Origin of the sequence: Leucobacter komagatae, from assembly GCF_000834055.1 — a bacterium.
GTDB classification, from domain to species: Bacteria; Actinomycetota; Actinomycetes; order Actinomycetales; family Microbacteriaceae; genus Leucobacter; species Leucobacter komagatae_A.
The window spans coordinates 1-57,671 of the sequence record NZ_JXSQ01000020.1 but is presented as its reverse complement, the minus strand read 5'-3'; the positions used below and the strand labels follow the sequence as shown (position 1 = coordinate 57,671).

The following is a 57,671-nucleotide window of genomic DNA, read 5'->3' as shown; positions in this document are numbered from 1 at the left end:
CCGATCACCTGCAGTTTACAAGGCTGCTGCTCTACCAGATGAGCTAAGGAGGCACTGGGACGGCCGAAGCCGCCCCTCCGATCTTACTCGGAAATTTGTTAGTCCGTTGCCACCTCAGCGGCGCTGGCCTGCTCGATCTCACCCTTGATCTTCAGCATGAAGGTCTCGAGCGAGCCGTCGCGTGCTTCATTCCACTGCTGACCGTTAACCAGGACCAGTGGTGTCGAAACGAGCCGCTGTGGCTTGTCCTCAGGCTGCAGCTCTGTAGCGCTCTGCGGCATGAGCAAGCGCTGCCCCTCTGCGAGGCCTGAGATACCCTCGCCGGCCTTCGTATAGTTCTCGCTGAAGAACGCGCTGAAGGGGCGGTCCTGGATGCAGCTCTTGAGCTCGCTCGTCGCCTCTGCGCCTGCGGCCTCAGCCTGCTTGAGCAGTTCCTTGTCGTCCAGACCCGGCGTGGCTTCTGCCGGCTGGACCTCAGGGCTGAGGAGACGCTTGTGCAGCTCGAACGCGACGTCTGGCTGCTGCTCAACGACACAGCCGAACGCGTTCGCCGCGCGTGTCGAGTACTTCGTGCCAAGTGACTGTCCGTCGAGGAAGTTGATCGGGTACACCGCGAGGTTTGCGTCGCCCGAACCAACATAGTTTTCGAGCATGACACCGTTTTGCGCCTCGAAGGCGCCGCAGGCCGGGCACATGTAGTCAACGTAGACGGTGACATCGAGCGGGAGCTCGTCGCGGTTCGTCTCCGGTGCGACACGCGCGTCCGACGGCTCGGCGAGCGCCTTCGATGGAACTACCTTCAGATCCTTCGTGAACACTGCGGCACCGGAAACCATGTTCTTCGGCCCGGGCCCAGCCGGCTTCAACGACTGCGCGAGGACGAGACCGACGATAGCAAGAATCGCGATAACGCCGATAACAACGCCACCCTGGATGTAGAGGCGACGACGCTTCTCGCGCTTCTTTTCCGCCTCGCGAGCAAGCCGAGCCTGCTCTCGGGCCTGCGTGCGTCGCTCATTTTTTGAGAGACGCGTCGTGGGGTCATTCGACATGGCTGTGTTTCCTCCTGGGATACATCTGTGTGCGATGCAGAGTCACAAGCTGCGCAGGTGCGCGGCCGCTACTTCTTCTTGGACCGGCGCTGCGCGCGGTTGGCTGGAGCCGCCTCGTCGGCGGGGACTTGCTGCCCGAACGCGCCGCGTGCGGTGGGCTGTGCCGGCTGCTTCGGGGAGCCCTTGGCGCCCTTTGGCTGCTTGGCGGCAGCGCCACTCACCGCGGGCGTGCCATCGACATCCGGTGCGGTGTAGCTGAGCTGGGCCTCATCGGGCTTCGTCTGCTCGTCGAGTCCGCCGCCCTCGAGGTGCACGTGGCCTTCGTGGCCCGGCAGGTTCGGTCGGACCTGCACCTCGAGGTTGTAGAGCAGACCAACGGATTCTTCCTTGATCTGACCCATCATGCCCTCGAACATGGTGAAGCCCTCGCGCTGGTACTCAACGAGCGGGTCACGCTGCGCCATTGCGCGCAGGCCGATGCCCTCCTTGAGGTAGTCCATCTCGTAGAGGTGGTCTCGCCAGCGGCGGTCAATCGTTGTCAATACGACACGGCGCTCAAGCTCACGCATAGCCTCTTCGCCGAGAGACTCCTCGCGCGCACTGTAGGCGACCTCCGCGTCGGAGAGGATCTCACGCCGCAGGAAGGCCTTGTCGACACGACCGTTGGGCGCTTCAGCCACGACCTCGTCGACCGTGAGGCCCGTTGGGTACAGCTGCTTGAGATCGGACCAGAGCGCGTCGAAGTCCCAGTTCTCGTCGACGCCGTGAGAGTCGAGGATTGCGTCGATGGTCTGCTCGCGGAACGCGATGACCCTTCCCTCAATTTCTTCACCGTCGAGGATCTGTGCGCGGTCGCTGTAGATCGCCTTGCGCTGCCGGTTGAGCACGTCGTCATACTTGAGCACGTTCTTGCGGATCTCGGCGTTGCGCGCCTCGACCTGGCTCTGCGCGCTCTGAATGGATCGGGTGACCATCTTGGACTCGATCGCGAGGTCGTCGGGGAAGCCCTCACGGTTCATGAGTGCAGCCGCGGCTCCCGAGTTGAACAGGCGCATGAGGTCGTCGGCGAGCGACAGGTAGAAACGGCTTTCGCCGGGGTCTCCCTGACGGCCTGAACGACCACGGAGCTGGTTGTCGATACGGCGCGACTCGTGGCGCTCGGTGCCGAGGACGTAGAGGCCTCCGGCTTCGGTGACCTTCGACGCCTCGCCTGCTACGGCCTCCTTGACCGCCGCGAAGACCTCGTCCCAGGCTGCCTCGTAGGCTTCGGGATCGTCCTCGGTGGAGAAGCCGCGGGAGGCCATCTCCTGGACCGCGAGGAATTCGGCGTTGCCACCGAGCATGATGTCGGTACCGCGGCCAGCCATGTTTGTGGCGACAGTGACGGCTCCAAAGCGGCCTGCCTGCGCGATGATCGCTGCCTCACGCGCGTGGTTCTTCGCGTTGAGGACTTCGTGGCGTACGCCCTGCTTCGCGAGCTGGCGCGAGAGGTACTCGCTCTTCTCGACGCTGGTGGTGCCGACGAGGACGGGCTGCCCGTTCTTGAAGCGCTCGGCGATGTCTTCGACGACCGCCGCGAACTTGGCTTCCTCGTTCTTGAACACGAGGTCTGCCTGGTCGATGCGCTGCATCTTCTTGTTCGTGGGGATCGGCACCACGCCGAGCTTGTAGGTCGACATGAACTCGCCGGCCTCGGTCTCGGCGGTACCGGTCATTCCGGAGAGCTTGTCGTACAGGCGGAAGAAGTTCTGCAGGGTGACCGTGGCGAGCATCTGGTTCTCAGCCTTGACCTGCACGCCTTCCTTCGCCTCGATGGCCTGGTGCATGCCCTCGTTGTAGCGGCGCCCGGCGAGGATACGACCGGTGTGCTCGTCGACGATGAGCACCTCGCCGTTGAGCACGACGTAGTCCTTATCGCGGGTGAAGAGCGCCTTCGCCTTGATCGAGTTGTTCAGGAACGAGATCAGTGGCGTGTTCACCGACTCGTAGAGGTTCGTGATGCCGAGGTGATCTTCGACCTTCTCGATGCCAGGCTCGAGCACGCCAACGGTGCGCTTCTTCTCGTCGACCTCGTAGTCGACGCCGGCCTCAAGGGTCTTCACGATGCGAGCGAACTCACCGAACCAGCGGTTGCCCTCACCTGAAGAGGGTCCCGAGATGATGAGCGGGGTACGCGCTTCGTCGATGAGGATCGAGTCAACCTCATCGATGATGGCGAAGAAGTGGCCGCGCTGAACGCGCTCGGCCGAAGTGCTCGCCATGTTGTCGCGGAGGTAGTCGAAGCCGAACTCGTTGTTCGTGCCGTAGGTGACGTCAGCGTCGTACTGCTTGCGACGCTCCTGCGGGTCCTGACCGGAGACGATGCAGCCCGTCGTAAGCCCGAGCGCGCGGAATACGCGCCCCATGAGTTCACTCTGGTAGCTCGCGAGGTAGTCGTTGACGGTGACGATGTGGACGCCCTTGCCAGCGAGGGCGTTGAGGTACGCGGGCATCGTCGCGACGAGCGTCTTGCCCTCACCGGTCTTCATCTCGGAGATATTTCCGAGATGAAGGTTGGCGCCACCCATGACCTGCACGTCGAACGGGCGCAGCCCGATGGTGCGCTTGGCTGCCTCTCGCACTGCCGCGAAGGCTTCGGGGAGCAGGTCGTCGAGCGACTCTCCCGCCTCGAGCCGCTTGCGGAAGTCGCTGGTCTCCTCGCGCAGCTCCTCGTCGCTGAGGGCCTCGAAGGTAGGCTCGAGGTCGTTGACGGTCTTGGTCAACCGCTCCAGCTTTTTGAGGGTGCGTCCTTCGCCGACGCGAAGGATCTTCTCGAGGACTGTCGCCACGTTGTGTCTCCTGTACGGTAGTGCACGATGTGCTGCTGAGCAGGGCATCGTCGTTGCCTAATTGTGACAACTCCTCAGCTTAGCAACGGCTGTGGACCTTGCGCTGGGAATTCCTCCCTTAATTTGAATGATTCAAAATAAGGGCTACAATGGAAGCATGCCCGTCACGCACCACGCCACCGAGTCCGCCGCCAGGCTGAACGCAGCTGGCTTGCGCTCAACGGCGCCGCGTCGCGCCGTGCTCGACGCACTCCAGCCGGGCGGGCACCTCGACGCGAGCGAGCTCTACGAGCGCCTCCGAAGCGAACTCCCCGGCACCTCCATCCAGGCGGTTTACGGCGTACTCACAGCGCTTACGGAGGCAAACCTCGTGCGCCGGATCACTCCGGCAGGCGGATCCGCTCGCTACGAGGCGCGCGTCGGTGATAATCACCATCACCTCCTCTGCACCTCGTGCGGCAGGCTCGAGGACGTGCCGTGCGCTGTTGGCGCTGCCCCGTGCCTCACGCCGTCGAACGATCACGGCTTCGAGATCACCGCGGCGGAAGTCACATTCCATGGGATTTGCGCCAGCTGTGCAGAGGCTAAGAAGAGCGTATGATTCCGTTCCACATCTTTCCTGTCCACCTCAACCCCCACGAAATGAGAAACCATGGCTGAGAAGAAGATTCTGACTACCCAGACAGGCACCCCTGTCCCGAGCGATGAGCACTCGCTCACCGTTGGCCCAGACGGCCCCACCGTTCTGCACGACCGCTACCTCCTCGAGAAGCTCGCAGCGTTCAACCGCGAGCGTGTCCCCGAGCGCAACCCACACGCCAAGGGCGGCGGCGCATTCGGCGAGTTCGTCGTCACCGAAGACGTCTCGCAGTACACCCGCGCTGCCGTGTTCCAGCCAGGCGCCAAGTCCGAGACGCTCATCCGTTTCTCGTCGGTTGCAGGCGAGCAGGGTTCGCCCGACACCTGGCGCGACGTGCGTGGCTTCTCGCTTCGTTTCTACACAAGCGAGGGCAACCTCGACGTCGTCGGCAACAACACCCCGACCTTCTTCATCCGCGACGGCATCAAGTTCCCTGACTTCATCCACTCGCAGAAGCGCCTCGGCGCATCGGCTCTCCGCGACGCCGATATGCAGTGGGACTTCTGGACCCTGTCCCCCGAGTCGGCTCACCAGGTCACCTACCTCATGGGCGACCGCGGCCTGTCGAAGAGCTGGCGCCACCTCAACGGCTACGGCTCGCACACCTACCAGTGGGTCAACGCCGAGGGCGAGCGCTTCTGGGTGAAGTACCACTTCATCTCGCAGCAGGGCGTTGAGCGCCTCTCGCCAGAGGAAGCGGAGAAGCTCGCGGGCACCGACGCGGATTACTACCGCCGCGACCTGTTCGAGGCAATCGACCGCGGCGAATTCCCGTCATGGGACGTCTACGTGCAGATCATGCCGTACGAGGAGGCCAAGACCTACCGTTTCAACCCCTTCGACCTCACGAAGACCTGGGCAAAGGCGGACTACCCCCGCATCAAGGTGGGCACGTTCACACTCAACCGCAACCCGGAGAACTTCTTCGCACAGATCGAGCAGGCAGCGTTCTCGCCCGCGAACCAGGTGCCCGGCACCGGCATCTCACCGGACAAGATGCTCATGGCTCGCGTGTTCTCCTACGCTGACGCGCACCGTCACCGCATTGGTACCAACTTCAACCAGCTCCCGGTGAACCAGCCGACCGCTGGCGAGGTGAACAACTACATGCACGAGGGCAACATGCGCTACCACTTCAACAGCGCAGAGCACCGCACCTACTCGCCGAACTCGTACGGCGCTGAGGGCGGCCCCGTAGCTGATCCGCACGCCGGCGTTGAGGCGAGCTGGGAGTCTGACGGCTCGCTCGTTCGCTCCGCGCACACGCTCCGCTCGGACGACGACGATTTCGGCCAGGCTGGCACGCTCTACCGCGACGTGTTCTCCGCTGAGGAGAAGGCACGCTTCCACGAGGTGCTCGGCGGCCAGGCGAAGTCGATCACGGTCGACCGCATCCGCGAGCAGTTCTTCGTCTACTGGACGAACGTTGATGCAGAGCTCGGCGCACTCCTGCGCGCCAACTACGCAGCCTAAACGCATCGCGTAGAAACGGGGTCATCCGCAAGGGTGGCCCCGTTTCCGCGTTTTCAGTGGTCGATCTGAAATGATGGGCTCGTGCAGCATTCCCCGAGACCTGCGTCCGTGACGCCCGAGCAAGTACTCGTCGTGCTGCCGACCTATAACGAGCGAGCAACCCTCGGGACGGTTGTCGCCGACGTACTGCGTGTGCGGCACACCCACGTGCTCGTCATTGATGATGCGAGCCCCGACGGCACGGGCAGGGTCGCAGACGCGCTTGCAGCGGGAGACGACCGCGTAACCGTGATGCACAGGCCCGCAAAACTCGGACTCGGCACGGCATATCTTGCTGGTTTTCGGATCGCACTCAAGCGCGGCTTCGCCTTCGTTGCAGAGATGGATGCTGATGGGTCGCACCGGCCCGAGGATCTGCCAGCGCTGCTCGCCGCCGCACGGGGTGGCGCCGGCCTTGTCATTGGCACGAGATGGATGCCAGGGGGCGAGATTGTGAACTGGCCCCTCTACCGGCGGATGATCTCTCGCGGGGGAACCGGATTCGCCAGGAGGGCGCTTCGCTCTGAGCTTCGCGATCTCACGAGTGGCTACCGTGTCCTGTCGAACGAATGGGTCACCCGCCTCGGCCTCGACGACGTCGATTCGGAGGGGTACGCCTTTCAGGTCGAAACCGCCGCGATGCTCGAGCGACTCGGCTGCCCTGTCGTAGAGGTTCCCATCACGTTCGTCGAACGAGCCGCAGGTCGATCGAAGATGTCGTTCAGGATCGGGTGGGAGGCGTTCGTAAATGTGCTCCGGTGGGGACGCGAGCTGCGTAGGCCTTCCGTGTCGCGGACCGCGCCGCGTGAGGAGCCCGCACAGGGCTCAGTGCGCTGACAGACGGAAACGGCCGGCCGTTAAGCCCGGCCGGCCGCATCCCTACTGCTGTGTGCGTTATTCCTCAGTGAGGGAGATCACGCCGTAGTTCCAGCCCTTGCGACGGTACACAACGCTCGGCTTGTCGGTCTCAGCGTCGATGAAGAGGAAGAAGTCGTGCCCGACGAGTTCCATCTGATCCACGGCCTCCTCAACCGGCAGGCGCTCAGCCGGGAATTCCTTCGACCGAATCACTACCGGGCTGTAGTCCTGCTCGGGCTCTGCCACAGCTGGTGTAGCGCCATTCGCGACCGCGTCGATCACTTCGGCAGATGCGGGCCGCAAGTCGACGACGGCAAAGTCGTTCGCCGCTGCGTCGCCGAGTGAGATTCGACCACGACCACGGTGGTCCTGCGCGCGATCCTTCGAGCGACGAATTCGCTCGAGCACGCGACCGTATGCGATGTCGTAAGCGGAGTACTTGTCGGGGCCCGTTGACTCTGCGCGGATTACCGGGCCTGGGCCGACGAGGGTAATCTCCACGCGATCGCCGTGCTTCGGGCTCTTGTCACTCAGCCGCGAGACACGCACCTCGAAGGCCTGTGCTTTCGGGAGCAGCCCCGAAACCTTCTCGGTTTTCGACTCGACGTATTGCTCGAATCGATCCGTAATCTCGACATTCCGACCGTGGATGCTGACGTCCATGACGACCTCCCAGGTGACTCAGGCGGGTGGGCCAGTGTGGCGCACCACTACGCCTTTCTCGAACATTACCCTCTTTCCCCTGTGAGGTTCCACTCAGTTTTTTGTGGCAGGTCCTTCCGCGGCGAAACGCACAGGCAAACCGCAAGAACCACGCGCGCCCCAACCGCCTCAATCGCCTCGACCGCCGACCGCATTGTTGCCCCGGTCGTGACGATGTCGTCAACGAGCACAACTGACCGCCCAGCGAGCCCTCGTGCGGCGCCCGAGCGCACCGCAATGCGCCGCGCATTGCGCTCGCGCTCGACAGGTCCGAGCCCCACCTGGCCCGTCCGTCCCCGAAGGTACGGAGGGCATCGCAGTAGTCCAGCGGGAGCCGGCCAACTCGAATAGCGCGGCGCACGAGTTCGTGGATGTGCCGCCACCCACGGAGCCGAACCTGGCGCGGTCTTGATGGCAGCGGCACTACGATCGGCGGGGCTTCAGAGCCAAGCTGAATGCATGCTCTCGCGACATATGCACCTTCGGGCACGTCGACATATTCCCCCTCGGGCACGCTAGGAGGATTGTGGGGAACGGGGAGCCCAAAGGGCGAGCCGTCGGGCGCTTCTGCGGCGTGAACACGCGTCAGGGCCGCGGCAAGCAGGAGCGCAAGCCGGTGCCCGAGCGGCCTCACAAAGCCATGCGCACCACCGTGCTTATAGGCGAGGAGTACGCCCCTGATCGGCCCGTCGTAGCGAGCCGCAGCGAAGCACGGTGCGCCAATACCCTCAACGGGTAGGAGCGGCTGACGTCCCCTCCGCCGAAGCACAACGGACACGCAGTCAGGGCACAGGTCGCGGTCCGACGCTCCGCACCCAACGCAAGAGGTTGGCCAGAGGAGGGCGAGCAGGTCACGACCGAGCACGCTCACGCCGCCAAGCGCTCGAGCGCCGGGAGAGGCGGCTGCGGCGGGAAGGCGCTGGTGGTGCTGGTGCATGCCCCCACTCTGCCTGCCGACCTCAACAGCAGGGCGCGAATGTGGCGAGCGTGGACAGGAGCCGGGGCTTGGCGCAGCTGTGCACGCTGTGGAGAAGACCTCGGGGACGCTAGCCGCGCTTTGCGAGCAACTCCATGTCAGACATCGTCCGCTGCCAACCACTGGCCCCCTGCGGCGCAAAGAGTTCCCCTGGGGCAGTCAGCACCCGGACCTGCGTTCGGCTCCCACCGCCGAACACCTCACGCGCGTCCGGCACGGACCCCTGCTCGGTGGCGAACACTCCGGGGCCGCCGACGGTCACCTTGCCTGCGCTGCCCTGCTGGGTGAGTGCGACAAACCGCTGTTGGTCGATCCAGTCGAAGTCGAGCGCACCGCCGTTCGCCCACATCTCAATATCCGCCTCTTGAGTGAGCGCCGTCGGTGTCCCCGTGCTGTCGCGAATGACACCCCCGACCAGCACATAACTCTTCGCACCGTCGTCCACGAGCACCCCGACGAGGCTGCCGCCAGGCGAGAGCCGCACCGCCCGCACGTCGAGGCCCTCGAGCCAGGGTGCGCGCAATTCGTGTTGTGTGCCGGCCGCTGAGGCGATCTTGATGATCGTCGGATCCGCTGCAGAGGTCGACCAAGCCCACAGGTCATCGTCGACGCTCGGTGCAAGCAGCTTGTCTCGCGCGTCAACGAGTGCGGTGAAGCCGTCTTCGACGATGCTCACACCCGCCCCTGATCGCACCGCAGCAACCGTCTTCGAGCGCGAGAGAGCGACGGCGTCACCGTCTAGCGCCTCAAGCGCTGCGCTCACGCCGCTCACGGGCTCCAGCCCCGCTGTCGTGATCACACCAAACTTCCCGTCCACCGTGCCAGCGAGCTTCGCGCCCGGCTGGTTTGGCGAGATGGGGGATGCTTGCCCGGTTGCGTCGCGGACCGGTGTTCCCTCGACAAGCAGCTCGACCCTGCTCACGCCAGGGACGGTGTGCAGACTCGCCTGCAGCTGCGCGAGGATCTCCTGTTGCGCCTCGGGGTTGTTCAGCCCCTCCCCCTTGAGATCAACGCGGGCGAGACCGTTCTCGACGGGTACGGCGGTCTTCGTGAGGCTCACCCCCTGCGGGAACCCGGATCGGACGACCTGCTCGAACCTGGCGCTCGGACCCTCGATCAGCGCGCCAACAATCTCCGTTGAGAGCGCAGCGCGCGACAGGAACCAGCGCGTGTCGGGAACGAGGCGGTTCTCTGGCCCGAGGAAGCTGAGCTGGTGCTGCGACCAGATCGCCTCAAACGTCGAGCGGTCAAGAATCACACCCGCCGGAGCGGAGGATATCCGCCACTCGTTGCCGCTCCTGGTGAACTCGAAGCGGAGCTCCGTGCTCTCGCCGACCTCCGTTGGGAGCAAGCGCCCATCAGGCTCGACCTCCGCGACGACGGAAAGCGAAAGCATCCCCGCCTGGTCACCATCCTGGCGATACGGTCGTGACCCCTCCCAGATGAGCACCCCGAAGTACGGATCCCACTGGCTCGCGTACTCGGCGGTGAGATACTCTCGCGCGACCGAGTAGTCGTCGCTCGGCGAGTTCGCCGCGGTGAGAAACCCGCGCACGAGCTCTTCCTGCGTCGCGCCCGCTGTCGGCCCGAATGCGCTGAACTGCACGAGCTGCTCAGCCTGGTTGATGTCGGGCAGGCCAGGCTGCACACCGCCAGAGCCCGGAATCCCCGCGCAGCCCGCGAGCGTGATCGCTGCGATGAGCGCGACGCATGCGGCGGGTGCGGCGCGCCTGAACGTGACGGACTTGCTCATGCTTTGCCCTCCTTCGGCGCACGGATGCTCCTGCGGAACGGCCGGCGCAGCCAGCCACCTGTTGTGTCCCGATTCTTGGCGCCGTCCGCGATCTCTTCGGGAATCAGCGGGAGCGGTGACATGTAGTCGGTAATGTCCTCGTGCCTGGGAACGGTGAGCCGGAAGTTGCTGCCGAGCCCCTTCTCGGACCACACCTCAAGGAACCCGCCGTGCACCGCGGCGTCCTCACGCGCAATAGCGAGCCCGAGTCCAGTCCCGCCAAGGGTACGCTTCCGCGATGGATCCGCGCGCCAGAAGCGGTCAAAAACGTGCTCAGCGTCGGCGGCCGTCATACCGATCCCCCAGTCACGCACCGCGATCGCAATCGCGTCGGGGTTCGAGTCGACGGTCACGACGATCGGCCGGTCCTCACCGTGTTCGATCGCGTTGCCAACGAGGTTCGAGATGATCCGCCTGATGCGTCGCGCGTCTACGTCGACCGGGGTGTAGCCGCCGAGGGGCCGGACCTCGATGAGGCTCGATGACAGTGGCCTGAGCGAGCTCACCACCTCGTCGACGAGGTGAACGAGGTTCGTCGGCTCCGTCTCCAGCGTGACTCGCCCCGCGTCGTAGCGGGAGATCTCGAGGAGGTCGGTGAGGAGCGTCTCAAAGCGCACCACCTGCGCGCTGAGCACCTCAACGGCTCGCTGTTGGCCGGGAGCCAAAAGTTCCTGCTGCCCGTCGAGTACCGCACTCGCAAGCCGGATCGTTGTCAGCGGGGTACGGAGCTCGTGGGACACATCCGACACGAAGCGCTGCTGCATGACCGAGAGCTCGTCAAGCTCACGGATACGCGCCTGCAGTGTGTCGGCCATGTCATTGAAGCCGTCGGAGAGGACGTCGAAGTGTTCGTCGTGCTGGCGCGGCATGCGCGCATCGGTCTCGCCGCTGGCGAGCCGCCTGCTCGTATCGGCCGCGACACGGATGGGCCTGAACACGATGCGCGATATTACCCAAACGAGCACCCCGATAAACAGCATCATCCCTGCGGCCGTGAGGAGCAGCGTGCGCTGCACAAACGACAGCGTCTCCGACGTGTCAGACAGGTCGTAGCCGATGTACAGATCGAATACCCCTGCCCCTGCAGGGAACTTCAGTGAGGAACCGACGACGATGCCCGGCGCAACCTTTGAGTCTTCACCGCGGAAGGTGACCGCCTGCCAATACTGCGGCTCTTCCGCGACGAGCACCGCCGTCGACAGCTCCTCGCTCACCGCCTGGCTGAGCGCAGACGGTGTGCTGGCGACGGGCGACAATTCGGGGAATGACGCCTGGTTCTGCTGCCTGCGGATGTCGATCATCTGGCTCGCTGAGGTGTCTTGCACGGTGCGCAGCACGCTCGTGAGCAGCGACTGCAGGCCCCCGCGGTCTGCGGGGTCGAAGGAGTCGATGATGCGTTGCGCCTGCACCGTTGCGCGCGCCGAATCCTGGAGCGCCTGATCGCGGCGTGACGAATAGAGGTCGTTGCTCACGCTCGTGAGCAGGAACACGCCGGCCACCGCGATCATCGCCCCGGTCACCAGGCCGGTGATGGTCATGGTGCGCACCATGAGCGAGTTGTTCCAACGCCCCCGGAACGGCCCAAGCACCGGCTGCGAGAACTTGATCCAACGGAGCCTGAGTCGTCGCCAGGCGTGTGTGGCGCGCCTCGGCCGTTTCGGCTCGCTCATCTCGCCGATCTACTCTGCGCGGGCACCAGCGCGGTAGCCGACCCCGCGCACGGTCGTCACAATAGTCGGGCGGTCAGGGTCGACCTCGATCTTGGCCCGGAGGCGCTGAACGTGAACATTCACCAGGCGTGTGTCTGCCTTGTACTGGTAACCCCAGACCTTCTCGAGGAGCACCTCTCGGGTGAATACCTGCTGCGGTTTGCGTGCAAGGATCGCGAGCAGGTCGAACTCCAGCGGAGTAAGCGCGATGACGTCGTCGCCGCGGCGCACCTCGTGCCCGGCAACATCGATCTGAAGATCGCCGATCGTGAGCGACTCGTTCGTCTCCTCCTGCGGCTCACGCAGTCGGGCCCGAATGCGTGCGATGAGTTCAGCCGGGTTAAACGGCTTTACGACGTAGTCGTCAGCGCCGACCTCGAGGCCGCGAACCACGTCGCGGGTGTCTGTGCGGGCCGTGAGCATGATGATGGGCACACCCGACTCCGCGCGGATCTGCTCGCACACTCCGATACCGTCGAGCCCTGGGAGCATCACGTCAAGCAGCACCAGGTCGGGCCGGATCGCGCGGAACTGCTCGACGGCCTCAATTCCGTCGTACGCATGCTCCACAAGGAATCCCTCGCTCTGCAGCACCATACTCAGCATCTCAGCGAGTGCTCTGTCGTCATCCACTACGAGGATTCGTGCGCTCATGTGCCTATTATGACTGGTCAGCCTGACAAACGCGCAACCGCATCCCCTCTAAGGAGTGGAGCGGCTAGAAGTGGTCGAACCTTCCGGGCAGCAGCTCCCACGGCTCGCGCCCGAGATACTCGCATACGGCGCGGTAGACGCAGTGCTCCACGAAGTACTTCCGGTGCTCGTCATCGTTCACGTGCAGCCCGCGTGCGCGCTGGATGGGCATCCGATAGAGCATGATGCTCTTGGCGCGGCGATCCACCGCGTAGAGCATCGGCATCCCACTCTCCCCCTTGCCCGTCGGCACCGTCTGGAATCCGATCTGCACGCCGCGGAGCTCAGCGGGGAAGGTGTGCTGGAGGAACTCGACGGCAGCGCGGGCGTCCGCTTCGAACCGCGCCACACGGCTCGCAGGGTTCGCGAGCGCAGGTCCGGTCAGCGAGGAACGAATCGGACGCCGGCCATGCCTGGTCGCCTGTCCGGCGGTGCGGGGGCTCCGTGAGGTCATACAACCATCCTAGGGTGACTCGCGAAGCGGTGCGCTCCGGCGCTGGCGGATCAGCCGTGCGGGCGCACGCAGCCTGTGCGCTGCTATCGGGTGTAAACCGTGAGGTCGCCCGTGTGCTCGGCGCGAGGCATGACCGGATACCCGGCGAGCGTTCCGCTACCGAGCATGCGAACCCCGGCCCAGACGGGCTCGGTGCTCGTGATCGTTCGTTGCCCGGTGCCCTTCAACGCAACGGCGGCCCCTGGTGCGACGGTGACGTTTTCCTCCGTGCCGCCCGTGACCGTCACCTCGGCTGGGGTGTCTCCCACGTTGGCAACGATGAGCGTTGCGCCTGAGACGACAGGTGCGGGCGTTGCAGCACCGGCCGCGATCTCACTGGCGGGCGCGAACCACTGAAAATCGTGAGTCTCACCCGAGTTCGCGGATCCCTCGACACCAGCGAACACCGGAACGTCAGCCTCGACGACGACTGCCGTCGCGTCGTGTGGCCACGTCTCAATGGCGAGGCTCGCAACCGTGCGCGACGCGAGCTCGACCGTGCCGACTTCGGTGCGCTCGCCCTTCGCGTCAATCGCGTAGACGCCCGCAGTGCCAGCAGCGTCACCGGGAGTGATCACGTTGACCTGCACCGGGAAGCGGTCTGCCGGGCCGGTGTCGCTCGGGACTTCTTCGTGGTCGTGCGCATCTTCGTTTGTCACGCCAGGAATAACAACCCGCTGCTCTGCACGCAGCTGTCGCGTCACGGTCGAAGCGCCAACGGGCACGATCCCATCAACGCGCGCAACGGCGAGGCTCGCCGCCACCGGGGCACCCGTGCTCGTGACGCGGACAGCGAGACGCTCACGGTTCGGCGCATAGCCGTTCAGCGAGACAAGCTGCTCGCCATTCGGTGCAACGATCACGCCCGAGGTCTGCACGGCATCAATCTCGCCGTTCTCGTCAAATACCGAGATCTGGACCGTTGCCGGGACCTCGCTCGCATTCCCAAGGCTCAGGGTCGTCGAGAGACCGAGTGTGCTGCCGCCGCCAACGAGCCACTGCTCGTTCACCGGTTCGACGCAGGCGTTCGCCACGACACCCGAGAGCGTCGGGGTGCCAATTTTTTGTGTCTGCGCGGCCGCGAGCGCTGATTCCGATGGGCCAGTGAGCACGCGCGCGCCGCTCGCGTTGCTGCCCTCGGCGCCGCTTCCGGCGAGCGTGGCGAGTTCGCCGTCGCCGCTCACGAGCACGGAAGCTTCACCCACGGGCACGGCAACATCCGGCCGAGTCGGGTCGGCCCCGAGTTCGGGGAATGCGCCCGCGCAAACTACGTTGCGCTCGCCCGCCTGGGTGGTGTTCACCTGCAGCGCGTGTGGCGCCCGCTCAACGGCTGGCAGCTGCGTGGTGCTGAGCAGCAGCACACCGGCCGCCGCAGCACCGGTGATCACGAGTCCGGTGAGCGCTCGCGCACCACCACGGACGAACTTCTCGCTCTTGCTCATCGCTCGTCTCCGTTCTCTCGCTCGTCGCCGTGCGCGTCTGCGTCGTCTGTGTCGTCTGCTGGAGCCGAAGCCTGTTCCGGTGCCGCGACCTGAGCTGCGTCGGACTCAGCCGGTTCTGGTGTGGACTCGGTGGGCTCTGGCTCCACCGAGGCAGGCTCATCCTCGGTGAGCTCTGCCACCCCTGCTGGCGTCTCCGTGACCGCTGGCTCAGCCGTCTCGGCTGGCGCAGCTGGCTCAGCCGTCTCGGCTGGCTTAGCCACATCAGCTGGCTCAGCTGGCTCAGCGGGAACCCCACCGTGCAGGTCGTCTGCCTGTGGTGCGCCGTCTGTGTCCTCCGGCGGCGTGTCTGGCACGTCGTCGAGTGCGGCGGCTGCGGCTGCGCCAGGCTCAGCCGCTGGCGCACCAGCGGTGACCGAGGCAGCGGCGCGCTGTTGCTTGCGTCGCTGCGCGCGCGCACGAACACGCTTCGGCCGCTTGCGCCGCTCCGGTCGCTCGACAACCTCACCGGTCGGCAGTGCGAGCAGCAGCATTGCGAAGATGAGGACGATCTGCACCGTCCACACGGTCTGCCCGCCGAATGACGTGCCGACGAGGGCAGCGGAGTCGTCACCGCTCTCGTCCCCGCCGTTCGCCGCCTCGGAGACGCGCCACAGCAGGCCCTGCTCGGTCGCTCCGACGCTCGCAAGTTCGGGGTGCTGATCGAGCGTGCGCTGCAGCTCGGTTTCGCCGGTCGGGTCGCTGCCTTCGGCGAGCAGCACATAGTGCACGCGCTCCGCGTTCAGCGCTTCTCCAACGCTCCCGCCGCCGATGCTCGCGAGCGCCGCGACGAGCTCTGCAAGCCGCTGGTCTGCCGCGTCCGGGCCGGAAATCCGTGCGGCGGTGCGCAACTCGTCGAGCTCGAGCCCCTCACCCGTGATGATCTCCGCACGCAGCGCATGCTCGCCTACGGCGCTGACGACAAGTGTTCTGGTGTTGGGGTTTTGCTCACCAGCGACCTGCACGAGCGCCGGCATTCGCTTCTCGCCTGGTCCCATCGGCACGTTGCCTGTTGCGAGGCGCACGGCGATAGGCCCTGCGGCGACGACGGCCGCGACGAGCGCGACGGCGACGATCGCAGGGGCTGCGCGTCGAGCCGTCTCCGCACCGAGGGCTGCGAGGCCAAGCACGGCGAGCCAGTAGAGCACGAGTCCCGACCCTGTCCACACGGCAACGGGCACGTCGCCGTCGCTCGTGAGCATGAGCTGGCTCGACGCAGCGGCAGTGACGATGCCGAGCGCGCCGATGAGCGCGTGCAGGATCGTGACGGCAATTCGTCCCGTGTACAGTCCCAGCAGCGCGAGTAGCGCGAGGGGGAGCATGAGGACGCCAACAAGCAGCGTGGCCGGAACCCCGCCCAGGCCGATCGAGTCGAAGATCCGCGCCCAGCCGTCAAGCCCGAATTCGGGGAAGCCGAGCAGCAGATGCCAGGTCGTTCCCGGGGTGTATGGCAACGAGATGCCCGGGTCTGCGAGGAGGTCGAGCGGGCGACCGTCGGAGATCGTGGCGATGATTTTCGGCGCGAAGAGCACGAGGGGTGCGATTGCCACCGAGAGCACCCGGAGCGCGCCGCGCACGCTCGAGAAGACGCCGACGAGCAAGAATATGAGCGCGACAGGGAGAAGTACCGGAGCTGCGGCCAGCGCGACAGCGGCAAGCAGTGACGCGGTTCCCGCCCAGCTCCATGATTCCCGGCAGCGGGTGGCTGCGAGCAGCAGCCACGGCATGACGACGGCGAGGATCAGGGTCGTCACCTTGCCGGAGGCAATGGATCCGAGGAGCACCGGGCTCAGCGCGAACCCGAGAGCCAATACGGCGCGCGCCCCGGCGGACTCGGTGAGCTGCGCTGACCAAATCCATGCCCCGAGTGCGGCGAGCGGAATGGCCACGACGAGCATGAGGACGAGCGCGTGCGATGGGTTCCAGAAGGTCACGGAGCCAAGCACTGCGAGCACCCAGGCGAACGGATCGGCGGGGACGCCGTCGATGGTTCGGGTGTGGTGCCAGAGGTCACCGATGGGGCTCAGGGGCGCCATGCCGCCGCCGAAGAGACTGGTCTGGGCGATCGCCCACCAGGTGAGGCCGATCGCGATGATCGTCGACACTGCGAGGACGGCGAGCCCACCTGACGACACGAAGGAGAGTTCGCGTGGCACTCTGCCCTGCGCGGCGAGGATCGCCTCACGGTCGATCATTCGTGCGGTGCGCACGGTCTTCGGGTCGGTGCGCAGAGGTCGCACTGCCGCCCATCCGACCCTGGCGGATCGTTTCACCCGTTTCCGCGAAGCAAGCAGCGATTTGGGTCGGAAGAACACCGTGAGGGCGGCTACGAACTCCCCGAACATGTGCCCGGGCTGCTCCCTGATGAGCGCCCAGAAGACGCGAGCGATCGCGAGCAGGGGAAGCGCAAGCCACATGAAGAACGCGGGGAATGCTGGCGCGTACGCGATCCGCCTGTGCAGATGCGCGGTTCGGGCCTTCCGGTGCGCGGTGCGCAACACGCCGCGCGAGCGGTCAATGTGTGGCCCGGCCACGCCGCTGCGGGCGAATCGGACGCGCGACTCCGGCGACACTTCGACGCGGTAGCCAGCGAGGCGGGTGCGCACGCAGAAATCGAGGGCGTCGTCGTAGCTCGTGTACGCGGGGTCGAAGCCGCCGAGCTCGTCCCAGACGTCACGGCGAACGAGCATGCCGACGGGCCCTACGCCGAGCACATCCTCGAGGTGGTCGTACTGCTGTTGATCGAGTTCTTGGCGGCGCAGCAGCCAACGCGATCCGGTGGCCGTAAGGCTCTGCCCGAGCTCGATGATGCGTTCGGGGTGATCCCAATCGACGAGCTTCGGGCCGGCGACAGCGACCGACTGCGCGCGCTGCACACTCGACAGGATGCGTTCGAGCGCTTCGGGCTCGGGGCACGAGTCCTCCGCGAGCAGCCAGATCCACTCTTCTGCCGGGTTCTGGCCCGGTGCGACCGCGGTGAGCGCAGCCTCAACGGCCCGACCGAACGGCACACGTGAGGGGATCCCGAGCACTCTCGACGCTTGCTCGCCGCCGAGGTTCGCGGTGACGAGTTGGGTGCCGACGCGCTCACTTCCGCCGTTATTCACGGCGATGATGGCGTTCGGACGGCGCGTTTGAGAAGCGATCCCGGCGATCGTCTCGTCGAGCCACTCCCCACCCTGGGAAGCGACGATGACGGCGGTTACTGTGCTGCGCATAACGCCGTCAGTCTAGGTACGAAGCACGGTTTGAAGCTGAAGCCATGCCGTGCAGCGCAAAGCTCAGCCAGCTTCGCGGCGCAGCTTGCGGCGTTCCCGCTCGGAAAGCCCGCCCCAGATACCGAATCGCTCGTCATTCTCAAGTGCATACTCGAGGCAGTCGGAACGGACCTCGCAGCTCTCGCAAATGCGCTTCGCTTCGCGGGTTGACCCGCCTTTTTCTGGGAAGAACGACTCTGGGTCGGTCTGTGCGCAGAGCGCGTCGGACTGCCAGGCAAGTGCCTCGTCCTCTGGCGTACGGCGAATACCTGGGGTTCCGAGAAATACCGGGTCGACGAACCAGTCGCCGGGCACGCGGGGCCCTGATGTGTGTTCCATGAGCGCGCCCCCTTTCTCAAGATTTCTCTTTTGCGACGTTGACACGCCGCTTTCTCCAATAATTACACCCTTGTCATTCGCTTCATGTCAAGCTGGGAAGTGTAAACCCTCAAGTTGCCATTGAGGGTCAGTGGAGCGAGGTGTGTCGCACCTCTACACTGGAGGGCATGGGTGATTCTCTCCGCGTCGCGTCGGTAAACGTCAACGGCATCAGGGCCGCATACCGCAAGGGCATGGGTGATTGGCTCGCTGCGCGCGACGTCGATGTCCTTGCTTTGCAGGAGGTGCGCGCCCAAGACGAGCACCTCGAGGAATTCCTGGGAGCGGCCGGTTGGCATTGGCTGCACGACCCATGCGAGATCAAGGGACGCGCTGGGGTCGCTATTGCGAGCCGCGTGCCGTCGCTCGCACACCGCGTCGGGCTCGGCGGCGCCGAGACCCAGGAGCAGGTGCAGTCGTCCGGCCGCTGGCTCGAAGCTGACTTCGCGTTCGGAGACTCGCAGCTCACTGTGGTGAGCAACTACACGCACTCCGGCGAGGTCGACACGCCGCGGCAGGAAGCCAAGTGGGCGTTCCTCGACGCCATGGGCGTGCGCATGCACGAGCTTGCGGCGGAGCGAGATTTCGCCGCGATCGTCGGCGACTTCAACGTTGGCCACCGCGAACTCGACATTAAGAACTGGAAGGGGAACCGCAAGAAGAGCGGCTTCCTGCCCCGCGAGCGCGCCTACTTCGACCGCTTCTTCGGCCCGCGCGGTGAGACCGTGACGGGCGTCGACGGCTCCGAGGGAGAGGGCTACGGCTGGGTCGACGTCGGGCGCACCTTCGCGGGCGAGGTCGAGGGACCATACTCATGGTGGTCCAACCGCGGTCAGGCGTTCGACAACGACACCGGCTGGCGCATCGACTATCACGTCGTCACGCCCCAGCTCGGCGAGCGCGTCATCGACTACACGATCGACCGCGCAGCCTCATACGACACACGATGGTCCGACCACGCTCCCGTCGTCGTCGATTACCGCATCTAACGCCCCCTGGCAGCAGCGCGGCCACCACACACTTACAAGAAACGCAGTTACAACACCATGAGCGATACCAAGCCAGTCATTTTTTCCGGGATGCAGCCCTCGAGCGATTCCCTCCAACTCGGCAACTTCATCGGAGCACTCAGCCAGTGGACGAAGATGCAAGAGGACTACGACGCGATCTTCTGCGTCGTGAACATGCACGCAATCACCGTTCCGCAGGACCCACAAGGCCTTGTTGAGCGCACCCGCCGCACCGCGGCGCAGTACATCGCCGCCGGGATCGACCCGGCGAAGTCGACGCTGTTCATCCAGTCACACGTCCCCGCGCACGCCCAGCTCGCGTGGGTGCTGAACACCATCACCGGGTTCGGCGAGGCCAGCCGCATGACCCAGTTCAAGGACAAGTCGCAAAAGAACGGCACTGACGCTGCGTCCGTTGGCCTCTTCACCTACCCGGTGCTCATGGCCGCCGACATTCTGCTCTACCAGGCGGAGACGGTGCCCGTCGGCGAGGATCAGCGCCAGCATGTCGAGCTCACCCGCGACCTGGCGAACCGCTTCAACTCGCGCTTCGGCGACACGTTCGTGGTGCCGGAGGCGCAGATCCCCAAGACCGTCGCGAAGATCTATGACCTCCAGAACCCGACTGCGAAGATGTCGAAGTCTGCTGAGACGGAGGCGGGGCTCATCAAGGTGCTCGACCCAGCCAACGTGACGAAGAAGAAGATCATGCGAGCGGTAACCGACGACGGGACCGAGATCCGCTTCGATCGGGCGGAGAAGCCCGGCGTCTCCAATCTCCTCACGATCCTCTCGGTGCTCGGCGAGCGCTCCGTGGCGTCGCTGGAAACCGAGTTCACTGGCAAGGGCTACGGCCACCTCAAGCAGGCCGTTGCCGAAGTCGTCGAAGAGACGCTTGCGCCCGTTCGCGCCCGCACCGAGGAGCTCATGGCGGATCCAGCCGAGCTCGACCGGCTGCTCGCCCGCGGTGCGGAACGCGCGAACGACATCGCCAACAGAACACTCGATCTGGTCTATGAGCGCGTTGGCCTGATGCGTTAGAGTTCAGACTCATTCGCTCCAGGGGGGGGGTCGCGATATGCCAGAGACCAATGTTCTCGTAGTTGACGACGATCCGGACGTCGCGCTGCTCGTGCGCACCGTGCTCGAGCGCCGTGCTGGGTGCACCGTGATGGTGGAGCACAACGGAGAGCGTGCGCTCGCCCGCGCGCTCGAAACCACGCCAGACGTCATCGTCACCGACATCGAGATGCCTGGACTCAGCGGAATCGACATGCTTGAGCAGCTGCGAAAGCAGTTGCCAGGCGTGCCGGTCATCGTGATGACCGCACACGTCTCGGTCGAATACGCTGTCTCGGCGCTGCGGGCGCAGGCCGACGAGTTTCTCACGAAACCGCTCGACAACGCCCGCCTCGTCGAGGCCGTAACCCGGCTCGCCGCAGAGGGGCGTGCGAGGAGCACACAGCGACGCCCGGAGCGCGTGCTCGCCATTGGCGCGCACCCCGACGACGTCGAAATTGGCGCGGGCGGGATCCTCGCCGCGCACGCAGCGGCAGGCGACAGCATCACCGTGCTCACCCTCTCGCGCGGCGCGCGCGGCGGCGACGCCACGAGCAGGCAGTTCGAGTCACTCGCCGCAGCGGAGTTGCTTGGCGCACGGCTGTTCCTGAAGGACCTCATCGATACCGAAATCCCGAGCGGCGGGCCGAGCGTGCGCCTCATCGAGGAGGTGGTGCGCGAAGTCGACCCGACGGTCGTGTACACCCATTCGGGCCATGACAGGCATCAAGACCACCGCGCCGTGAGCGAAGCGACGATCGTCGCCACGCGGAACGTTGGAACCGTCGCCTGCTACCAGAGCCCCTCGGCGACGATTGACTACCGGCCGACGAGGTTCGTGCGCATCGAGCAATTCCTCGACCGTAAGCTCGAGCTGCTCGCCTGCTTCGGCTCCCAAACCGCGAACCGCGATTACCTCTCGCACGACTTCGTTACCGCGACGGCGAGGTACTGGACGCGGTTCGGCGGTGGCACCGCGGTCGAACCCCTCGAGGTCGTGCGCGAAAGCACCGAGCTCGCGCAAAGCTATGAGCACCTGCGAATGGAGAACTGATGTCGACACGCGTACTCGTTACCGGGACGGGCGGGCCGGCAGGAGTTGCCGTCGTGCGCTCGCTGCTGCGCAGGGCAGACCTCACCGTCTTCTCGGCCGACATGGACGGCTGGGCGAGCGGCCTCTACCTCGTGCCAGCCGAGCAGCGACGGCTCGTGCCGCCCGGCAAGGATGCCGGCTTCGTCGAGGCAATCTCCGCCATCGTCGCGGCCGACGCGATCGACATCGTGATCTCGACCGTAGACGTTGAGCTCGAGGCGCTCGCTGACCGGCGCGAAGAGCTCGCGCCGGCAGTGCTCGCCGCTCCCCCGTCGCAGACCCTCAGGGTATGCCTCGACAAGCTCGCGCTCGCCGAACGCTGCGCTGAGACCGGTCGCGCGCCGCGCACGGTACTCGCCGGCCAGGCCGCACTCGCGACAGAGTGGGAGTTTCCGGCGTTCGCGAAGCCGCGGCAGGGCGCTGGCAGTCGCGGAATTCGCACGGTGCCCGACCGCGCAGCGCTTGCGGCGCTTCCGCTCGATGAGGGCCTCATCGTGCAAGACCTGCTGCCAGGAGAGGAATACTCCGTCGACGTCATCGCGGATGCGGCCGGTCACGTCGTCGCCGCCGTTCCCCGCACGCGAGCGCGTGTCGACTCCGGCGTCGCGATCGCTGGCCGCACGGTTCGCGACCCAGAGCTTGAGGAGACGGCCGCTGCTGTTGCGCGCGCGATCGGCCTCGTTGGTGTCGCGAACGTGCAGCTGCGCCGCGACCGCGATGGGCGAGCGATGCTCCTCGAGGTAAACCCGCGCTTTCCCGGGGCGCTCCCGCTCACGATCGCCGCTGGCGTCGACATCCCGTCCCTGGTCGTCGACCTGTTCCTCGGAAAGCAGCTGCCGGAGCGGGTCGAATTCCGCGAGCTCGCCGCCGTCCGCTTTCTCGAAGACATCACCGTCGAGGTGAGCGAGCTCCTCGAATCCGCGCACGCCGGCCACCAGGACGACGCATGAGCGGGGCGCTCACGCGTGGCGACTTCCACGTGCACTCGACGTTTTCCGACGACGCGAGCTCAACGCTTGCGGAGAACGTCGCAGCGGCGCACGCCGCAGGCCTCGATACGGTTCGCCTCGTCGATCACGTGCGGGCGAGCACCACCTGGGTGCCCGACTACGTTGCGGCGGTGGCAGCCCTCGACGTCCCCGACGGGCTGACCGTGCTCACGGGTGTTGAGACCAAGATCCTCGACAGCTCAGGATCCCTCGATCTCCCGCCGCTGCCACCCGGCATCGACCGCATCCTCATCGCCGATCATCAGTTCCCCGGCGACGCGGGGCCACTCTCCCCTGGCGAAGTACGCGAGCGGATCGCAGCTGGCTGGCCGGCAGCCGAGGCGCTCGAGATGCTCGTCTCTGCGACGCTGCTCGCGATGACACGCCACCCAGGCAATCAGCTCGCACACTGCTTCTCGATCCTCCCGAAGCTCGGGCTCAGCGAGGCGGAGCTTACCGACACCCAGCTGTCAGCGCTCGCGCAGACCGCTGCCGCGACCGACACTCACGTTGAAGTGAACGAGAAGTGGGGGTGCCCGGGGCCCCGCGCCGTCGCCGCCCTGCACGCGGCGGGTGCAACCGTCGTCGCCTCAACCGACAGCCACGATGCCGGCAGCGTTGGCCGCTACGAGCGCGTTCGAGAGATCCTGTCGGCCGCGGGGGCAGGATCGTGAACGGCTTCGGGGTGGCGCTCGCCGTCTTCCTCATCGTGTGTGTGCTCGTTGGCACGCTCCCGGTGTTCAACACCGCATTCCAGTTCCTCGTGCTGCCCTTCCACGCGGTAAAAAAATCACTACCGGCGTGCGGCACCGCACACCCCACACGTTGCCGTCATCGTGCCGGCCTGGAACGAGGGGCTCGTCATCGGCGCGTCGATCGACCGGCTCCTCACGCTTGACTACCCGCCGGAGCGGCTCCGGATTTACGTCGTCGACGACGCCTCAACCGATGACACCCCGGATGTCGTGCTCGCGCGGGCTGCCGCGCACCCCGGCCGCGTGTTTCATCTTCGGCGCGAGGTCGGCGGTGAGGGCAAAGCCCACACGCTCAACCACGGCATCGAGACGATCCTCAATGACAGCTGGGCCGAGTCCGTGCTCATCATGGACGCCGACGTGATATTCGCCAGGGATTCGCTCGCGAAGATGACGCGCCATCTCGCCGACGAACGCGTCGGAGCCGTCACCGCGTACATCGCGGAGGGCTCCCACGACCGCAACTACCTCACCCGGTTTATCGGGGTGGAGTACGTGATCTCGCAGCTCGCCGCGAGGCGCGCGCAGAACGTGCTCGGCGCGATCGCCTGCCTGGCTGGCGGCGCGCAGCTGCACTCCCGCGCGAACCTCGAGGCCATCGGTGGGCGGATCCCGACCGGCACCCTGGCCGAAGACACCATGACGACGTTCGCGAGCCAACTCGCGGGCCGCAAGATGGTGTTCGAACCGCACGCCGTCGTGCTCGCCGAGGAGCCTCGCTCTGTCGATGCGCTCTGGAAGCAGCGGCTGCGCTGGGCTCGCGGCAACGTGCAACTCACGTCGATCTACCGGCGCGTATGGTTCCGCCCAAGCCGCCAACACCGCCTGGGCAGCATCCCATTCGGTGTCGCGTGGTTCAGCATTCTGTTGCTGCCCGTGTTCCTGCTGTTGTCGTCTGCGGCGCTATTCGCACTGCTCGTGCTCCACAGCGAGACTGCGGAGTCGGTCTTCCGGTTCATGTGGATCATCGCAGCATGCACCTACCTGTACTCGATCGTCTTCGCGGTACAGCTCGACCCGAGAACCGCGCTGCGCTCGTGGCGCGAAGCGTTGCTCTTCCCCGGGATTGGCGCGATGCTCATCATGGGTGTCGCGCTCTTCCCCGGCCTCACTGATCAGGCCCTCACCGAATGGTTTGGCCAGCTCACACCGAGCGACCGCTTCCTCTACTCGAGCATCCTGTACCTCTGGGGCCCGATCTCCCTGCTTGGCGCGTGGGCGGCACGCTGGGCGGAACGGTTGCCAGGCGGCCGATTTGTCGCAGGTCTACTGATTTATGTCTGTGGCTATGGCTCGCTGCTCTGCGCCATTACAGTTGACTCCTACGTCAAAGAGTGGCGCGGCGCTGACGCGTCGTGGGTGAAAACCGAGAAGGTTGGGAGGGTCGTGTCGTGAACAGGAGTGAGTCGCGCGCAGAAATCCGTCGCGATGCCCGCAGGGAGTGGCGGCTCGTGCCGCAGGCCCTCCTCGCCCTTGCTATCGTCGCTTCCGTCGTCATCGTGCGAGAGTTGTTGCTGCGATGACCGCGCGCTCGCTCGCCCTCACCGTCGAGGACAACGGTGAGCAAACGCAGCTGCTGCGTACGCTGCTCGACCGCGAAGGTTACGACGTGTTCTCCGCGGCAACAGCCGAAGCCGCCATCGCGGCCTTCCCCACGATCTCACCGAGCCTCGCCATCATCGACCTGCGACTGCCGGGAGTCACCGGCGAGGAGTGTTCGCGGCTTGTCCGCGCCACCTTCCCCGACTGCCGCATCGTCATCAGTTCCGTCCTCGACAGGGAGGACTACCCCCTCGCGGACGGTGCACTCCCGAAGCCGTTCACGGGCGCGACGCTCCACGAGCTGCTCGCCGGCCTGACGCGGTGAGCCCGAGCACCGTGCCAGCAGACGCCATAGCACCGGGAACAGCCGTGCGCTGGTACCGCAACTTCGACCACCCGAATCCGCTCCTCAAGCAGGCGCCGACGGTCGCAGCGTTACTGCTCGCTCTGGCGATCATCCGGTTCGTTCCCGGGCTCACACCAACACAGCCGACGTTCGTGATCGCGGCGGCATCCGTCATCGCCGCGGCAACCGTGCTCGCCGCGCTCCTCAGCGCCCGCGGTCAATTGCACGGATTTCTCGTGCTGCTCATCCCCATGCTCGACATTGTTGGCTTCGGGCTCTTCCGTGCGGGAACCGGGGCGGGACAGTCGCTCTTCGCGACGCTCATCCTCATCCCCGTCGTCTGGCTCGCGACGGCCCCTGGCCCCCGCTACGTCGCTGTCGTGTTCGCGCTCACGTCGGGCATGGTCTTCGTGCCGTACCTTATGCACCCACCCGAGAACCCGACAGAGCTGTTGCGTGGTGTGATCGCACCGCTCGTGTACGCCACCGTCGCCGGTGTCATCAACGAGCTGTCGCGACAGCAGCGAATACGGGTGGAACAGGCGGAGCAGCTCGTCGCCGAGCGCACTGCCGCGCTCCACACGAACGAATCGATGATCGCGCAGCTGCGTGAAAGCGAGCACCGGTACCGGACGGTGCTCGAGTCGTTCGAAAGCCTGTGGGCCGCGATCACCGCACAGGCAGTCATCGCGACGGACCGCAGCGGGATGATCACCGCGTGGAATCCGGGCGCCGAGCGCATCATTGGGCTGACCGAGGAGGAGGCCCTCAACCGGGTACGGGTCGACAGCTTCTTTGCGCCTTCCGTGCTTGAGGCGCTCGCCAACACGACTGACCAGCAGCGCGGCGGCGCCGGCTCCCCCGACACTGCTGTTGTCTCGCGCGCGGGCAGCGAACCGCGAGAGCCTGGCGATCTGCCGGCCGGAATACAGGAGCTGTTCGCCAGGGCGAGCGCGGGCCTCACCACGGACGAAGACCTCGAGATCATGACCGCGGGCGGGGCGACCATCCCGGCGAGACTCACCGTCACCCGCCGCAACGATGGCGCTGGCCAGCAGCAGGGGTACCTCCTCGTGGTTACGGACGAAACTCGCGCCGCAGAGGTCGCGCGGATGAAGGATCAGTTCGTCGGGATGATCTCGCACGAACTGCGCACCCCGCTGAGCGCGATCATCGGGTTCATCGACCTGCTCCGCAACGATCCACAGCAGCCGCTCACCGACGACCAGCGCGACTTCGTCGACATCATCGAGCGGAACGCGAAACGCCTGCTCGCCCTGGTCGGGGATCTCCTGTTCACGGCACAGGTCGAGTCTGGCCGGTTTCCCGTCGAGCTCCACCACCACAACATGTGCGAGACCGTTCGCGTCGCGATCCACTCGGCCATGCCACACGCGGCGGAGCAGGGAGTGACACTCACCGTGTCCCTTCCTGAGCACCCGATCAGCGTGCAGATCGATGGTGGTCGCATTGGCCAGGCGCTCGACAACCTCATCTCCAACGCCATCAAGTTCACGCCGCGCGGCGGCCGCGTAGAGGCCACCGTCACCGAGACGGCTGACACCGTTGTCGTCTCGGTTCGAGACACGGGAATCGGGATCCCCCAAGACGAGCAGGGCAGACTGTTCGACCGCTTCTTCCGCGCTTCGACGGCGACCGCGAACGCAGTGCCTGGCGTTGGCCTTGGCCTGAACATCACGCACGCGATTGTCGTCGCACACGGCGGGAGCATGACCGTCGCAAGCGAGGAAGGGGTCGGCACCAGCTTCGATATGACGCTGCCGCTCACCCCGCGAACGCAGGCGCTGCCAACCGTTTCCGGCGCCGCCTAGCCCGGTGTTCTAGGCGGCGCGCAAGACCTCAACGCAGGCAGCGGTGTCGGCGATTGCGAGCTGCGGTGGGTACAGACTCATGACGTGAATCGCCGCGGCATGGTTCTCCCCATTGGAACCAGCGCACGCGTCTTGAGCGACGGTGATCCTCGCGCCAGCATCCGCACCAGCCAGCGCCGTCGAAATGACGCAGCAGTCGGTCGAGACGCCAGCGAGCACGACGGCCGCGCCCCCCGTTGCTTCCTTCAGCTCAGCACCCCATTTCCCAAACGTTGGCAGGTCGAGCGTCGGGTGATCTGAGAGCTCGCGTGCCCCTGGGACGAGGTCAAAGGCCGGGTCGCTTGCTTCCCGATCCGCGAACGGCCAGGCAGCGAAGTAGTCGCCCCACGCGGTGTCGCGGTCGCCTGTGGGGAGCCACCGAGTGATGAGCACCCGCCCAGCAGCCGCGGCAGCGAGACGGCGCATGTTCACGAACGCCTCAGCGAAGAAGGGCGAACCCCACTCTGACTCCGGTGAGGCAAAGATGTGCTGCGGGTCGATGATGACAAGCCAGGGCGCGGATTCAGGGTGAGCAGCCATTGCGGACCTCCATGGGGCAGTTGACTTCATTCTCGCAGGCGCCTCGGTATGTTTCGCCCGTAGCGTTCACCCCACCACTCCCGGGCGCGTCAGGCTATGCTTGGGGTGTGTTCCGGGGTCGGTGGGATTCCGAACCGGCGGTGAAAGTCCGCGACCCTCGCATCCGCGAGGTTGAGCCGGTGTAATTCCGGCACCGACGGTGATGTGTGGGGTTTTGGCCCGCGCACAAGTCCGGATAGGAGGAACGCGGGTGTGTGAGGCGACGTTTCGCGCACCCCGTGCCCCGGGCTGCCGAAAGGGAAAGCATGCCGGCCGCGCACGTACTCTCACCCGAGGTGATCGAGTCCGCGATGCGCCGCGCCCTCGTGCTCGCAGCGCAGGGTCCGGAGGCCGACGAGAACCCGCAGGTCGGCTGCGTCATCCTCGACGCCGCGGGCGAGACCGTCGCAGAGGGCTGGCACCTGGGGGCGGGCACCCCGCACGCCGAGGTCATGGCACTCTCGAAGCTCCCCTCCGACGCCAAAGCTGAGGATCTCACGGCCGTCGTCACGCTCGAGCCCTGTAATCACACCGGCCGAACCGGTCCCTGCGCCGCGGCGCTCGTCGCAAGCGGCATCGGCGCGGTCGCGTTTGGGCTGCCGGATCCCGGCGAGGTGTCTGGCGGCGGTGCCGAGCGGCTCCGCGCGGCCGGGATCCCCGTGGCCGGCGGTTTCCTCGAAGCTGAGGGCCGCGCGTTCCTAGGCCCGTGGCTCGCGCGCCAGGGAGGTGGTCAGCGTGGCTGAGCTCCCCAAGATAACCGTGAAGTGGGCGCAGACGCTCGACGGTCGCGCTGCCGCCGCAGACGGCTCGAGCCAGTGGATCACCGGCCCCGCTGCCCGCGTCGACGTACACGAGCGGCGCGCTGCCGCCGACGCGATCCTCGTCGGGACGGGCACGCTCCTCGCCGACGATCCCTCCCTCACCGCCCGCACGCCGAGCGGCGAACTGCTCGTGCCCGCGGCAGGCCAGCCGGTGCCGATCGTTGTGGGATCCCGCCCGATCCCCGCGGCCTCGCGCGTGCTCGCCCACCCAGCGCTCGGCGAGCGGTTCCCAGCTCCGCTGCGGCTCGCGGGCGCGGACCTCGCGGCCGACCTCGCGGAGCTCACAGCGCTCGGGATCCACAGCGTCTTCGTCGAGGGCGGCCCTGGCATCGCGAGCTCGCTGCTCCGCGCCGGCCTCGTTGACGAGCTGCTCGTCTACATCGCCCCGGCCCTGCTCGGCGGCCCCCGGCTCGCGGTCGGAGACCTCGGGATCGCGTCGATGGCCGGGATCCACCGCCTCGAATTCACCCGCACCGAGCAGCTCGGACAAGACTTACTCATCATCGCAACGCCCGCCAAGAAGGAGACTCGCTAGTGTTCACCGGACTCATCGAAGAAATCGGCGAGATCGTCGCCGTCGCCCCGATCGGCGATTCGCTTCGCCTCACCGTCGCCGGTCCGCTCGTCACGAGCGACGCGACGCACGGCGCATCAATTGCGGTTTCCGGCGTCTGCCTCACCGTTATCGAGCAGGGCACTGACGGCGCCGGCCGCGGCACGTTCAGCGCAGACGTGATGGCGCAGTCGATCCGCATGTCGACCCTCGGCGAGCTCGCTCCTGGCAGCCGCGTGAATCTTGAGCGCGCAGCCCGTCTCGACACGCGCCTCGGCGGACATATCGTGCAGGGCCACGTTGACGGCACCGCGACGCTGCTCTCCGCGACGGAGGGCGACGCCTGGCGCACGCTTCGCTTTGCGGTCTCGCGCGAGCTCGCTCCGCTCCTCGTGGACAAGGGCTCCGTGACGCTCTCGGGCACCTCGCTCACGGTCTCTGCGATTTCACCCGCTGCCGAGGCCGAGCAGTGGTTTGAGGTATCCCTCATTCCCGAGACACTCGTCGCCACGACGCTCGGCGAACTCGCCCCTGGCGACCGCGTCAATGTCGAAACAGATCTCATAGCCCGCCACGTCGAGCGTATGCTCAGCTTCACAGACAACGCGTAGTCGCGGCCATACTGACCCCATCACCCACAAAGGACACCGAATGAGCACCGCACGCACCGAGGGCATTGCCTCGATCGAAGAGGCGATCGCCGCCATCAAGGCAGGACGCCCCGTCATTGTCGCCGACAATGAGGATCGCGAGAACGAAGGCGATGTCATCATCTCCGCAGAGCTCGCCTCCGCAGAGTGGATCGCCTGGACCGTGCACAGGTCCTCCGGCCTGCTGTGCGCGCCGATGACCAACGAAATCGCAGACCAGCTCGACCTGCCCATGATGGTCGAGCGTAACGAGGACGTGCGCGGCACCGCCTACACCGTCACCGTGGATGCAGCAGAAGGAGTGACGACCGGCATCAGCGCGAGCGATCGCGCGACGACCGCGCGCGTACTCGCGAACCCCGACGCGGTGCCGACGGATGTCAATCGTCCCGGCCACATTCTCCCACTGCGCGCCGTTGATGGTGGCGTCCGCGCGCGCGACGGCCACACCGAAGCCGCGGTCGAGCTCATGCGACTTGCCGGCCTTCGCGAGGTCGCGATCATCGCCGAGATCGTCGCGGACGACGGTGAGATGATGCGGCTGCCAGGCCTCATTGAGCTCGGCGACGCCGAGGGCGTCCTCGTCATCACCATCGAACAGCTCATCGGCTATTTGAACGAGCACGACCCGGCCGGCACACCGGCCGAACAGGGCCACTCGCGCCGTGTGAGCCTCCGCGCAGACACCCTTCTCCCCACCGAGCACGGTGACTTCCGCGCGCTCGCATACCGCGACCGCAGGGCCGGTGTCGACCACATCGCGTTGGTCGCAAAGCTCCCCGACGGTTCAATGCCAGGCAAGGGCGCGCTCGTGCGGGTGCACTCCGAGTGCATCACGGGCGAGGCCTTCGGCTCGCTCAAGTGCGAGTGCGGGCCGCAGCTCAACGCATCGCTCGACCTCATCCACGAACGCGGCGGCATTGTCGTCTACCTTCGGGGCCAGGAGGGGCGCGGCATCGGGCTCGCCAACAAGCTCCGCGCCTACCAGCTGCAGGAACAGGGCATCGATACGCTCGACGCCAACCTGCAGCTCGGTCTGCCCGCCGACGCACGCGACTACACCGCGGCGGCCGACATCCTCGCCGACCTTGGTGTGAGTGACGTTCGTCTTCTCACGAACAACCCCGACAAGGTGTCGCAGCTCGAGCTGCACGGTCTCACCGTGAGCGACCGCGTGCCGCTGTTTGTTGGCGTCACCGAGGAGAACCGCGGGTACCTCCAGGCGAAGCGCGATCGCATGGGCCACCAGCTTCCGAACGGCGACTTCGCGGCAGACGCCGAGCGCAATCGGCAGACGTCCGCTACGACCCCCACAGAAGGAGCACAGGCATGAGTGGAGCAGGAGCACCGAGCCTCGCCGTAGACGCGAGCGGGCTTCGTGTCGCGATCATCGCGGGAAGCTGGCACACCGAGATCATGGCCGGCCTGGTGTCAGGCGCGCAGGAGACAGTCAACGCGTCTGGGGCCGCGCAGACGCTCTTCACTGTCGCCGGCGCGTTTGAGCTGCCAGCGGCGGCGCAGGCTGCCCTCACTCCGACCGCTGCGGGTGGCGGCGGCTTCGACGCCGCCGTGTGCCTCGGCGTGATTATCCGCGGTGGCACGCCGCACTTCGAGTACGTTGCGTCCGCCGTCACCGACGGTCTGACCCGCGTGCAGCTCGACGCAGCCCGCCCCGTCGGGTTCGGCGTGCTCACGACCGACAACGAACAGCAGGCACTCGACCGCTCCGGCCTTCCGGGGTCCGTAGAGTCAAAGGGCCAGGAGGCCGCCGAGGCCGCTCTGCACCTGGCGGTGCAGTTGCGCGCAATCCGCGAGTCCGGCACGACCGTGTAGCGCAGTCGCGGGGCCGAAGGGCCCCGCGACGACTACCGGCTGAGGGCCCGCCAGACGATCTGCGCGAGCGGCGTCCACTGCAGCTCGCGTTCTGTTTCGCACTCGGAGGCGGGGGTGCCGGCGGTGCACTGGGGCGAACTCGTCGCGGTGATCGGGATCGGCGCGATTAGAATCAGCCCGAACCCGAGCACGCTCGCGAGCGCCACCCGTCTCCGACGTCCAGCCCTGCGCGCCTCTTCCAGCTCCTCAGCTCTGCGGCGCCTGCGCTCGGCCTTGTCGTTCATGCCAACACCACCCTCACACGCTGCCGTCTCACCGTCGCTCCTTCCCGGCATCGTCGCAGCCCTCCCTGTGCGCGCTCCCAGCCCGGGGCCCGTCACAACGGCGCAATCACGGGCGATGCCGCACATATTTCACAGGGGTCACGCACCGCTTCTGGATAGAGTATTCGGGTGCCAGATTCCAACGCGCAACAGCCCGTTCCCCCCGCAGACGCCCCTCAGGCAGCGGACGCAGATACCGCGCGAAGCACGCGCAGGCGGGCGGGATCAGGGCCCGGCGTTTCGGGGCCCCGTGCCTCACTGAAGCAGCTGCTCCCCTACCTGTTCGAGCAGCGGGGCCTCCTCGCCTTCATCATCGCGCTCAGCCTTGTGAGCGCCCTCGTGTCGCTCTCGCAGCCGCTGCTCGTAGGCCAGGTCATCGAACGAGTGCAGCAAGCCGATCCGCTCGGCACCCTCGTCATCGTGCTCGTCGTGCTCGTCGTCGCGGGTGCGCTCCTTGACGGCTACCAGCACTACCTGCTGCAGCGCATGGGAGAGGGCGTCGTGCTGCGCTCGCGCCGGCGCCTGATAGCGAAGATTCTGCACCTGCCGATCTCCGAGTTCGACCGCCGCCGCACAGGCGATCTCGTGTCGCGCGTCGGCTCCGACACCACGCTGCTGCGGGCGGTTCTCACGCAGGGCCTCGTCGAGGCCGTCGGCGGGTCGCTCCTGTTCGTCGGGGCACTCGTAGGCATGCTCGTCATCGACCCCGTGCTCTTCCTCATCACCTTCAGCATCATCGGAGTGTCGCTCGTCGTCGTCGTGCTGCTTGCGAGCCGGATTCGGCCCGCGGTGGCACAGGCGCAGGAGAAGGTTGGCGACCTCGCCGCGGCCGTGGACAGAGCGATTGGGTCGATGCGCACGATCCGGGCGGCGGGCGCAGCCGACCGTGAGCAGGCGGCGATCGAGCAGCAGGCCGAGGAAGCATATGGCTTTGGGCTGAAGATCGCGCGGATCTCGGCGCTCATCGTGCCAATCTCCTTCATCGCACTGCAGGTCTCGCTGCTGTCGGTGCTCGGATTCGGCGGGTACCGAGTCGCAACGGGTGCGATCGGAGTCAGCCAGCTCGTCACGTTCGTCATCTTCCTGTTCATGATGATCACCCCGCTTGGCCAGGCCTTCGGCGCATTCACTGCGGTCAACCAGGCGCTCGGCGCCCTTGGCCGCATCCAAGAGATCGACAGCCTGAACGCCGAGACGGACGGCGATGCGGTGCGTTCCCCCTCCGGGAGCATCGTCACCCTCGAACAAGCACGTGATGAAGCGGCCCCGGCGATCCGCTTCGCCGACGTGCGCTTCACCTACCGCTCCGCAGCGCCCGACCGGGTCGACGCGCGCGAACTCGTGCGCGGCCGCGGCCGCAGGGACGCGGCGGCCATTCCGGCGGAGATCGTTGAAACCCCCGTGCTCCACGGCGTCTCCTTCGATGTTCCACGTGGCACACGCGTCGCGCTCGTTGGCCCGTCTGGCGCGGGGAAATCAACCATTCTTGGGCTCATCGAACGGTTCTACGACCCCGACGGCGGCGCGGTCGAACTCTTCGGGGCAGACCTGCGCACGCTCGATCGGACCGAGCTGCGCGCGCAGTTCGGGTACGTCGAGCAGGACGCGCCGGTGCTCGCCGGTACGCTCCGCGACAACCTGCTGCTCGCCTCGCCGCAGGCAACCGACGCGGCGTGCGAGCGGGTGCTGCGCGCCGTGAACCTTGGTGGGGTGCTCGATCGGTCCAAGGCAACGGGTGGCCTCCGCTCCGGGCTCGACGCGCAGGTCGGTGAGAACGGCCTCATGCTGTCCGGCGGCGAGAAGCAGCGCCTCGCGATTGCGCGCGCGCTGCTCACCGCTCCCCCGATCCTGCTCCTCGACGAGTCGACCGCCTCGCTCGACGGCGTCAACGAGCGACTCATGCGCGAGGCGCTCGACTCGGTTGCGACCGGGCGCACGCTCGTCGTCATCGCGCACCGTCTCTCAACGGTCGTCGACTCCGACAAGATCATCGTGCTCGACGACGGCCGCGTGATCGGTCAGGGCACTCACGCCGAGCTCGTCGAGTCGGTGCCGCTCTACCGCGAGCTCGCGCAGCACCAGCTGCTGGTCTCTAAGGACGCCGCGGAGTAAGCAGCGCTTGGGCCAAGCTGGGCCCTGCCCACCTGGACTGGACCCGCTTCACGCTCCTCGCACACCTCCTCCCCACTCCCCTTCCGCGAAACGGAATGTCCTCAGCGAGGTCATGCCTATGTTGCGGTTGAAGAGGGGCGACCTCGCTGAAAGCATGCCCTTTGAGCGGGACTATTGAGCGGGACTATTGAGCGGGACTATTGGGCGGTGCCTACTGGGCTGCGAGAGTGTCAGCGGGGTGGGGCGGCGACCTTGGGAAAGGGCCTTGCGGGAGTCTTGCTAGTTCGGGCGGTCGTGCGCTGCGCGGAGGCGGATGCCGAGGATCCCGAAGCCGAGCACGAGGATAGCGAGCCCTGCCGCCGCTCCCCACAGGGCGGGATCCGCGCCCGCGACTAGCCAAGGAACCAGCAGCACCAGCACGGCACCAGCGATCGCCGCTACCGCGATGCAGAGGGTCCGCGGCCAGACCGCTTGTGCGTGCGTGCGTCCCGGGACACTGTTCATGCCTCGACGGTAACACGGCAGCACCGCGGGCCGGGAGGACAGACGGGCGGGAGAGCGCAGCGCGCAGGCCTCGACACTAAGGCTGCGGGCGTGGAGCGGCAGGCGCCGAAGCCTCCGCGGGCTTGAACAGCCAGTCGATGCGGGGCTCGACGATGGGCCGGAAGAGAACCGACACCCACTTCATCGAGAGCACCGCGGCGATCGAGGCCGCGATCAGCGAAAGCAGCACGACGCCGCCCCAGCCGAGGGATCCGACCGCGGCGACGGCGCCCGACTCACGCAGCGCCCAGACGATCACGCCGTGGAGCAGGTAGACGTACAGCGTACGCGCGCCCCAGACCGTGAAGATCGACTGCTTGCGCGAGACCACGAGCAGCAGTGCGAGTGTCATCGCGGTCGCGACAGCGATGAGGACGGCCCCCACCAGGATCCCGCCGGCCGCAAGGCCTGCCCACCCGAGCACACCCTCACCGTTCGCGTCCCAGCCCCCAATCGGCGCCTTGTCGAACATCCAGGCGTAACTGTCGCGGTGGGTGAGCCAGCGGTCGATACGCCAGAACCCCTTGATGCCACCGGGGAGGAACGCGGTAGCCGCAAGCGCACCCGCGACCCCGGCGAGCAGCGCCCAGGCCGCCGCTCGGATCTTCGCGCTCGGGGCCATGAACCATTCGCCCGTCAGCCAGCCCCTCTCCTTCGCGAGGTAGGCGCCGACGAAGAACGGCAGGAACGCGAGCGTCCTCGCAGCAGAAAAGTGCACGCCAATAGCCGGGAGCAGCGGCGCGATGAGCGCGAGCGCCGTTGCGAGCAGCAACGGGTGCTTAAATCGGGCGATGAAGGGCAGGAGAATGCGCATCGTCACGAGCGTCACCAGGAACCAGAGTGTCCAGGCGGGGCTCACCAGGAACCCCTGGCTCAACTGCTTCCCCTCGACGACGCCGCGGAGCAGCGCCCAGATCCCCTCCCACGCGAGCCACACGACGAGCAGCTGGATCGTCGAAGTCACTGCCTTCGGCGTCACCTCGGGCTTCGAAAACAGCCCAGAAAGCGCGATCATTGCCGGCATGTGGAACAGGTAGATGTAGGCGTAAAGCCCGAACCCCAGTTCGGTGTCGGTGCGCACCGTCGAAATGAGGTGGCCGATGACCACAAGCACAATAAGCGCAAAACGCGCGTTGTCCCAGAGGGCGACGCGCGTTTTAGCGGAGGACACTGAAGCTCCCAGGGTTAGACCATCTTCGTGACCTGGTCGAAGCCAAGCTCCACCGGTGTCTCGCGCTCGAAGAGCGAAACGAGCACGGTGAGCTTGCCAGCGGCAGGGTTGATCTCGCTGATCGTTCCGGGGAGGCCCTCGAACGATCCCGACTTGATGGTGATGGTCTCACCGATCTCGAAATCGATCTCGACCTGGCCCTGGGCCACAGCGTTCGCGGGGGCCTTGCCCTTTGCGGTTGCTGACGGCTCGAGCTCGACGGTGCTCTTGAGCATCTCGAACGCCTCGTTGAGACGGAGCGGCACGGGGTTGTGTGCGTTACCGACGAAGCCGGTCACACCAGGGGTGTGGCGCACAACGGACCAGGTGCTCTCGGTGAGGTTCATGCGAACGAGCACGTAGCCGGGGATCCGCACGCGGGTCACCATCTTGCGCTGGCCGTTCTTGACCTCCATGACCTCTTCCATCGGGACCTGGATCTCGTAGACATCGTCTACGGCTCCCATGACCTCGCGACGGTTCCAGAGGTTGGACTTCACCTTGCGCTCGTAGCCGGCGTAGGTGTGGATCACGAACCACTTGCCCGGGCGGCGACGCAGGTCCTTCTTGAAGGCCTTGTAGGGGTCTTCAGCGGACTCGGCTTCTGCGTCTTCTTCGCCCTCTTCGAGCGATTCCTCGTCGACGATTGCGGTTGCTGCGGCGTCTGCCTCATCGATCGAGTCGATTTCGAGCGCATCCTCAACTGCCGCGTCGACCTCGGGGTCGGCAACGTTCGCCAGCGCGTCAAGCGCCGCGTCGAGCTCTGCCTCGGGTGTGGTGCTGTTCTCGGGCGTCATCTCAGTCGTGCCTTCTCGTTCGTTACTGTTGTTGATCGTCTTGGGTTAGCGAAGGGGCGTGCCGAAGACGAAGAGGGTGACCCAACCGAAGAGCCTGTCCAAGACGTACACAAGCGCCATCATGACCACCACGAAGGCGAGCACGACGAGCGTGTACCTGACGAGCTCCTTGCGGGTCGGAGTGACGACCTTCTTCAGCTCAGAGAACACCTGCTGGACAAACAGGATGATTCGCCCGAAGAAGCCGCGCTTCCGGTCGTCCCCCTTCGCTGGCTCGACGTTTCCGCCGTTCTCAGCGAGTTCAGTGCTGCTCATCAGGTGTCCTTTCAGTGCCCCGGACTCACGTCCAGGTGTGGCAGGGCGGACAGGACTCGAACCTGCAACCTACGGTTTTGGAGACCGTTGCGCTACCAATTGCGCCACCACCCTAAAAGGTGAAACTTCCGCCGCATCAATAGTGTTTTGGGCACAACCGATAATGGCAGAAGTCAATGCCTAGCTATAACTGTACGCGATCTGGCGGGCCTTGTCGAACTGAGTCGGCATGGCGCGCCCTCAACACCGATTTTGCTCGGTGCTTCACCCCGCATGTATCCCGCTGTAGGCTTGGGATGTGACCGAAATCTCCCGTTTGTCAAAGAAGATCGCCGCTATCGCAGAGTCAGCAACGCTGAAGGTCGATTCCAAGGCGAAAGCCCTCCAGGCCGAGGGCCGCCCTGTCATCAGCTTCGCCGCGGGCGAGCCAGACTTTGCGACCCCGGCTCACATCGTCGATGCCGCGCGTGCCGCACTCGACGACCCGAAGAACTTCCGCTACACGCCAGCCGTTGGGCTCCCCGTGCTTCGGGAAGCCATCGTGCGCAAGACGAAGCGCGACTCGGGTCTCGACATCACCCCTGCGCAGGTGATCGTCACCAACGGCGGCAAGCACGCCGTCTACTCGGCCTTCCAAACGATCCTCGACCCGGGCGACGAGGTCATTCTCCCCGCACCGTACTGGACGAGCTACTCCGAAGAGATCAAGCTCGCTGACGGCACCGCCGTCGAGGTGTTCGCCGGGGCCGACCAGGGCTACAAGGTGACCGTTGCGCAGCTCGAACAGGCACGCACCGAGCGCACAAAGGCGCTGCTGTTCTGCTCCCCGTCGAACCCGACCGGCGCCGTCTACACGCCGGAGGAGACGCGGGCGATCGGCGAGTGGGCGCTCGCAAACAACCTCCTCGTCGTCACCGATGAGATCTACCAGAACCTCACCTACGACGGGGTGCGCGCGATCTCGATCGTCGAGGCAGTCCCGGAACTCGCGAACAACACGATCCTCGTCAACGGCGTCGCGAAGACCTACGCCATGACCGGCTGGCGCATCGGCTGGTTCATCGGGCCGGCAGACCTCGTCAAGGGCGCAGCAAACCTGCAGTCGCACATGACGTCGAACATCAACAACATCGCGCAGATCGCGGCGGCCGCGGCGCTCGACGGCCCGCAGGAGCCCATCGAGGAGATGCGCGAGGCCTTCGACCGTCGCCGCGGACTCATCGTGGAAGCACTGAACAAGGTTCCTGGCTTCCACTGCCCCACGCCAGAGGGCGCCTTCTACGCCTACGTCGACGTCACCGCAGCGCTTGGCCGCGAGATCCGTGGGGTCACCCCGACGACGTCGCTCGAGCTCGCAGACCTCATCCTTTCCGAGGCTGAGGTCGCCGCGGTGCCTGGTGAAGCATTCGGCCCGTCAGGCTACCTGCGCTTCAGCTACGCGCTGGGCGACGACGCCATCGTCGAGGGCATCCGCCGCATCGAGGCCCTGCTCTCCGAATAGCGCGCGGCTGGCGACTCCCGAGTCGCACAACGCAGTCTGGCCCGGTCGATTTCGACCGGGCCAGACTGCGTTGTGGCGCGGTTAGGCGCCGACAGCGGCAAGGAAGACCTCACCGCTCCCCGTGAGATGAATGGGCTCGCCAGCCGACACATACAGCGACTGCCCGCGGCCGACGTTCGCCATCTCAGCGAGCTCGGCGTCTGGCCGAGAAACGAGCACCCTGCCGGCCGTAGCGATGAGCACAAGCGGCGAACTCGCGTCCATGACCACCTCGGCGGCCGCGCCATCGAGGTGCACGCCGAGGTGCCCGCCTACGGCCCCCGACACGCTCGAGCCCGATCCACCATCGCTCGAAACGCGCGCCCTGAACAGCTGGAAATCTCGGATCGGTGGCCGCCACGCGCACAACCCCTGCGCGATCCGCTCGCTCCAGAACCTCGGCTCAGCGAGCTCGCCAAAGTCAAGCACGCGAAGCATTTCCGGGATATCGATGTGCTTCTGCGTGAGGCCGGCCCGCAGCACGTTATCCGAGGCGGCCATCACCTCAACCGCGATACCGCCGAGATACGCGTGCAACTGCCTCGCCCCGAGGTACACAGCCTCGCCCGGCGCGAGACGAACGTGATGCAAGAGCAGCGACACCAGCGCACCAGGGTCGCCAGGGTAGTGCGCGATCAGCTCACGCAGGCAGAGCAGCCTGTCAGCGTGGATCGCTGGCTGCGATCCCTCGCCAACCGCGTCGACGATGCCAAACATCGCCGCCGAGACATCCTCCGAGTCTGCGAAGGCCCACGACAAGAACTCCTCCCGCGCGCGCTCAGGAGCCGCCGAAACGAGCCGGTCGGCGACCGCCCACAGCGCGGCCGAGCCATGCGGCGCGGCTGCGGCGAGCGCGCGAACGTCTTGCACCGCCTCCGAAAGCGGCCGGAAACCGCTGAGCGCGGTCACCTCGCTCAGCGCGACAAGCAGCTCGGGCTTGTGGTTCGCGTCGCGGTAATTGCGGTGCGGCGCATCAACCGGCACCCCAGCAGCGTTCTCCGCAGCGAACCCCGCAGCGGCCTGCTCTTGGTTGGGGTGGGCCTGCAGCGAAAGCGGTGCGCCGATCGCGAGCAGTTTCAGCAGAAACGGCAGCGAGCCGCCGTTCACTCCGTAGTGCTCGGGATCCTGAGCGATCAGCTCAATGAGCGTGTGTGGCACCGGAGTCGCCTTCGCGACACTCGCGGGACTCCCCGGGTGATCCCCCAGCCAGAGCTCCGCCTGCGGCTCCCCCGTCGGCGCGTGACCGAGCATGGCGGGGAGCGCATCCGTGGATCCCCACGCATATGCGCGCGGAGTGTTCTCTATGAAGATCAGCACAATGCTCCCTGCGGTATTGGCATGCTCTACCATACCGGGTATGGCCAATAGCAAGACGAGACTCGGGGTGAGCGCGTACGCAATCGTCGTTTTTGTCTTCGCACTCGGCAGCAACGGCGTCCGAAACCTCATCGACTGGCCCGGGTTCATCATCGCAGCGGTCGCGCTCGCCGTGATCGGGGCAGTGATGTTCCTCCGCCTCAGGCCAGAGCGCTTCAGGTGGTACCGGCTCCCCGCCCCGATCTACCTGTTCCTCGCGCTCGCTGCGCTCTCCATCATCTGGTCGCAGTACACCCTCGAGAGCGTGCTCGGCACCATTGCGCAACTGCTCACCACCTTCGTTGCCGTTGCGCTTGCGTTCGTGCTGACCTGGCACGAGGTACTCCGCACACTCGGCACCGCGCTGCGGTACCTCATCGGACTGTCGCTCCTCTTCGAGCTGTGGGTCTCAGTGTTCATCAGGGAGCCGATCCTGCCGCCGTGGCTCGAGCTCACCGCAGCCCAGGAGGCGAACACCCCGAAGCTGCTGTACTGGAGCCGCGACCTCCTGTTCGAGGGCGGCCCCATCCAGGGCCTCGTCGCAAGCTCGACGCTGTTCGGGTTCATCGGCCTCATCGGCCTCATCGTCTTCGCCATCCAGCTCCGCGCGAAACTCATCACGCGCTTTGCCGGCTGGTTCTGGGTGCTGCTGGCGGTCGCAACCCTCGCACTCACCCGCTCCGCGACCGTCACCGTAGCCCTCGCCGCCGTCATCGTCGCGCTCGCGTTCGCCCTGTGGGCGCGCAGGGTTGGTCCTGAAGGCCGGCTCCCCGTCTACATCACCGGCGCCGTGTTGCTCGCCGGCATGACCGCCGCGCTGCTCTTCGCGCGCTCCGCGATCTTCGGACTGCTCGGCAAGAGCAGCGACCTCACGGGGCGCGGCGAAACCTGGGAGGGCGTCATCCAGCTCGCCCAGCAGCGCCCGTGGTTCGGTTGGGGCTGGATCAGCTACTGGGCACCGTGGGCAGAGCCGTTCGCTTCGCTCGACACCCAGGGCGGCATTCAGGTGATGAGCGCCCACAACGCCTGGCTCGATGTCTGGCTCCAGCTCGGCATCGTTGGGCTCTTCCTGTTCTTCCTCCTCGTCGCCCTCACGCTCTGGCGCGTCTGGTTCCGCGCCGTAGATCAGCCACGCCGCGGGTTCGGGGCGCCACTGCCCTACGCGACCAGCGCGCTGTGGCCATTCCTGCTCATGGTTGCGCTCGTCGTGCAGTCACTCACCGAGAGCCGTATTCTCATCGAAAGCGGCTGGCTACTGCTCGTGCTCCTCGCAGCAAAGTCCCGCTTCGACTTCGAACTGCCCTCGCTCGACGCAGAACCGCAGCGCGTGCCCTGGCGTCAGGTTCCCATCCCCCGCGATCACGCACCGGCGCTCGCGGCAAAGCGGCGCCCCTAGTGGGGCGCACCCCACGCTAGTGGCTCCCGTCGCGGGGCGCTCGCGTCGCCGGGCGCTCCCCAGGCTGGGCGCTCCCCACGCTGGGCACCCAGCGCGGCTTGGTAGATTAGAGTCGTGAACCTCACCACTCAGCGCCTGCTCAAACTGCGGGCCGACGCGCGACTCGAGCGACAGACCATCCTCGAGTATCGGGTGCGCGGTGGGCAAGACCCCGCGATCGCCTACGAAGAGGTTCCCGAGCTAGACGACTTCGTCGTCGCAGCGCTCCGAGACGAGCTCCTCGAGGTCCGCGGACAGCTCGCGGAATACGGGCTCGCCCGGTTAGCCTCGCACTCATCGAGCGATGACGCTGCCATCCACCGTGGCAACGCCGACCGCGTCGAATTCGAGCTACTCCGAGAGATCGCCGACGCTGTGCCCGAGCTCGCAGTAGCTGTGTGGCGGGCAGCTGGGAAGCTTGATATCGAGTAAGGGTGGCTCTCGCTGGCCCTCTCAGCCCGTAATTTGCACGCCGAGGATAGACTGTTTTTCGCTTGTGCCCGTATGACCACAGAGAGGCGTGTCTTCATGCCGACAACGCTGCAATCGATCGTGCTTCCAACGACGCAGGATCCAGATGTCCTGCCGCTCTACGCGGATTCTGAGATTTGGACGCAGATTGACGGCACCCCCGTTCGTCTGAGCAACAACGCCAATATCGACAACGTGCTGTCGCGCTCAAGCGCCAGGGTGCGGTCGGGCACGCGAGTCTCTTTTGCGAGCTATTTCAATGCTTTCCCTGCCGCGTACTGGCAGCGATGGACCGTAGTTACAAGCGTGCGGCTCACCCTCCGCACCACTGGGCGCGGCACGGTGATCATTTACCGCTCCAATTCCAACGGCGTCGCACAACGAGTGGATTCGCGGCAGGTCACCGGTACCGAGGAAAGTGTCTTCGACCTGTCGCTGACCTCGTTCAGCGATGGCGGATGGTATTGGTTCGACCTCATCGCGAGCACCGAGGATGTGATCCTCGAGGATGGCGCTTGGACGACTGAAGAAGCGCCCGTGCTCACAGGCAAACTCAGCCTTGGCATGACCACCTACAACAAGCCCGACTACTGTGTAGCGACACTCGCGAACATCGCGCAGAGCCCTTCCCTCTTGGAAGGCATAGACCGCATCTTCCTGGTAGATCAGGGCACCCAGAAGGTGCGGGACGAGCCAGGCTTCGATGAGGTCGCGGCGCAGCTTGGGGACCACCTGCAAATCATCGAGCAGGGAAATCTTGGCGGCTCTGGGGGCTTCTCGCGCTCGATGGCTGAGACGCTGAAACGTGAAGACACTGACTTCCTGCTGCTGCTCGACGACGACATCGAGTTCGAAACAGAGAGCGCAATGCGCGCGCTGCAGTTCGGCAGGTTCAGCCGCGAGCCCGTGATCGTCGGCGGCCACATGTTCGACCTGTTAGACAAACCTGTGATGCACGCCTGGGCAGAGGTTGTGAGGCCCGATCCGTTCATGTGGGGTCCCTCATTCGAGGAACAACATCGCCACGATTTCCGCAAGCGCAACCTGCGCCAGACGAAATGGATGCACGCACGCCTCGACGCTGACTACAACGGCTGGTGGATGTGCATGATCCCGAAACAGGTCATTTCTGAGATTGGGCTCTCCCTGCCAGTCTTTATCAAATGGGACGACGCCGAGTACGGCCTCCGAGCGAAAGCTGCGGGCTACCGCACCGTGTCACTCCCTGGCGTCGCCCTATGGCACGTGTCGTGGCTCGACAAGGACGACTCGCAAGACTGGCAGGCATTCTTCCACACAAGAAACCGACTCATCGCAGGTCTGCTGCATTCCGACCGCCCTCGCAGCGGCAGGCTGCTGCAGAACAGCGGACGCCAAGATATAAAGAAGCTGCTCAACATGCAGTACTACGCGACACAGCTCGCTGTTGACGGCATGCGTTCCGTGCTCCGTGGGCCATCAGGCCTGCACGACGCGATCTCGAAGGAGATGCCCGCGGCTCGAGCACGCGCCAAGGAATTCCCAGAGACTCGGGTATACCGGCCGGGTGACCCCGAGACGCCCGTTGCGCGCGGGGGGCGCGCGCTACCCGAGCTGGAAGAAAAACCAAAGGGCCCAACGGGAGCCCAACTCGCGCTGTTCACGGCGAAGATGGTTCCGCAGCACTGGCGCCGCTCAAGCGTCCCGGCCGATTCGCAGCCGGAACTCGAATATGCCAAGCAGGGCGCACACTGGTGGCAGATCCCGCACCATCCGAACGTGATTGTTGGCGCCGCCGACGGGAGCGGGAAGATGTGGTACCGCCACGATCGGGAGAAGTTCCGTCGCCTGCTGCGTGAGTCGCGCGCGCTGAGCAAGGAGATCGAGAAGAACTGGGACCGACTCGCCGCTGAGTATCGAGCGGCCCTACCCTCTATCACCTCCGTCGAGGCGTGGGAGAAGACCTTCACCGGGCGGTAGCGTCCTCCACACTCGCCACGCAGGCATGCTAGTCTCCGTTGTTATCTTGGTTGGGCAGTCACGAGCATCTGGCCCCGACCCCGCAACGACGCGAAAGACGGTGATGCTTTGTGACCGAGAAGCTCCAAGAAGTCCTTGACTCCATTGGGGGCGTGATTTGGGGACCTTTTGTTCTCATTCCACTCCTCTTCCTCACTGGCCTGTACCTCACCTTCCGGCTCGGGGGGATTCAGTTCCTCCGGCTTGGTGCTGCCCTCAACCTCGGGTTGCTCCGTCGGAAAGACCCGGGTTCGAGCGGCGACATCACGCAGTTCCAGGCCCTGACCACGGCCCTCGCCGCAACAGTCGGCACGGGAAACATTGTTGGCGTCGCAACCGCGATCGGCATTGGCGGCCCCGGCGCACTGTTCTGGATGTGGATCACCGGGCTGCTCGGCATGGCATCCAAGTACACTGAGGCGTTCCTCGGTGTGCGCTACCGTCAGGCTGACGCGAAGGGTGACCGCAACGGCGGCCCGCAGTACTACCTCGAGAAGGGCATCAAGGGCCCCGTCGGAAAAATTCTCGCGTGGTCGTTCACCGTGTTCGCGGTCTTCGCCTGCTTTGGTATCGGCAACCTCACCCAGTCCAACGCGATTGCGGCGAACGTCGAGAACAGCTTCAGCGTGCCGGTCTGGGTGACCGGTGTGATCCTCACCGCGCTCGCGCTCGTCGTGCTCGTAGGCGGCATCAAGTCGATCGGTAGGGTCACCTCCGGGCTGGTCCCCATCATGATCGTGTTCTACGTACTGGCGGCGCTCTACATCCTCGCCATGAACGTCGGCGACATTCCCGCAGCACTCGGCACGATCTTCACCGATGCGTTCACCGGTACAGCAGCCGCCGGCGGCTTCACTGGCTCTGTGTTCATCATTGCCGTGCAGTACGGTTTCGCGCGCGGCATCTTCTCGAACGAGTCCGGTATGGGCTCCGCAGCGATCGCCGCTGCTGCAGCCCAGACGAGCCACCCGGTCCGGCAGGGGCTCGTCTCGATGACTCAGACGTTTATCGACACGATTATCGTCGTCACCATGACCGGCCTCGTCATCGTCACCACGGGCGCGTACAAGCTCATTGACGACGGCAGCGGGGAACAACTCTCCGCTGCGCTCATGACCGGCGAGGCGTTCTCACAGGGCCTCCCAGGGCAATGGGGGCACTGGGTCGTGACGGTGGGTCTCGTGCTTTTTGCCTTCTCTACGATCCTCGGATGGTCCTACTACGGAGAGCGAAACATCGTTCGCATCTTTGGCCGCAGCGTAGCGATTCCGTTCCGGATTGTCTTCGCGCTGGTCGTCTTCGTTGGAGCGACAACGCAGCTCGAGATCGCGTGGTCCTTCTCAGACATGATGAACGGCCTCATGGCGATCCCGAACCTCATTGGGCTGTTGATCCTCTCCGGCCTTGTCGCACGAGAGACCCGGGCGTACCTGAAGTTCGACCCGAAGCTCAAGGCAACCCCGGAAGAGATCCAGCGCGCGCTCGCGTCCGAGCCTGGGTACCAGTCCTGGCTCGGACGCGAGGCTGAGCTAGATTCGGCGGCGGGGCGAACCCCACGCACGCCAGCAACCAGAACCGTCGAGGTACTCCCGCCCGAGTAGCTTAAAAAAGAGTGTTGGCCTCCCGTCACCGGGAGGCCAACACTGTGTAGTCGGTTAGAGTGTGCCCTCGAGCTTGTTGTTCCACATCGAGAGCGCCGAGCCAATGGCCATGTGCATGTCGAGGTACTGGTACGTGCCCAGTCGACCCCCGAACAGCACGCCGCTCTCCTGCTCGGTGAGTGCGCGGTACTTCAGCAGCCGCTCCCGATCCTCCGGAGTATTCACGGGGTAGTAGGGCTCATCTTCCCGCTTCGCAAACCGCGAGTACTCGTGCATGATGACGGTCTTATCGGTGGGGTAGTCCCGCTCAGGGTGGAAGTGACGGAACTCGTGGATGCGCGTGTACGGCACATCTTCTCCGGCGTAGTTCATCACGCTGGTTCCCTGGAAGTCGCCCACGGGAAGCACCTGCTGCTCGAAATCGAGCGTGCGCCAGCCGAGCTCACCCTCCGCGTAGTCGAAGTAACGGTCGACGGGGCCGGTGTAGACGACCGGGACTTTGCCTGCGACAGCGGCCTTGTTGAGCGGCTGCGACTCATCGAAGAAGTCCGTGTTCAGGCGAACCTCGATATTCGGGTGGTCAGCCATCTTCTCGAGCCAGGCCGTATACCCGTTGACCGGCAGCCCCTCGTGGGTGTCATTGAAGTAGCGGTTGTCGTACGTGTAGCGCACCGGAAGGCGGCTGATAATTTCAGCGGGCAGCTCCGTTGTCGGCGTTTGCCACTGCTTCGACGTGTAATCGCGGATGAAGGCCTCATAGAGCGGCCGCCCAATGAGGGAGATGCCCTTCTCTTCGAGGTTCTGGGCGCTCTTCGTATCAAACTCACCTGCCTGCTCGGCAATCAGTGCGCGAGCCTCGTCCGGGCTGTACGCAGACCGGAAGAACTGGTTGATCGTGCCGAGGTTGATCGGGAGCGGGTAGACCTCACCCTTGAAGTTCGAGTACACCTTGTGCACGTAGCTCGTGAACTCAGTGAAGCGGTTCGCGTACTCCCACACGGTCTCGTTCGAGGTGTGGAAAAGATGTGCGCCGTATCGGTGCACCTCGATGCCAGTCTCCGGTTCTGCCTCGGAGTAAGCGTTCCCGCCAATGTGGTTGCGGCGGTCGATGACGACCACCTTCTTGCCGGCGCTTGCAGCGCGTTCAGCGATGGTGAGGCCAAAGAACCCAGAGCCAACTACGAGAAGATCCATGGGGCCTAGTCTATCCGTCAGCCCGCTGTGCATCGTGTTGGGGTGAGGCCATTCTACTTGAGTAGTATGCTGGATCGGATACCCTGGTATTCCGAATTGAGCTGCCACCGCCTATGACTCCCTCAGCAGATAACGCGACGATCACGCTCCCCGCACTGCCGGGAGACGTCGCTTCGGTAGATGTCTGCTTTGACGGGGTAAGGGTGTGGTCGATAGCCCTCGGCACCGATGCACTGCCAGACGCTCATAGGGTTTCTTGGCCTGGGCCATTGGCACCGCACCTCGTAGGCACCACCGAACTTACTGTCGTGGATTCCGGGAACGGCGTCGAGTATGCTCGCTTCACTGTTGCCTTCGATGCGACGCCAGTTCGGACCGCCGTGGTCGACGGCGAAGGGATCCCCCTCTCCATCAACAAGTGGGGCCGACTCGGCAAGACGTTGGGTGCCGGAAACCCTGGGGTGCAAGAACGAATCTTGAATCGAACGAGCGAGATCATCGAGGTGTTGCGCGGCCTCGGGCTACACCCATTCATTGTTGGCGGCACCCTGCTCGGCGCAGTTCGAGACGGTGCGCTCCTCCCGCACGACGATGACGCGGACATTGCTTACCTCTCCGATTTCACGAACCCCGCTGACGTTGCAGCCGAAGGCCTTAGGACCGGGCATGCCCTTCAGAATCTCGGCTACGAGCTTGTCCGACATAGCGCAGCGCACATGCAGCTTTTCTTTCGCACCCCTGAAGGAGACCCCGACTACTACATCGACGTTTTTACCGCCTTCTTTACTGCGGACGGCATGGTCAACCAGCCGTTCCATGTACGAGGCAGGCTCCGCGAAGACCAAATGGTGCCCTTCTCCAATGCCGCTATCGGCGAGCACGTCTACCCCGCGCCCGCTGACCCTGAAGCCTGGCTCGTCATCAACTACGACGAGAACTGGCGCACACCCATCCCTGGCTATCAGCTTCACACCCCGGAGACCACCAGACGGCGCTTCAACACATGGTTCGGAGCATTCCACTTCCACCGGGACTTTTGGAACGACTGGTACGCAGATCCGAATGCACCTGCTTTCTCTGAATGGCATCCAGGACGAGACTGGATCGTTCAGCACGAAACAGAGCTGTCGTCGCCCGTAGTACTTGAACTCGGCGCTGGAGATGGTGACCTCGCCGGCCGACTGACGTCAGCAGCTCCGAGACGACGAGTTATTGCTTCGGATTTCGCGTACGGGCCCTCTACCATCGCGAGAGAACGAGGCGCAATCGACGGGTTCGAAACTGCGCACATCAATCTCTACCGGACGCTCGCACTCGCGTCTCCGGCTAGGCTCGGCATCAGTGGCCCCTTCGACATTGTCGCGAACCATTTCCTAGATGAGGTCGGGCATCTCGCTCGCGGCAACGCGCTACGGCTGGTCAGGATGGCGCTCCGCTCCGGAGGATCCGCGGTCGCAACACTCCACGGGCATCCGGCGGAGGACATTCGTTTTGACGACCCGACGACGTGGCACCTGGCCTCCTACGACCTAGAGCGCGAGGCGAAAGCGCTTGGTCTCGGGGTGGAAGTGATCCCGATCGAGCAATCCGCACCACAAACGCCCGAAGATACCTCTGCTGAGAACCCGACGCAGCGATCGGACCGCCGCACATACGGTGCCCGGTTCACACTTTCCGAACGCCCGTTCCCACCGAAGGAAGAATCATTGCGCAGTCAATTGAAGCGATTGTTCTTGCGGGCCCGCCCGCAAAGCCAGAAAGAGGCGCTCAGCGTACTTACTGAGCGAGTTGCCGAGCTCGAACGCGAACTCGACGAGTACCGTCGAGATTCGTTGCGAGTGGCCGAACTGATGGACCTCGCTGAGCAGCGGTTCACACCTGGAATCAGCCCAAATACCGGGGAAGACAGGTCTCCAAAGTAACGGAACCTGTCTCCCGCGTCTGCTCTCTCAAGCAAGATCGCTATTACGCGCCCGCCCCGATCACGATGCGCGGAACACCCGCCCAAACCTTCGGGTCAGTGAAGTTGCGCCCGTCTGCAAACAGTTTGATGCCGGGGAAATCCGCGGGGCCGAATGACTTGTACTCCGCGTGATCGGCCTGCAGGATTGCAACCTCTACGGGGTCGCCCAAGACATGTGCGGTGAAACCGTAGCCCGCGAGTTCTTCCGCAGAAAATACGGAGTCGTGAACCGTCACGACGGCCCCCCGCTCCTCCAATTCCGCCACAGTGGGGAACACGCCAGAAACGGCAGTCTCCTTAACTCCGCCACGGTACGAGGCCCCGAGGACCACGACTCGCTGTCCCGTGAGATCGCCGATGGTCTGCTCAACGCGATCCACAACATACTTCGGCATAGTTGCGTTGTAGTTTCGCGCGGTGCGCACAATATCGGCTTCCGGATCTGTCGACAGATACAGCCGAGGGTAGACCGGAATACAGTGACCGCCAACCGCAATGCCGGGGCGGTGAATGTGACTGAACGGCTGCGAGTTGCACGCCTCGATGACTTTATACACATCGATACCCGCCGTATCGGCGTACCGAGCGAACTGATTTGCGAGCCCAATGTTCACATCGCGATATGTGGTCTCAGCAAGTTTTGCCATCTCAGCGGCCTCTGCCGTGCCCATATCCCACACACCATTCGCACGCGGCAGGTCTGCGCGTTCGTCGAAGGTAAGTACAGACTCGTAGAACTCGATGGCACGCTTGGTTCCGACTTCGTTCAAGCCTCCGACAAGTTTGGGGTACTTCTTGAGATCGGCATACACACGGCCGGTCAGGACACGCTCTGGGGAAAATACGAGGTGGAAGTCTTCACCCTCGGTGAGGCCCGATACTCGCTCTATCAAGGGCTTCCACCGGCTACGCGTGGTGCCGACCGGCAGTGTCGTCTCGTACGACACCAGAGTCCCCGGGGTGAGGTGTTCTGCGAGCGAGGTTGTCGCAGCATCCATCCATTTGAAGTCAGGTTCCCAGGTTTCCTCGTCGACGAGCAGCGGCACCACGAGTACCACCGCGTCGGCGCCGGGGATCGCTTCCGCATAATCCGTCGTCGCGCGAAGCTTCCCAGAAGGTACCTGCTCTGCGAGCTTGTCTGCGAGTCCAGCCTCGCCGGGGAAGGGCTCAACGCCCGAGTTGATGACGTCAACAAGCGCCTGGTTAACGTCCACGCCAATAACCTCGTGCCCCATCGAGGCAAACTGGGTGGCGAGCGGGAGGCCGATCTTTCCGGTGGCAACTACTGCGATCTTCACAGTGACGATCCTACCTCTTCTCGATCTGAGCACGGCGGGAAGCGGATGCATAGACGCCCTGGTAGTGCCGCCCCCTCACATCCTCTGAGAATTGCGTTTCCGCATAATCTCGGATCTCGGCGTTCCCCCAACGCGTCGGGTCGTTTCTCAGCGCCACTATCGCGTCCGCGAGCGCTGCGCTCTCCGACGCCGCAACTCTCGAGGCTTCAGGAGGCAAAAAGTCAAGGTGCCCCCCTACCCCGCTGGTCACAACTGGAAGTCCGTGCCCGAGCGCCTCCGCGATAGCGACGCCGAATGTCTCCCCATCGGTTGGGAGCACAAACATGTGATGCGCAAGGAGAACATCGCCGAGCGCTTCGGGATCGACATGCCCCAGAAGGCAGAGACGCTCGCGCACTCCCGCTGCGACTGACCGCTCCAGTAGTGCCTGATCGAGCGGGCCCACCCCGGCCCACGTCAGCGAAGCGTCAATTCCGCGGGCGTTCAGCTCTATCATGGCGTCCAATGCCGCGAGTGGCCCCTTATGAGGAACGAGTCCACCGACTCCGACGAGCTTGAGTGGTTCATCAGCGCCACCAGTCATTGGCAAGGCCGACATTCCGGCTGGGGCGATTCGCACCTTATTCCCGATCACCGTCACAGGCACGCTTCGTACCCTGTCAATTACATCCGCGAGGCCCCGCCCAACAGCGACCACCTCATGCGGCCGAGAAAGGCTGGGCTTGAGGACAGCACGCGCGACCTTCGCTTGCGGGCTCGGCGCAGCCCCGACTAGCCCAGACCAATGTTCGGTGTGAACCCACGGCTTTCCAGTTTTCGCGAGCGCGACGGGGAGAAGTGCGGGGAACGCCATGCTATGGACGAGGTCGACCTGCGCCCCTAGTCTCCGAATGGCAGCGACTGCACCGCGCAGCGTGCCAGGGCGAGACAGCACAAACGGCACGCGCTCGGTGGGAAACTCGCGGGTATCCCCCGGGACGGGGCCTGCTAGCGAGGCACCCGGATGAGTCAGGTGCAGCACTGTAACTTCGTGCTGTTGCGAAAGCAGCTCAACGTCTCGAAGGTTGAACACCCCGGCCCCCGGGGCTTCTAAGGACGGATACCAGGGTGTGACGACGAGCACGCGCATGCCGCCAGTTTAGGTGAGCCATGCGTCCGGACGCTCACTCTGTAGTATTGGGACGGTGAAGATCATGAGTGTTGTGGGCGCGCGCCCCCAGTTCGTCAAGCTCGCCCCCATAGCGGAGGCAATCGCCGCAGCCGGGCACGAGCACATCATCGTGCACACCGGTCAGCACTATGACCCGATGCTGTCGGATGTCTTTTTTAGAGATCTCGGGATCCCTGCTCCGGACGCCCACCTCGGCGTCGGATCAGGCACCCACGGCGTGCAAACTGGTAGCATCCTCGCGCAGATGGACGAGGTACTTGAACGATTCTCCCCTGATTGTGTGCTCGTCTATGGCGACACCAACTCGACGCTCGCCGCTGCCGTGAGCGCGGTGAAGCTTCATTTCCCTGTTGCTCACCTCGAGGCCGGACTTCGCTCCTTCAACAGGGAGATGCCCGAAGAACACAATCGCGTCCTCACCGACCACGCAGCGGACCTCTGCCTGGCGCCGACTGAGGTTGCGATGGCCCACCTGGCGCAGGAGGGTCTCGCCGAACGCGCGGTCCTGGTCGGTGATGTCATGACAGACGTGCTCTATCAGGTTCGCGATCGCGTGCTTGCCTCGGGTGGCGCAAATCCACTCGGAGGTGAGTTTCAACCGGGCGAGTTTTATGTCGCAACGATCCACCGCGCCGAAAACACGAACGATCCCGAACGGTTGAGTGAGGTCGTTTCGGCACTAGCACAGGCAGACAAACCGGTCGTGCTCCTCGCTCACCCGAGGGTCCGCGCAAAAGCCGACGAGCACGGCATTTCTCTCGAGGCCGGCGCGCTCACCACCCGCGATCCGCTCGCCTACCCCGAACTCATCGCCGCCGTACTCGCAAGCTCTGGTGTTATTACCGACTCTGGTGGGCTGCAGAAAGAAGCGTTCCTCCTCCGCGTACCGTGCACGACAGTGCGACATGAGACTGAGTGGGTAGAGACAGTTGCCCTCGGTTGGAACGTGCTCGCAAACACTCCGGAAGAGATCACCGCCGCGATCACGCGCCCTACCCCAGGCCCGACTGATGCGACACCATACGGGACTGGTCATGCAGCCGGCGCGGCCGTCGCAGCGATCTCGGCACGAATCGCCTAGGACGACGACGCCGGTATCGGTGGAGGGCTTAGTACCGCCAGCTAGGTCGAGATCAACGCGGTCACCGCCTGTTTGGCGCGTGCTTCCCACGTGTGCGAAGTTCGCACGTCGAGCACCCGCGCCCGAACGGATGCGTACTCCTCCGGGTGAGCCTGTAGGTGCTGCAATAGCTCAGCGAGCGCGTGTGCCCGGTATGGCAATGCCCATCCAACCCCGTGCTCGGTCACGAAGTCCCCGGCAAGCGACCCTTCCGTTGCAAGGATCGGTTTGCCGTGTCCGAGATACTCGTACAGCTTCATCGGTGCCGCGAACTCTCGATATCCAATTGGTTCCATCATCAGCACACCGAGATGTGCATCGTCATACAGGACTTCGAGTTCAGGACCTGAACGATGCACGACCGTGGTCGCGTCGCCCATCACATCTGAATATGCGACTCGAGATGCTTCCCATTCGGCTTCTCGGGTGCAGATCGTGAGGCGTGCGCCCTCGGCGCTCTCAACCCCGGCAACCGTCTGCTGCATCCTGTAGTAGCTCCCGGTTCCCCCAACGTACAGGAGGGAGATGCCCTCCTTTGGGAGGGCAGAATCAACCAGCGGCGACCCCGGAGGCAGCGCCGAGCACTGCCCTATATGCGTAAGCGGCATCTCTTCGGCCATCCGCATCGATGGCACAAAGATACGGGAGACGGAAGTCCGATAGCGCCGTAGGTCAGACCGATACAGCATCCGGGTGACGGCTGCGATCGGCGCGGGAACCGTCTCCAGATACGTTGGACTGTTCCAGTAAATATCGCGGTAAAAGACACCGACGGGGATCCCTCGCCGTGTGCAGTATCGGAGGAATCCGATGTCAAGAAACGGGTGCGTGGGGAGGCTGTGCGCTTCCGTCATCGCAGTCGGCTTGGTCGAAGCTTCTGAGTAGACCAGGTCGAACACCTCGCCGGCACGAATCCGGCGCTTGACCGAGGCAATGCTTCGGCGGCGGCGTCTCGCATCACCCGAGATCTCAACGACGTCGAAGCCGATGGCTTCGAATGCTTCGCGCATTCGCACCGGTCGAATGCCACTCGCCGAGGTCGCGCTCGGGTTCAAGGGATACGGCACATGGAAAATCATGCGTGGCATCGTGCATCCTTTCAGATCGAGGTTTAAGTTCCAAGGCTGCACTACCGTCGTCGGGTGCGTAGCCGTAGCAGTGCTCCAGCCAAGTGGTAGCGTAACGGAGCTTGCGCGTGGAAGACCCTTCCGAACCGTTGTGGAACCAGTGCTGGGAACGACCGCAGACGGGCACTCGCCCGCAGAAGCTCCCACATTCGGTCAACACCCTTCTCGGCTTCAAGCACGGCATGCAGCAGATTTGCATCAGCTCTAGATAGCAACTGGCTAGCACGCGGCTCCCACTCAAGAATCCGCTCGGCCACCTCCGCAAGCGCGGTCGCTGTCTGAGAATCCCATGCTGCAGGAAGCCTTTGCCTGACCCCGTCGAAAAGGTGGATGCGGATGAGCTTGGTCGCGAGGGCCAATCGCAGCGATGAGGAAGTCGCCCACCGAGCCCCCGGGGCAAGCGTGAAGTCCAGTGACCTAAACTCTTCTGCTACGGCACGCGGCTCTCTTGTCACTCGGTCGCCTTGGTCGTCAAATTCCAGGTATCGGGGGGCAAACACCGGGAAAACAATCTTTGCCCCCGGAGTCGACCAGACTTCCGCCGTCAGGGCTTGATCTTCCCCCGTTGCGATTCCCTCGCTAAACCGAACATGCCCGAACCGCTCTCGCCCGATGAGTCCAAGCGGGGAAGCACGATAGAACAGCCTGTCGGCCGACGGGTCAAGCGGAGCGCTCCGCCGCCGGCCTACACGTGACCAGCGCACAGGTGGCGATGGCTTCAATCGTCCGCCCGGAGACGAGCTCGGGGCAATCACGAAATCCGCGGTCGTCTTTGGCTGACGTGCTGCGAACAACCATGCGTCCAACGCGCCAGGCTCCAGTTGATCATCTGAGTCCAACATTGCAACAAATTGCGCCGTAGCTATAGCAAGTCCAGCGTTTTTTGGGACCTGCGGGCGTACTGAAGCCGTCAACATGGTGCACCATGCGTAGCCTGACATCACTTTGAAACTGCTTCAGCCGGGCATGGATCGGTTCCAATTCAGTATTATGAACGACCACGGTAACTCGCACTGTCGCGCTGGTGTGGTCCAGAACTGACGCAACTGCGCGCTCAACTGGTCGTGTCGGGGTATGGACGGCAATTACGACATCAACATCAAGATGCTTCTCGACCGTACTCGTCGCAGGAGTCTGCACGTGCTACTCCAGGACGCTTTCGACTGCGGCAGCCAGAACTGGCAGCTCAGACTCACTGTTCAACACAGCCGCTGCGACGTGGGATGCACGTTTCCACTCACGCACTTTTTCGGGTGAGAGCGAATCGAGGACACGCACAACATCATCCTCAGTGAATCCGTCGGCGACGGCGCCCAGGTTAAAGCCTTTCACCCGCCGAGCCATGTCTTCGGTGGGACCCACAACAAGCGCGAGCCTGGCTTGAACGTAATCAAACAGCTTGTTCGGAAGCGCGAGCGAATTGTTGGTGTTGGTCGGAGGAAGTATGTGAACACCAACATCATAAGAGTTGAGCGTTTCTACCAGCTCATCGTAGGGCTTGGGCGGAAGAATGCGAATACGTTCCCCCAGCTCTGCTGCAAGTTCCCTGAGGCTCTTTCCGTATGCGGTGTCCTGACCGGTGAGGTACATGTCCATCGTCACTGATGCAGAGGAACGGGCAACTGCTCGCATCATCACCTCAGGCTTCCGGTTGGGCTGGGCGCCTCCTGAGTGGACGACGCGAATGATTTCGCCCACCGCACCCGGTTGAAGGTTGTGTTTCGGTGTTGCATTGTGGACGACCTGGCAGCTAATTCCGAACTCTTCCCGGTATCGCTCCGCAATCGCCGCAGAAACCGTGATAGCTGCACCTGTACGGGCCACGAACTTCCGGATCATCCATCGGAAGTATGGCTGCCGAAGGGTGACCCACTTCGAAAGTTGATCGTGAAGGCCCGGCCAGTACTCGTGCAAGTCCGCGACCGTTCGATCGTATCCAACGCGTTCGGCAGCAACCGGTACGCTCTCGAGATCGTTGGAAATCGCGACATCGAAGTGGCGACCCTTCAGCAATTTTCGAGCAACCCGAACCTCAGGTTCAAGCGCAAAGGCGCCACGCCAGAACCCAACTCTGAGGAGGCCTGCCTGAAGAATCTCTCGGGCGCGCGACGATCCAGCCGAGAGCTGAATGTGTTCTACGTCCTCGCGAATTGCAGAACCACGGCCACACGTGGTGACCCGAAACTGGTCAGCGAAAAGAGCAATCTGCTTCTTTACGCGGGCATCATTCGCTATGTCAGAGAATGACACTATGAGCAGGCTAGGCCGCTTTTCTGTCTTCACTACCTCATCCTAACTGCGCGCAGGGCCCAAGGTGCTGGGGCCTCCAATGAGGCTCTCAATGTACATAGCAAGCCGTCGTGACCGTCGCCCGCGTACGAGATACGCTTGAGGCGAGAGGACACGCAGTGGGTTTAGAGGTACCAACTTCCCCCAAACAGGTGTTGAACTCATCGACGAAACCGCCTCATTCCAGGCCTCCTCGTCACCCCTACGTATTGCAGCAATAGCTCGGGCCTCGCCTCGCTGAAAGTATCCAATAGCCCCAGGCCCATACGCCATCAAGACATCTAATACAGCGCCCGCAGCAGGGAACGCACTTTCGACATTGCCCCCCGACCTATGGCGAGAAATAAGAAAGCCTAGAACGTGGCGGCGCAACAGCTTTACAGCTATGGCCCGGCGCCGTCGGGAACTCAATGCTGCGAGCGTGGAATGTCCTACTACCGAAGTTAGCGGATCGAAGAGGGTTTTTGGTTCTGTTCGTTCAGCCGTGAGCCGATCGCTAGCATCGTTCCGGAGCAGGTATCCCGGCAACGTCCGGGCGTACCGGATTTGCTTCGCACAGTTCCAGACATATAACCCAATCGCTATATCCTCACCAACGCGGTATGACTCGTCATAACCGGGAGATTCTGGGGAGTGGAGAACGGATGCCTTCACTAACACTCCTTGCAGCGTGGTCCGATCGTTCAACAAGTCTCGGACCGGATCAAGCCGATCGAAGTGTCCGAGTCGCGGGAGCGGAGCGAGCATTCTCCCCGCCCCCTCAACATGGAGCTGGCCGACCAACACGTCTGGGCTTCCTCCCAGTTCAGCGGCCCACCCTGCCATAGCGCCCGGCTGCAATTCATCATCAGAGTCCAGGAACCCAACATAGTCGGCCGTGGACCTGAAGATCGCGTAGTTCCGGGGTGCCGCCGGGGTATCGCTTCCATCGTGGAGTTCCTCGAAGCGTACGCTCGGCAAAGCAGCAAGCCTGCCTAATCGCGCCGCCACCTCGGCTCGAGACAGATTATGGCAGACAACGACAGCGGAGACTTCGGGGACACCGTCAGCGAGAACACTCGCTACCGCTCGTTCTACCGGGCGGGTCGCCGCATGAACCGGAATGATGATCTCGATGGTAGCCATGTCACTAATCCACAAGACCCGCGAGGGTTGCTTGCACCCGAAAATCTGGAACCTGGGCGACTACCTCATCAAACGTTCCGCTGCCCAAAATGCGCCCCTGGTCGAGGTAGCACACCTGGTCATAGTCCCTCACCGTAGCTAGCCGGTGAGCGACTGTGATGAATGTGACCTCTCCATGCAGCTCCCGAAGCGACTCAGTAATGCGGTTCTCAGTTGCTGTGTCGAGCGCACTCGTCGCTTCGTCCATGACCATCACAAACGGATCCGAATAGAGCGCTCGCGCAATCCCCAAACGCTGCTGCTGACCACCCGATACAGATTGTCCACGTTCCCCCACGGGTTCGGCAATTCCAGATCCTCGCAAGATAAGGTCGCCGAGACGCGCCCGTTCAAGCGATTGCTTCACTCGGTCGGCGTCATAGTCGTCTCCCCAAGTAAGCGCAACATTTTGAGCAATTGACGCATCGAACAGGGCAACTCTTTGCGGCACATAGCCGACCCTGGAACGCCATTGGCCCATCACTTCCGACAGGGGCACTCCGTCAATCGACATGGCGCCGGAGGTGGGTGTACTCAAGCCAAGGAGAATATCGATAAGCGTCGATTTTCCCGCGCCGGAGGGACCGACGATGGCCAGACTCGTACCGAAAGGGACACGCAAGGAGAGCCCCTTGAGGACTTCATTATCCGCTCCCGGATATTTGAACGCCACGTCCTTGAGCTCAAGCAACCGCGGGTTCGGAGGAAGAGGGAGTTCGTCGGCAACTTGGATGCTTTCCTCGCTCACTCGTGCGCGCGAAGCAGTCAACTGTGTGATCACATCACGAGCAAAGAACAGATTCGCCGATGCGTTCGTGACCGCTCCTTGCACGCCATTCATTGCCGGAATCATTCGGAACCCCGTGGCGGCGAACAGCGTGACGGACCCAACGGCAGCAGCGCTACCCCCGATGAGGTATGACGTTCCACCAATCAGCAAGAACCCGCCAATCAAGGCAACCTCGAACGCATATTTTGGAACGATACCCAGGAAGGACATATTTGCTCGCGCTCGGGTTGCGCGCGCACGGTTACTCGAGATGACTGTTGCCACTTCATCGAGCTTGCCTCGAAGCGTTACTTCCTTCAGAGCGTCGACCATCTCCGTCATAATCGTCGCCACACGATATGCGTAACGTCTGTTGTGTTCCCCAGCTAGTTTTGCTCTGCGGTTC

At 64.5% G+C, this 57,671-nt stretch carries 50 protein-coding genes, 2 tRNA genes and 1 riboswitch (1 of these 53 running past the window's edge); of the genes, 25 read left to right on the top strand and 27 right to left on the bottom strand.

Annotated features, from left to right (window positions below):
• From SD72_RS12730 to secA, 3 genes are all read right to left on the bottom strand, one after another.
• Positions 1–53: transfer RNA gene (locus SD72_RS12730), tRNA-Thr, on the bottom strand; it reaches 23 nt to the left of the window's first position.
• 45 nt (positions 54–98) lie between these two features.
• Entirely contained in the window at positions 99–1,052 is a 954-nt protein-coding gene (locus SD72_RS12725) for a DsbA family protein (protein WP_042544839.1), read from the bottom strand.
• Positions 1,053–1,120: 68 nt separating this feature from the next.
• Positions 1,121–3,880: a preprotein translocase subunit SecA gene (secA, locus tag SD72_RS12720; RefSeq protein ID WP_042544838.1), complete on the bottom strand. Its 2,760-nt coding sequence runs from the start codon at positions 3,878–3,880 to the stop codon at positions 1,121–1,123.
• Between the two features lie 157 nt (positions 3,881–4,037).
• Here secA and SD72_RS12715 point away from each other — a divergent pair, with 157 nt between their 5' ends.
• The 3 genes from SD72_RS12715 to SD72_RS12705 all read left to right on the top strand — a co-directional run bounded on the left by SD72_RS12715 (position 4,038) and on the right by SD72_RS12705 (position 6,869).
• A complete protein-coding gene (locus tag SD72_RS12715; RefSeq protein ID WP_042544837.1) occupies positions 4,038–4,481 on the top strand; it encodes a Fur family transcriptional regulator in 444 nt (147 codons plus the stop codon).
• Between the two features lie 51 nt (positions 4,482–4,532).
• Positions 4,533–5,993 carry a catalase gene (locus tag SD72_RS12710; RefSeq protein ID WP_042544836.1) on the top strand — a complete coding sequence of 487 codons (1,461 nt, stop codon included), beginning with the start codon at positions 4,533–4,535 and terminating at the stop codon, positions 5,991–5,993.
• 81 nt (positions 5,994–6,074) lie between these two features.
• Positions 6,075–6,869, top strand: coding sequence for a polyprenol monophosphomannose synthase (locus tag SD72_RS12705; RefSeq protein WP_042544835.1), 795 nt, complete (start codon positions 6,075–6,077; stop codon positions 6,867–6,869).
• Positions 6,870–6,926: 57 nt separating this feature from the next.
• Here the strand turns inward: SD72_RS12705 and hpf are convergent, their stop codons facing one another.
• The 9 genes from hpf to SD72_RS12660 all read right to left on the bottom strand — a co-directional run bounded on the left by hpf (position 6,927) and on the right by SD72_RS12660 (position 18,329).
• Positions 6,927–7,553, bottom strand: coding sequence for a ribosome hibernation-promoting factor, HPF/YfiA family (hpf, locus tag SD72_RS12700; protein ID WP_042544834.1), 627 nt, complete (start codon positions 7,551–7,553; stop codon positions 6,927–6,929).
• A gap of 65 nt (positions 7,554–7,618) precedes the next feature.
• Positions 7,619–7,825: a ComF family protein gene (locus SD72_RS18315; RefSeq protein ID WP_269745589.1), complete on the bottom strand. Its 207-nt coding sequence runs from the start codon at positions 7,823–7,825 to the stop codon at positions 7,619–7,621.
• An 813-nt stretch (positions 7,826–8,638) separates the two neighbouring features.
• Positions 8,639–10,321 (bottom strand): GerMN domain-containing protein, encoded by a 1,683-nt coding sequence (locus SD72_RS12690; protein ID WP_042544833.1) that lies wholly within the window; start codon positions 10,319–10,321, stop codon positions 8,639–8,641.
• Entirely contained in the window at positions 10,318–12,030 is a 1,713-nt protein-coding gene (gene mtrB / locus SD72_RS12685; RefSeq protein ID WP_052492668.1) for an MtrAB system histidine kinase MtrB, read from the bottom strand. The genes SD72_RS12690 and mtrB overlap by 4 nt, the downstream gene beginning before the upstream one ends.
• A 9-nt stretch (positions 12,031–12,039) precedes the next feature.
• The gene (mtrA, locus tag SD72_RS12680) at positions 12,040–12,723 is read right to left on the bottom strand and encodes an MtrAB system response regulator MtrA (RefSeq protein ID WP_042544832.1); all 684 of its coding nucleotides are present in this window, start codon (positions 12,721–12,723) and stop codon (positions 12,040–12,042) included.
• 64 nt (positions 12,724–12,787) lie between these two features.
• Positions 12,788–13,216, bottom strand: a complete 429-nt coding sequence (locus SD72_RS12675; protein WP_042544831.1) for a metallopeptidase family protein — start codon at positions 13,214–13,216, stop codon at positions 12,788–12,790.
• A gap of 83 nt (positions 13,217–13,299) precedes the next feature.
• A complete protein-coding gene (locus tag SD72_RS12670; RefSeq protein WP_042544830.1) occupies positions 13,300–14,697 on the bottom strand; it encodes a DUF5719 family protein in 1,398 nt (465 codons plus the stop codon).
• The gene (locus SD72_RS12665; RefSeq protein WP_084767195.1) at positions 14,694–17,951 is read right to left on the bottom strand and encodes a glycosyltransferase family 2 protein; all 3,258 of its coding nucleotides are present in this window, start codon (positions 17,949–17,951) and stop codon (positions 14,694–14,696) included. The genes SD72_RS12670 and SD72_RS12665 overlap by 4 nt, the downstream gene beginning before the upstream one ends.
• A gap of 63 nt (positions 17,952–18,014) precedes the next feature.
• Complete coding sequence (locus SD72_RS12660; protein WP_084767194.1) at positions 18,015–18,329, bottom strand: WhiB family transcriptional regulator; 315 nt, start codon at positions 18,327–18,329, stop codon at positions 18,015–18,017.
• 167 nt (positions 18,330–18,496) lie between these two features.
• Here SD72_RS12660 and SD72_RS12655 point away from each other — a divergent pair, with 167 nt between their 5' ends.
• From SD72_RS12655 to SD72_RS12620, 9 genes are all read left to right on the top strand, one after another.
• A complete protein-coding gene (locus SD72_RS12655; protein ID WP_042544829.1) occupies positions 18,497–19,357 on the top strand; it encodes an exodeoxyribonuclease III in 861 nt (286 codons plus the stop codon).
• Between the two features lie 57 nt (positions 19,358–19,414).
• On the top strand, positions 19,415–20,419 hold the full coding sequence (gene trpS, locus SD72_RS12650; protein ID WP_042544828.1) for a tryptophan--tRNA ligase: 1,005 nt from the start codon (positions 19,415–19,417) through the stop codon (positions 20,417–20,419).
• Between the two features lie 37 nt (positions 20,420–20,456).
• Entirely contained in the window at positions 20,457–21,491 is a 1,035-nt protein-coding gene (locus SD72_RS12645; protein ID WP_042544827.1) for a response regulator, read from the top strand.
• A complete protein-coding gene (locus SD72_RS12640) occupies positions 21,491–22,480 on the top strand; it encodes an ATP-grasp domain-containing protein (protein WP_042544826.1) in 990 nt (329 codons plus the stop codon). The genes SD72_RS12645 and SD72_RS12640 overlap by 1 nt, the downstream gene beginning before the upstream one ends.
• Complete coding sequence (locus tag SD72_RS12635; RefSeq protein WP_042544825.1) at positions 22,477–23,193, top strand: PHP domain-containing protein; 717 nt, start codon at positions 22,477–22,479, stop codon at positions 23,191–23,193. Before SD72_RS12640 ends, SD72_RS12635 begins: the two co-directional genes overlap by 4 nt.
• A gap of 162 nt (positions 23,194–23,355) precedes the next feature.
• Positions 23,356–24,669 (top strand): glycosyltransferase family 2 protein, encoded by a 1,314-nt coding sequence (locus SD72_RS12630; RefSeq protein ID WP_232299765.1) that lies wholly within the window; start codon positions 23,356–23,358, stop codon positions 24,667–24,669.
• Positions 24,666–24,797: a hypothetical protein gene (locus SD72_RS18510; RefSeq protein WP_269745587.1), complete on the top strand. Its 132-nt coding sequence runs from the start codon at positions 24,666–24,668 to the stop codon at positions 24,795–24,797. The genes SD72_RS12630 and SD72_RS18510 overlap by 4 nt, the downstream gene beginning before the upstream one ends.
• On the top strand, positions 24,794–25,141 hold the full coding sequence (locus tag SD72_RS12625) for a response regulator (RefSeq protein WP_042544824.1): 348 nt from the start codon (positions 24,794–24,796) through the stop codon (positions 25,139–25,141). The genes SD72_RS18510 and SD72_RS12625 overlap by 4 nt, the downstream gene beginning before the upstream one ends.
• Positions 25,138–26,994 carry a sensor histidine kinase gene (locus SD72_RS12620; protein WP_232299764.1) on the top strand — a complete coding sequence of 619 codons (1,857 nt, stop codon included), beginning with the start codon at positions 25,138–25,140 and terminating at the stop codon, positions 26,992–26,994. The genes SD72_RS12625 and SD72_RS12620 overlap by 4 nt, the downstream gene beginning before the upstream one ends.
• Positions 26,995–27,003: 9 nt before the next feature.
• On the opposite strand, the gene SD72_RS12615 is transcribed toward SD72_RS12620, so the two are convergent.
• The gene (locus SD72_RS12615; RefSeq protein WP_042544823.1) at positions 27,004–27,573 is read right to left on the bottom strand and encodes an isochorismatase family protein; all 570 of its coding nucleotides are present in this window, start codon (positions 27,571–27,573) and stop codon (positions 27,004–27,006) included.
• Positions 27,574–27,677: 104 nt separating this feature from the next.
• Positions 27,678–27,824: riboswitch (FMN riboswitch) on the top strand.
• A 54-nt stretch (positions 27,825–27,878) separates the two neighbouring features.
• Here SD72_RS12615 and SD72_RS18310 point away from each other — a divergent pair.
• From SD72_RS18310 to ribH, 5 genes are read left to right on the top strand one after another with little or no spacing between them, the layout of a single operon-like run.
• Positions 27,879–28,355, top strand: a complete 477-nt coding sequence (locus SD72_RS18310) for a bifunctional diaminohydroxyphosphoribosylaminopyrimidine deaminase/5-amino-6-(5-phosphoribosylamino)uracil reductase RibD (protein WP_232299763.1) — start codon at positions 27,879–27,881, stop codon at positions 28,353–28,355.
• On the top strand, positions 28,348–28,968 hold the full coding sequence (locus tag SD72_RS18305) for a RibD family protein (RefSeq protein WP_232299762.1): 621 nt from the start codon (positions 28,348–28,350) through the stop codon (positions 28,966–28,968). The genes SD72_RS18310 and SD72_RS18305 overlap by 8 nt, the downstream gene beginning before the upstream one ends.
• Positions 28,968–29,597 carry a riboflavin synthase gene (locus SD72_RS12605; protein WP_042544822.1) on the top strand — a complete coding sequence of 210 codons (630 nt, stop codon included), beginning with the start codon at positions 28,968–28,970 and terminating at the stop codon, positions 29,595–29,597. Before SD72_RS18305 ends, SD72_RS12605 begins: the two co-directional genes overlap by 1 nt.
• Before the next feature lie 40 nt (positions 29,598–29,637).
• Complete coding sequence (locus SD72_RS12600) at positions 29,638–30,969, top strand: bifunctional 3,4-dihydroxy-2-butanone-4-phosphate synthase/GTP cyclohydrolase II (RefSeq protein WP_042544821.1); 1,332 nt, start codon at positions 29,638–29,640, stop codon at positions 30,967–30,969.
• Positions 30,966–31,469: a 6,7-dimethyl-8-ribityllumazine synthase gene (ribH, locus tag SD72_RS12595; protein WP_042544820.1), complete on the top strand. Its 504-nt coding sequence runs from the start codon at positions 30,966–30,968 to the stop codon at positions 31,467–31,469. Before SD72_RS12600 ends, ribH begins: the two co-directional genes overlap by 4 nt.
• A gap of 32 nt (positions 31,470–31,501) precedes the next feature.
• On the opposite strand, the gene SD72_RS17785 is transcribed toward ribH, so the two are convergent.
• Positions 31,502–31,753: a hypothetical protein gene (locus SD72_RS17785; protein ID WP_232299761.1), complete on the bottom strand. Its 252-nt coding sequence runs from the start codon at positions 31,751–31,753 to the stop codon at positions 31,502–31,504.
• 168 nt (positions 31,754–31,921) lie between these two features.
• On the opposite strand from SD72_RS17785, the gene SD72_RS12590 reads away from it, so the two are divergent.
• Positions 31,922–33,904, top strand: a complete 1,983-nt coding sequence (locus tag SD72_RS12590) for an ABC transporter ATP-binding protein (protein ID WP_042544819.1) — start codon at positions 31,922–31,924, stop codon at positions 33,902–33,904.
• Between the two features lie 279 nt (positions 33,905–34,183).
• Here the strand turns inward: SD72_RS12590 and SD72_RS12585 are convergent, their stop codons facing one another.
• The 5 genes from SD72_RS12585 to SD72_RS12565 all read right to left on the bottom strand — a co-directional run bounded on the left by SD72_RS12585 (position 34,184) and on the right by SD72_RS12565 (position 36,883).
• Entirely contained in the window at positions 34,184–34,408 is a 225-nt protein-coding gene (locus tag SD72_RS12585; RefSeq protein WP_042544818.1) for a hypothetical protein, read from the bottom strand.
• Positions 34,409–34,484: 76 nt separating this feature from the next.
• Entirely contained in the window at positions 34,485–35,618 is a 1,134-nt protein-coding gene (locus SD72_RS12580) for an acyltransferase family protein (RefSeq protein ID WP_232299760.1), read from the bottom strand.
• A gap of 14 nt (positions 35,619–35,632) precedes the next feature.
• Entirely contained in the window at positions 35,633–36,454 is an 822-nt protein-coding gene (nusG, locus tag SD72_RS12575) for a transcription termination/antitermination protein NusG (RefSeq protein WP_042544816.1), read from the bottom strand.
• A 45-nt stretch (positions 36,455–36,499) separates the two neighbouring features.
• On the bottom strand, positions 36,500–36,769 hold the full coding sequence (gene secE / locus SD72_RS12570; protein ID WP_042544815.1) for a preprotein translocase subunit SecE: 270 nt from the start codon (positions 36,767–36,769) through the stop codon (positions 36,500–36,502).
• A 38-nt stretch (positions 36,770–36,807) separates the two neighbouring features.
• Positions 36,808–36,883: transfer RNA gene (locus tag SD72_RS12565), tRNA-Trp, on the bottom strand.
• Positions 36,884–37,067: 184 nt separating this feature from the next.
• On the opposite strand from SD72_RS12565, the gene SD72_RS12560 reads away from it, so the two are divergent.
• Positions 37,068–38,270, top strand: coding sequence for a pyridoxal phosphate-dependent aminotransferase (locus SD72_RS12560; RefSeq protein ID WP_042544814.1), 1,203 nt, complete (start codon positions 37,068–37,070; stop codon positions 38,268–38,270).
• An 81-nt stretch (positions 38,271–38,351) separates the two neighbouring features.
• Here SD72_RS12560 and manA read toward each other — a convergent pair whose 3' ends face one another.
• Positions 38,352–39,626 (bottom strand): mannose-6-phosphate isomerase, class I, encoded by a 1,275-nt coding sequence (gene manA / locus SD72_RS12555; protein ID WP_052492667.1) that lies wholly within the window; start codon positions 39,624–39,626, stop codon positions 38,352–38,354.
• A gap of 40 nt (positions 39,627–39,666) precedes the next feature.
• On the opposite strand from manA, the gene SD72_RS12550 reads away from it, so the two are divergent.
• From SD72_RS12550 to SD72_RS12535, 4 genes are all read left to right on the top strand, one after another.
• On the top strand, positions 39,667–41,061 hold the full coding sequence (locus SD72_RS12550; protein WP_042544812.1) for an O-antigen ligase family protein: 1,395 nt from the start codon (positions 39,667–39,669) through the stop codon (positions 41,059–41,061).
• Between the two features lie 114 nt (positions 41,062–41,175).
• Positions 41,176–41,532 (top strand): hypothetical protein, encoded by a 357-nt coding sequence (locus SD72_RS12545; RefSeq protein WP_042544811.1) that lies wholly within the window; start codon positions 41,176–41,178, stop codon positions 41,530–41,532.
• A gap of 72 nt (positions 41,533–41,604) precedes the next feature.
• Positions 41,605–43,530, top strand: a complete 1,926-nt coding sequence (locus SD72_RS12540; RefSeq protein WP_232299759.1) for a glycosyltransferase — start codon at positions 41,605–41,607, stop codon at positions 43,528–43,530.
• Between the two features lie 110 nt (positions 43,531–43,640).
• Positions 43,641–45,170, top strand: coding sequence for an alanine/glycine:cation symporter family protein (locus SD72_RS12535; RefSeq protein ID WP_084767193.1), 1,530 nt, complete (start codon positions 43,641–43,643; stop codon positions 45,168–45,170).
• Between the two features lie 54 nt (positions 45,171–45,224).
• Here the strand turns inward: SD72_RS12535 and glf are convergent, their stop codons facing one another.
• Complete coding sequence (glf, locus tag SD72_RS12530; RefSeq protein WP_157000575.1) at positions 45,225–46,364, bottom strand: UDP-galactopyranose mutase; 1,140 nt, start codon at positions 46,362–46,364, stop codon at positions 45,225–45,227.
• 113 nt (positions 46,365–46,477) lie between these two features.
• Here glf and SD72_RS12525 point away from each other — a divergent pair, with 113 nt between their 5' ends.
• Positions 46,478–48,286 (top strand): LicD family protein, encoded by a 1,809-nt coding sequence (locus SD72_RS12525; RefSeq protein ID WP_157000574.1) that lies wholly within the window; start codon positions 46,478–46,480, stop codon positions 48,284–48,286.
• A 43-nt stretch (positions 48,287–48,329) separates the two neighbouring features.
• On the opposite strand, the gene SD72_RS12520 is transcribed toward SD72_RS12525, so the two are convergent.
• Both SD72_RS12520 and SD72_RS18610 read right to left on the bottom strand, forming a co-directional pair.
• Positions 48,330–49,625, bottom strand: a complete 1,296-nt coding sequence (locus SD72_RS12520) for a nucleotide sugar dehydrogenase (RefSeq protein ID WP_042544807.1) — start codon at positions 49,623–49,625, stop codon at positions 48,330–48,332.
• A 10-nt stretch (positions 49,626–49,635) separates the two neighbouring features.
• Entirely contained in the window at positions 49,636–50,754 is a 1,119-nt protein-coding gene (locus SD72_RS18610; RefSeq protein WP_052492666.1) for a glycosyltransferase family 4 protein, read from the bottom strand.
• Positions 50,755–50,809: 55 nt separating this feature from the next.
• On the opposite strand from SD72_RS18610, the gene wecB reads away from it, so the two are divergent.
• The gene (gene wecB / locus SD72_RS12510) at positions 50,810–51,877 is read left to right on the top strand and encodes a non-hydrolyzing UDP-N-acetylglucosamine 2-epimerase (protein ID WP_042544806.1); all 1,068 of its coding nucleotides are present in this window, start codon (positions 50,810–50,812) and stop codon (positions 51,875–51,877) included.
• A gap of 41 nt (positions 51,878–51,918) precedes the next feature.
• Here the strand turns inward: wecB and SD72_RS12505 are convergent, their stop codons facing one another.
• The 4 genes from SD72_RS12505 to SD72_RS12495 all read right to left on the bottom strand — a co-directional run bounded on the left by SD72_RS12505 (position 51,919) and on the right by SD72_RS12495 (position 57,619).
• A complete protein-coding gene (locus SD72_RS12505) occupies positions 51,919–53,004 on the bottom strand; it encodes a glycosyltransferase (protein WP_042544805.1) in 1,086 nt (361 codons plus the stop codon).
• A gap of 1,182 nt (positions 53,005–54,186) precedes the next feature.
• The gene (locus SD72_RS12500; protein ID WP_042544804.1) at positions 54,187–55,326 is read right to left on the bottom strand and encodes a glycosyltransferase; all 1,140 of its coding nucleotides are present in this window, start codon (positions 55,324–55,326) and stop codon (positions 54,187–54,189) included.
• 9 nt (positions 55,327–55,335) lie between these two features.
• Positions 55,336–56,457, bottom strand: a complete 1,122-nt coding sequence (locus SD72_RS18715; RefSeq protein WP_084767192.1) for a glycosyltransferase family 2 protein — start codon at positions 56,455–56,457, stop codon at positions 55,336–55,338.
• Between the two features lie 4 nt (positions 56,458–56,461).
• Positions 56,462–57,619 carry an ATP-binding cassette domain-containing protein gene (locus SD72_RS12495; RefSeq protein ID WP_232299757.1) on the bottom strand — a complete coding sequence of 386 codons (1,158 nt, stop codon included), beginning with the start codon at positions 57,617–57,619 and terminating at the stop codon, positions 56,462–56,464.
• Positions 57,620–57,671: the final 52 nt, after the last annotated feature.

What these genes read in the sequence shown, in the direction of transcription:
- SD72_RS12585 (WP_042544818.1), bottom strand. Translation starts at nt 34,408, where the DNA reads ATGAACAGTGTCCCGGGACGCACGCACGCACAAGCGGTCTGGCCGCGG.
- SD72_RS12665 (WP_084767195.1), bottom strand. Translation starts at nt 17,951, where the DNA reads ATGCGCAGCACAGTAACCGCCGTCATCGTCGCTTCCCAGGGTGGGGAG.
- SD72_RS12640 (WP_042544826.1), top strand. Translation starts at nt 21,491, where the DNA reads ATGTCGACACGCGTACTCGTTACCGGGACGGGCGGGCCGGCAGGAGTT.
- SD72_RS12635 (WP_042544825.1), top strand. Translation starts at nt 22,477, where the DNA reads ATGAGCGGGGCGCTCACGCGTGGCGACTTCCACGTGCACTCGACGTTT.
- SD72_RS12645 (WP_042544827.1), top strand. Translation starts at nt 20,457, where the DNA reads ATGCCAGAGACCAATGTTCTCGTAGTTGACGACGATCCGGACGTCGCG.
- trpS (WP_042544828.1), top strand. Translation starts at nt 19,415, where the DNA reads ATGAGCGATACCAAGCCAGTCATTTTTTCCGGGATGCAGCCCTCGAGC.
- SD72_RS12660 (WP_084767194.1), bottom strand. Translation starts at nt 18,329, where the DNA reads ATGGAACACACATCAGGGCCCCGCGTGCCCGGCGACTGGTTCGTCGAC.
- SD72_RS12625 (WP_042544824.1), top strand. Translation starts at nt 24,794, where the DNA reads ATGACCGCGCGCTCGCTCGCCCTCACCGTCGAGGACAACGGTGAGCAA.
- secE (WP_042544815.1), bottom strand. Translation starts at nt 36,769, where the DNA reads ATGAGCAGCACTGAACTCGCTGAGAACGGCGGAAACGTCGAGCCAGCG.
- SD72_RS12505 (WP_042544805.1), bottom strand. Translation starts at nt 53,004, where the DNA reads ATGCCACGCATGATTTTCCATGTGCCGTATCCCTTGAACCCGAGCGCG.
- SD72_RS12550 (WP_042544812.1), top strand. Translation starts at nt 39,667, where the DNA reads ATGGCCAATAGCAAGACGAGACTCGGGGTGAGCGCGTACGCAATCGTC.
- SD72_RS12710 (WP_042544836.1), top strand. Translation starts at nt 4,533, where the DNA reads ATGGCTGAGAAGAAGATTCTGACTACCCAGACAGGCACCCCTGTCCCG.
- SD72_RS18310 (WP_232299763.1), top strand. Translation starts at nt 27,879, where the DNA reads ATGCCGGCCGCGCACGTACTCTCACCCGAGGTGATCGAGTCCGCGATG.
- mtrB (WP_052492668.1), bottom strand. Translation starts at nt 12,030, where the DNA reads ATGAGCGAGCCGAAACGGCCGAGGCGCGCCACACACGCCTGGCGACGA.
- SD72_RS12725 (WP_042544839.1), bottom strand. Translation starts at nt 1,052, where the DNA reads ATGTCGAATGACCCCACGACGCGTCTCTCAAAAAATGAGCGACGCACG.
- SD72_RS17785 (WP_232299761.1), bottom strand. Translation starts at nt 31,753, where the DNA reads ATGAACGACAAGGCCGAGCGCAGGCGCCGCAGAGCTGAGGAGCTGGAA.
- SD72_RS12525 (WP_157000574.1), top strand. Translation starts at nt 46,478, where the DNA reads ATGACTCCCTCAGCAGATAACGCGACGATCACGCTCCCCGCACTGCCG.
- hpf (WP_042544834.1), bottom strand. Translation starts at nt 7,553, where the DNA reads ATGGACGTCAGCATCCACGGTCGGAATGTCGAGATTACGGATCGATTC.
- SD72_RS12615 (WP_042544823.1), bottom strand. Translation starts at nt 27,573, where the DNA reads ATGGCTGCTCACCCTGAATCCGCGCCCTGGCTTGTCATCATCGACCCG.
- SD72_RS12675 (WP_042544831.1), bottom strand. Translation starts at nt 13,216, where the DNA reads ATGACCTCACGGAGCCCCCGCACCGCCGGACAGGCGACCAGGCATGGC.
- SD72_RS18715 (WP_084767192.1), bottom strand. Translation starts at nt 56,457, where the DNA reads ATGGCTACCATCGAGATCATCATTCCGGTTCATGCGGCGACCCGCCCG.
- SD72_RS12655 (WP_042544829.1), top strand. Translation starts at nt 18,497, where the DNA reads ATGGGTGATTCTCTCCGCGTCGCGTCGGTAAACGTCAACGGCATCAGG.
- nusG (WP_042544816.1), bottom strand. Translation starts at nt 36,454, where the DNA reads ATGACGCCCGAGAACAGCACCACACCCGAGGCAGAGCTCGACGCGGCG.
- ribH (WP_042544820.1), top strand. Translation starts at nt 30,966, where the DNA reads ATGAGTGGAGCAGGAGCACCGAGCCTCGCCGTAGACGCGAGCGGGCTT.
- glf (WP_157000575.1), bottom strand. Translation starts at nt 46,364, where the DNA reads ATGGATCTTCTCGTAGTTGGCTCTGGGTTCTTTGGCCTCACCATCGCT.
- SD72_RS12670 (WP_042544830.1), bottom strand. Translation starts at nt 14,697, where the DNA reads ATGAGCAAGAGCGAGAAGTTCGTCCGTGGTGGTGCGCGAGCGCTCACC.
- SD72_RS12690 (WP_042544833.1), bottom strand. Translation starts at nt 10,321, where the DNA reads ATGAGCAAGTCCGTCACGTTCAGGCGCGCCGCACCCGCCGCATGCGTC.
- SD72_RS12540 (WP_232299759.1), top strand. Translation starts at nt 41,605, where the DNA reads ATGACCACAGAGAGGCGTGTCTTCATGCCGACAACGCTGCAATCGATC.
- SD72_RS12600 (WP_042544821.1), top strand. Translation starts at nt 29,638, where the DNA reads ATGAGCACCGCACGCACCGAGGGCATTGCCTCGATCGAAGAGGCGATC.
- mtrA (WP_042544832.1), bottom strand. Translation starts at nt 12,723, where the DNA reads ATGAGCGCACGAATCCTCGTAGTGGATGACGACAGAGCACTCGCTGAG.
- SD72_RS12715 (WP_042544837.1), top strand. Translation starts at nt 4,038, where the DNA reads ATGCCCGTCACGCACCACGCCACCGAGTCCGCCGCCAGGCTGAACGCA.
- SD72_RS18610 (WP_052492666.1), bottom strand. Translation starts at nt 50,754, where the DNA reads ATGCGCGTGCTCGTCGTCACACCCTGGTATCCGTCCTTAGAAGCCCCG.